The sequence below is a fragment of the Paenibacillus sp. HJGM_3 genome (assembly GCF_045062745.1).
GTDB lineage: Bacteria > Bacillota > Bacilli > Paenibacillales > NBRC-103111 > Paenibacillus_AA.
The window spans coordinates 57,672-115,342 of the sequence record NZ_JBJGED010000015.1 but is presented as its reverse complement, the minus strand read 5'-3'; the positions used below and the strand labels follow the sequence as shown (position 1 = coordinate 115,342).

Annotated in this window: 36 protein-coding genes and 1 riboswitch (2 of these 37 cut by a window edge); of the genes, 29 read left to right on the top strand and 7 right to left on the bottom strand. The window is 56.8% G+C overall.

Going from position 1 to position 57,671, the window contains the following annotated elements; all coding sequences use genetic code 11:
* The 4 genes from ACI5FR_RS17580 to ACI5FR_RS17565 all read left to right on the top strand — a co-directional run.
* Nucleotides 1-277, top strand: the final stretch of a protein-coding gene (locus ACI5FR_RS17580) for a carbohydrate ABC transporter permease (RefSeq protein ID WP_405456586.1). Its footprint begins 608 nt before the window's first position; only the last 277 of its 885 coding nucleotides appear in the window; the start codon falls outside the window, past its left edge; the stop codon is at nucleotides 275-277.
* A complete protein-coding gene (locus tag ACI5FR_RS17575) occupies nucleotides 277-1,161 on the top strand; it encodes a carbohydrate ABC transporter permease (protein WP_405456584.1) in 885 nt (294 codons plus the stop codon). Before ACI5FR_RS17580 ends, ACI5FR_RS17575 begins: the two co-directional genes overlap by 1 nt.
* Nucleotides 1,162-1,232: 71 nt before the next feature.
* Nucleotides 1,233-3,113, top strand: coding sequence for a cache domain-containing sensor histidine kinase (locus ACI5FR_RS17570; protein WP_405456582.1), 1,881 nt, complete (start codon nucleotides 1,233-1,235; stop codon nucleotides 3,111-3,113).
* A gap of 44 nt (nucleotides 3,114-3,157) precedes the next feature.
* Complete coding sequence (locus tag ACI5FR_RS17565) at nucleotides 3,158-4,780, top strand: response regulator (RefSeq protein WP_405456580.1); 1,623 nt, start codon at nucleotides 3,158-3,160, stop codon at nucleotides 4,778-4,780.
* A gap of 82 nt (nucleotides 4,781-4,862) precedes the next feature.
* On the opposite strand, the gene ACI5FR_RS17560 is transcribed toward ACI5FR_RS17565, so the two are convergent.
* Entirely contained in the window at nucleotides 4,863-5,381 is a 519-nt protein-coding gene (locus ACI5FR_RS17560; protein WP_405456579.1) for a DUF3231 family protein, read from the bottom strand.
* 183 nt (nucleotides 5,382-5,564) lie between these two features.
* On the opposite strand from ACI5FR_RS17560, the gene ACI5FR_RS17555 reads away from it, so the two are divergent.
* Nucleotides 5,565-6,392, top strand: a complete 828-nt coding sequence (locus ACI5FR_RS17555; RefSeq protein WP_405456577.1) for an MBL fold metallo-hydrolase — start codon at nucleotides 5,565-5,567, stop codon at nucleotides 6,390-6,392.
* 83 nt (nucleotides 6,393-6,475) lie between these two features.
* Here the strand turns inward: ACI5FR_RS17555 and ACI5FR_RS17550 are convergent, their stop codons facing one another.
* Entirely contained in the window at nucleotides 6,476-6,727 is a 252-nt protein-coding gene (locus tag ACI5FR_RS17550) for a hypothetical protein (protein WP_405456575.1), read from the bottom strand.
* A 67-nt stretch (nucleotides 6,728-6,794) separates the two neighbouring features.
* Nucleotides 6,795-7,802 (bottom strand): NAD(P)/FAD-dependent oxidoreductase, encoded by a 1,008-nt coding sequence (locus tag ACI5FR_RS17545; RefSeq protein WP_405456573.1) that lies wholly within the window; start codon nucleotides 7,800-7,802, stop codon nucleotides 6,795-6,797.
* A 332-nt stretch (nucleotides 7,803-8,134) separates the two neighbouring features.
* On the opposite strand from ACI5FR_RS17545, the gene ACI5FR_RS17540 reads away from it, so the two are divergent.
* The 20 genes from ACI5FR_RS17540 (at nucleotide 8,135) to ACI5FR_RS17450 (ending at nucleotide 40,516) form a co-directional block, all read left to right on the top strand.
* Nucleotides 8,135-9,325 (top strand): NAD(P)/FAD-dependent oxidoreductase, encoded by a 1,191-nt coding sequence (locus ACI5FR_RS17540; protein ID WP_405456571.1) that lies wholly within the window; start codon nucleotides 8,135-8,137, stop codon nucleotides 9,323-9,325.
* Nucleotides 9,326-9,366: 41 nt separating this feature from the next.
* Entirely contained in the window at nucleotides 9,367-9,642 is a 276-nt protein-coding gene (locus tag ACI5FR_RS17535; protein ID WP_405456570.1) for a hypothetical protein, read from the top strand.
* Between the two features lie 198 nt (nucleotides 9,643-9,840).
* A riboswitch (cyclic di-GMP riboswitch) is annotated at nucleotides 9,841-9,936 on the top strand.
* Nucleotides 9,937-10,185: 249 nt separating this feature from the next.
* Nucleotides 10,186-12,189 carry an S-layer homology domain-containing protein gene (locus ACI5FR_RS17530; RefSeq protein WP_405456569.1) on the top strand — a complete coding sequence of 668 codons (2,004 nt, stop codon included), beginning with the start codon at nucleotides 10,186-10,188 and terminating at the stop codon, nucleotides 12,187-12,189.
* A 21-nt stretch (nucleotides 12,190-12,210) separates the two neighbouring features.
* Nucleotides 12,211-18,606 carry a DUF6531 domain-containing protein gene (locus ACI5FR_RS17525; RefSeq protein WP_405456568.1) on the top strand — a complete coding sequence of 2,132 codons (6,396 nt, stop codon included), beginning with the start codon at nucleotides 12,211-12,213 and terminating at the stop codon, nucleotides 18,604-18,606.
* 85 nt (nucleotides 18,607-18,691) lie between these two features.
* The gene (locus ACI5FR_RS17520) at nucleotides 18,692-19,435 is read left to right on the top strand and encodes a hypothetical protein (protein ID WP_405456566.1); all 744 of its coding nucleotides are present in this window, start codon (nucleotides 18,692-18,694) and stop codon (nucleotides 19,433-19,435) included.
* A 659-nt stretch (nucleotides 19,436-20,094) separates the two neighbouring features.
* Nucleotides 20,095-20,433 carry a YfjL-like protein gene (locus ACI5FR_RS33815; RefSeq protein WP_483875162.1) on the top strand — a complete coding sequence of 113 codons (339 nt, stop codon included), beginning with the start codon at nucleotides 20,095-20,097 and terminating at the stop codon, nucleotides 20,431-20,433.
* A gap of 337 nt (nucleotides 20,434-20,770) precedes the next feature.
* Complete coding sequence (locus tag ACI5FR_RS17515) at nucleotides 20,771-23,104, top strand: helix-turn-helix domain-containing protein (protein ID WP_405456564.1); 2,334 nt, start codon at nucleotides 20,771-20,773, stop codon at nucleotides 23,102-23,104.
* 594 nt (nucleotides 23,105-23,698) lie between these two features.
* The gene (locus tag ACI5FR_RS17510; RefSeq protein WP_405456562.1) at nucleotides 23,699-24,634 is read left to right on the top strand and encodes a lysylphosphatidylglycerol synthase transmembrane domain-containing protein; all 936 of its coding nucleotides are present in this window, start codon (nucleotides 23,699-23,701) and stop codon (nucleotides 24,632-24,634) included.
* Nucleotides 24,631-26,088: an alkaline phosphatase family protein gene (locus ACI5FR_RS17505; RefSeq protein ID WP_405456560.1), complete on the top strand. Its 1,458-nt coding sequence runs from the start codon at nucleotides 24,631-24,633 to the stop codon at nucleotides 26,086-26,088. Before ACI5FR_RS17510 ends, ACI5FR_RS17505 begins: the two co-directional genes overlap by 4 nt.
* Nucleotides 26,078-26,806 (top strand): glycosyltransferase family 2 protein, encoded by a 729-nt coding sequence (locus ACI5FR_RS17500; protein ID WP_405456559.1) that lies wholly within the window; start codon nucleotides 26,078-26,080, stop codon nucleotides 26,804-26,806. The genes ACI5FR_RS17505 and ACI5FR_RS17500 overlap by 11 nt, the downstream gene beginning before the upstream one ends.
* The gene (locus ACI5FR_RS17495) at nucleotides 26,803-28,416 is read left to right on the top strand and encodes a nucleoporin-interacting protein (protein ID WP_405456558.1); all 1,614 of its coding nucleotides are present in this window, start codon (nucleotides 26,803-26,805) and stop codon (nucleotides 28,414-28,416) included. Before ACI5FR_RS17500 ends, ACI5FR_RS17495 begins: the two co-directional genes overlap by 4 nt.
* Before the next feature lie 118 nt (nucleotides 28,417-28,534).
* A complete protein-coding gene (locus ACI5FR_RS17490; RefSeq protein ID WP_405456556.1) occupies nucleotides 28,535-29,560 on the top strand; it encodes a hypothetical protein in 1,026 nt (341 codons plus the stop codon).
* Between the two features lie 44 nt (nucleotides 29,561-29,604).
* Entirely contained in the window at nucleotides 29,605-31,095 is a 1,491-nt protein-coding gene (locus ACI5FR_RS17485) for a copper amine oxidase N-terminal domain-containing protein (protein WP_405456554.1), read from the top strand.
* A 62-nt stretch (nucleotides 31,096-31,157) separates the two neighbouring features.
* Nucleotides 31,158-32,081 carry an FTR1 family iron permease gene (locus ACI5FR_RS17480; protein WP_405456553.1) on the top strand — a complete coding sequence of 308 codons (924 nt, stop codon included), beginning with the start codon at nucleotides 31,158-31,160 and terminating at the stop codon, nucleotides 32,079-32,081.
* Nucleotides 32,082-32,083: 2 nt separating this feature from the next.
* Nucleotides 32,084-32,860: a Rossmann-fold NAD(P)-binding domain-containing protein gene (locus ACI5FR_RS17475; RefSeq protein ID WP_405456551.1), complete on the top strand. Its 777-nt coding sequence runs from the start codon at nucleotides 32,084-32,086 to the stop codon at nucleotides 32,858-32,860.
* Nucleotides 32,861-33,103: 243 nt separating this feature from the next.
* On the top strand, nucleotides 33,104-35,425 hold the full coding sequence (locus tag ACI5FR_RS17470) for a helix-turn-helix domain-containing protein (protein ID WP_405456549.1): 2,322 nt from the start codon (nucleotides 33,104-33,106) through the stop codon (nucleotides 35,423-35,425).
* 235 nt (nucleotides 35,426-35,660) lie between these two features.
* Entirely contained in the window at nucleotides 35,661-36,629 is a 969-nt protein-coding gene (locus ACI5FR_RS17465; protein ID WP_405456547.1) for an ABC transporter permease, read from the top strand.
* Between the two features lie 27 nt (nucleotides 36,630-36,656).
* Nucleotides 36,657-37,550: a carbohydrate ABC transporter permease gene (locus tag ACI5FR_RS17460; protein WP_405456544.1), complete on the top strand. Its 894-nt coding sequence runs from the start codon at nucleotides 36,657-36,659 to the stop codon at nucleotides 37,548-37,550.
* A 105-nt stretch (nucleotides 37,551-37,655) separates the two neighbouring features.
* Nucleotides 37,656-39,248: an extracellular solute-binding protein gene (locus ACI5FR_RS17455; protein WP_405456542.1), complete on the top strand. Its 1,593-nt coding sequence runs from the start codon at nucleotides 37,656-37,658 to the stop codon at nucleotides 39,246-39,248.
* A gap of 104 nt (nucleotides 39,249-39,352) precedes the next feature.
* Nucleotides 39,353-40,516 carry a Gfo/Idh/MocA family protein gene (locus ACI5FR_RS17450; protein WP_405456541.1) on the top strand — a complete coding sequence of 388 codons (1,164 nt, stop codon included), beginning with the start codon at nucleotides 39,353-39,355 and terminating at the stop codon, nucleotides 40,514-40,516.
* Between the two features lie 77 nt (nucleotides 40,517-40,593).
* Here ACI5FR_RS17450 and ACI5FR_RS17445 read toward each other — a convergent pair whose 3' ends face one another.
* On the bottom strand, nucleotides 40,594-41,004 hold the full coding sequence (locus ACI5FR_RS17445; protein ID WP_405456540.1) for a VOC family protein: 411 nt from the start codon (nucleotides 41,002-41,004) through the stop codon (nucleotides 40,594-40,596).
* Nucleotides 41,005-41,083: 79 nt separating this feature from the next.
* The gene (locus tag ACI5FR_RS17440) at nucleotides 41,084-49,444 is read right to left on the bottom strand and encodes a glycoside hydrolase family 94 protein (protein ID WP_405456538.1); all 8,361 of its coding nucleotides are present in this window, start codon (nucleotides 49,442-49,444) and stop codon (nucleotides 41,084-41,086) included.
* Between the two features lie 312 nt (nucleotides 49,445-49,756).
* Between ACI5FR_RS17440 and ACI5FR_RS17435 the strand changes: the two genes are divergently transcribed.
* From ACI5FR_RS17435 to ACI5FR_RS17420, 4 genes are all read left to right on the top strand, one after another.
* Nucleotides 49,757-51,484 carry a hypothetical protein gene (locus ACI5FR_RS17435; RefSeq protein ID WP_405456536.1) on the top strand — a complete coding sequence of 576 codons (1,728 nt, stop codon included), beginning with the start codon at nucleotides 49,757-49,759 and terminating at the stop codon, nucleotides 51,482-51,484.
* 100 nt (nucleotides 51,485-51,584) lie between these two features.
* Complete coding sequence (locus ACI5FR_RS17430; protein WP_405456716.1) at nucleotides 51,585-52,478, top strand: ABC transporter permease; 894 nt, start codon at nucleotides 51,585-51,587, stop codon at nucleotides 52,476-52,478.
* A gap of 18 nt (nucleotides 52,479-52,496) precedes the next feature.
* Nucleotides 52,497-53,375 carry a carbohydrate ABC transporter permease gene (locus tag ACI5FR_RS17425; protein WP_405456535.1) on the top strand — a complete coding sequence of 293 codons (879 nt, stop codon included), beginning with the start codon at nucleotides 52,497-52,499 and terminating at the stop codon, nucleotides 53,373-53,375.
* Between the two features lie 259 nt (nucleotides 53,376-53,634).
* Nucleotides 53,635-55,254: an extracellular solute-binding protein gene (locus ACI5FR_RS17420; RefSeq protein ID WP_405456532.1), complete on the top strand. Its 1,620-nt coding sequence runs from the start codon at nucleotides 53,635-53,637 to the stop codon at nucleotides 55,252-55,254.
* Between the two features lie 81 nt (nucleotides 55,255-55,335).
* Here ACI5FR_RS17420 and ACI5FR_RS17415 read toward each other — a convergent pair whose 3' ends face one another.
* A complete protein-coding gene (locus ACI5FR_RS17415) occupies nucleotides 55,336-56,259 on the bottom strand; it encodes a hypothetical protein (RefSeq protein ID WP_405456531.1) in 924 nt (307 codons plus the stop codon).
* Between the two features lie 57 nt (nucleotides 56,260-56,316).
* Nucleotides 56,317-57,671 carry the 3' portion of a hypothetical protein gene (locus ACI5FR_RS17410; protein WP_405456529.1) on the bottom strand. The gene runs 304 nt beyond the window's last position, so 1,355 of the gene's 1,659 nt are visible here — the last part of the coding sequence; the start codon falls outside the window, past its right edge — the gene reads right to left on this strand; the stop codon is at nucleotides 56,317-56,319.

Sequence of the window (57,671 nt, the reverse complement as noted above, 5' to 3'; positions counted from 1 at the left end):
GACGATCACGGTGCCGCTCATTCGGCCGGTCATCCTGGTCATCGTGCTGCTGTCGATCACCGGCGCGATGAAGGCGCTCGACATCGTCATGGTCATGACGAACGGCGGTCCGGCCGGCCTGACCGAGGTGATGGCGACGTATATGATCAAGCAAGGCACGCGTCTGAACGAATATGGCTACGCCAACGCGATCGCCATCCTGATCTTCCTGTTCACGCTGCTGCTCACGCTGGTGTTCCAGCTCGTGTCCAAGCGGGTCGAGGAGGTGGAGAGCTGATGCGAAAAGGGGACGCGGTTGCGATTTCGGTTGCGCGGCGACGGACCAATTGGGCCAACCGGGCGAGTTGGAAAACCGGCTTGATCCATGCTCTGCTCTGGGTTTACGTAGTTGTGACGCTCTATCCGCTCGTGTGGGTGCTGAATTCCTCATTCAAGGCGAACAAGGAGATTATTTCGAACCCTTGGGGGCTGCCGCTCGACTTTACGTGGAGCAATTATTTGAACGCCTGGAAAGTGGGCAAGATCAGTACGTATTTCTTCAACAGCTTGTACGTCAGCACGATCGCCAGCGTGGTGACGATTCTGTTCGCCTCGGCAACGTCCTATGCACTTACCCGGATGCAGGTGAAGCTGCCGAATACGATCATCCGGGCGCTGCTGCTGCTCGCGCTGCTCGTCCCGGGCGGGACGCTCGTGCTGCCGCTTTTCGTGTGGATTCGCGATTTGCATTTGTATAATACGCACTTGGCCCTTATACTTCCTTATATCACGTTCGGTTTGCCGCTCACCGTGTTCATCGTGTCGGCCTTCATGAAGGCGATTCCGAAGGAGCTGGAGGAGGCGGGGATCGTCGACGGCCTGACCGCATTCGGGCTGTTCTGGCGGCTCATCCTGCCGGTGACGGTGCCCGCGCTCGTAACCGTGTTCATCCTGAACTTCCTGTCCAACTGGAACGAGTTCGTCATGGCGTACCTCTTTCTGTCGAAGGAGAAGCTGCGCACGCTGCCGACCGGGATGATCGCGTTCATGAACCAGTTCAACATGAATTACGGCAGCCTCGCGGCCTCGATTATGTTCAGTGTGGCGCCGGTCGTCGTCGTGTATGCGTTCCTTCAGGAGAAGATTATCGAGGGCGTCACGGCAGGGAGCGTCAAGGGGTGAGTTGGTGCGTGCCGGTTGTGTGTTGAGTGCGTCACGGATGCATCCGCCAACTGTCCGTAATGGGGGAGAGTATGAACCTTCGGAAAAAAGTGTTTCTTGCCTTCACCGCGTTCATCATCGTTCCGCTTCTCGTGCTGGGCGCGATCACGTATATGGTCTCCCAACACATCATCGCCGACAACTTCGCCGATCAGTCGGAGTTCACGCTGAAGGCGGTCGGGCGCAACCTGACGTACGTCTTGAAGGAAGCGAACCGAGCGACCGAGCAAGCGATGTTCGAGGATGAGGTACAGAACGCGTTAAGCGCGAGGGAGCAGGTGGATTGGATCGATCGGACCGAGGTCGGGCGGCTGCTGCAGAGGAAATTTCTGTCGTATACCCCGGCCTATTCGGCGTCACTGTATAACTTCCGCGGTCAGGCGTATAGCGAAGGGAAGATCGGCTACAGGGCGCTCTCCTACGAGGCACTGATCGAGCATCCGCTGTATGCGGAGGCGATCGCACTGAACGGCGTGCCCCGCTGGCTCGGGCCGCATGAGAACGAGGCGCTTACGGGGGGCGTTGGGCTGTTCACGATGATCCGGGTCGTCAACGACAAGTATACGCAAATGAACAAAGGCGTCCTGCTCGAGCAGTTCCAGTTCAACGAGCTGCATAAAATTTTCAACTATTTCGGCACGAGCCAGCGCAAGGACATTCGCTTCATGATCGTGAACCGGGATGGGCTTATCATGGTGGACAACAAGCAGCAGCTGGACGGCCGGATGCTGTTCCCCGAGCTGATGAAGCCGCTGGATCTGGCGCTGGAATACCAGAGCGAGAAGGTGGATTTCGACGGGGTCGATAGTGTTGTTTCACTGTACCATCTGGAACTGCAGGACGCGGGGAAGATGGACTGGACGCTCGTGTCGGTGACGCCTTGGGCGTATTTGTCCGGTACGACTGAGCTCGTGTTGAAATGGGTCGGCGCCATTATGACGCTGTGTCTCATCTGCGCCTTGCTGTTCAATCTGCTCTTCGTGAACCGGAACATCCGTTTCATTTTGCGGGTCGTGCAATCGATGAAGCGGGTAGAGATGGGGGACTTGAGCATCCGGGAGAAGATGGACGCGAAGGATGAGACGGGCGTGCTGGCGCGCGGCTTCAACAGCCTGGTCGAGCGGACCAGCGCGCTGCTGGACGAGGTGAAGACGGAGCAGGAGCGGAAGAACAAGGCCGAGCTCATGCTGCTGCAGGCGCAGATCAAGCCGCACTTCCTATTCAACACGCTGGAGTCGATCAACGCACTCGCCGCGCAAAACGAGGGCAAGAAGGTCAGCGCCATCGTAAGGCGGCTCGGCACCGTACTTCGGATCAGCTTCCACCACCGAGAGCAAATCCCGCTTACCCTGGAGGCGGACCACCTGCGCAGTTACTTGGACATTCAGAAATATCGGTTCGAAGATGTGTTCGACTTCGAGATCGACGTGCCGGAGTCGCTGGCGGCGAATCCGGTCCTGAAGCTGACGCTGCAGCCTCTGGTAGAGAACAGCATCCAGCACGGGTTCGAGGGGATAGAGCGCAAGGGCATGATTCGGGTTCGCGCCGAGGAAACGAACGAGGCGATCGTGATCTGGGTGGAGGACAATGGTGTCGGGATTCCGGAGGAGCGGCTTGCGCGGTTCCGCTACCGGGTCGGCAGCACCTGGGAGGTGAAACTATCCGGTGGACGGGAAGGCGGGCAAGCTGAGGTGGCAAGGGATAAAGTGGAGTCGGTGGAGTCCGGTGAGTCGGTGGGGATCGAGCGGGTCGGGCTCGGGTTATCCAATGTGGCCGATCGGATTCGGATTCAGTATGGGAGCCGGTACGGTCTCTACGTTTGCAGTTGGCGGGGCGAGGACAGCGGGACGTTGATTCGTCTCGTCATCCCGAGACAGCGAGCCGACGCCGGATCGGAGCGAATACACGATTGATCGTGGAGGAATAGGAGTCCGTGGAGGAAAGGGGTGCGATAGCGATGAGCAAGGGGTCGGCCGGTTTCGGCGAGGAGCCCGTGACAGCGCTGCTCGTGGACGATGAGGCGCATATTACCCGCAATCTGGAGAAGGTCATTCCTTGGGAACAGCTGGGCATCTCGCTCATCGGCACTGCGACTAACGGGGCGAAGGCACTGGAGCTGGTCGATGTACAGATGCCCGATCTCATTCTGAGCGATATTCGTATGCCCGTCATGGACGGGCTGGAGCTCCTGAAGGAGCTGTGCGATCGGGGCTTCGACGGGGAAGTCGTCATGCTGACGGGCTACCAGGAGTTCGATTACGCGCGCACGGCGATCAAATACGGCGCGAAGGACTACATCCTGAAGCCGATCGACTACGAGGAGCTGGAGGGCGTCGTCACGCGTGCCGCCGGGCATATCCGGTTGCGCAAGCGGGAGAAGCGGAACGCGGAGCACAAGTGGAAGAAGCTGTCGACCGTCGCGTATGAGAAGCTGCTGCTCGACGTGCTCATGGACTATACCTCGGTGCTCCTGCTCCCCGAGGAGGATTTGCCGGAGCTGGCGGACTATACGCTGCTGATCGTCGATCTCGACGACTATTCGCAGCTCGCCCGCTATTGGAACGAGCGGGAGCGCAAGCTGTGGAACTTCGCGGTGCGCAACGTGCTGCAGGATGCGTTGGGGGATATGGTGTATTCCGCGCTGCAGACGCGCGAAGGGGAATGGTGCATTCTGCTGCAGCAACCGCCGGGGGAGGGAGCGGTCGCGGATGCGACGCTGCGCCGCTGGGGCGGGGAGCTGCAGCAGGCAGTGAAGCTCCATACGAAGCTGACGGTAAGCGTCGGCTGCTATCCGGAGCCGCTGCGGCTGGAGGGGCTCGCCCAAGCTTACCGCAAGCTGCAGCGCGCGCTGCAGCTGTCGCTCCGCAAGGAGGCGGTGCTCTCCTACGAGGAGCCGGCGACCGCGGAGCGGAGCGAGCTGAAGTTGACGCTGTGGGCGATCACCGACGAGCTCGTCGGCGCGCTCAAGCAGAAGGACGCGGCCCGCATGGAGCAGGCCATCGCCGCCCTGAACCGGGAGCTGAAGGCGATCCCGGAGCATTCGCACTTGCGTGTGGAGCAGATGCTCCACTTCCTGATCCTGCATCTGCTGCGGGAGATGCGCGATATCGGCGTCCTGAGCGGCGAACATGAGACAGCCGTCTGGGCACAGCTCGATCGCAGCGTGAACGCCAAGGAGCTGCTCGAGACGGTTCGGCAGCTCGCGCAGCAGATCATGCAGGCCGGGATGAGCCGCAAGCCGAGCGAGCTGCTCATGCATGCCGCGCTCGACTACATCGAGCGGCACATGGCGCATGATCTCTGCATCGATGCGCTGGCGGACCATCTCGGCATCAGCGGGAGCTACTTCAGCCTGCTGTTCAAGCAGCATACGGGCGAGACGTTCGTAGAGTATTTGAAGCGGCAGCGCCTCGATGCGGCGAAGTCGATGCTGCTCATGACGGACAAGAGCGTCACGCAGATCGGCAAGGCGGTCGGCTACGCCGAGCGGCGCTATTTCACGAAAGTGTTCGCCAAGGCGGAAGGGATGACGCCCAGCGAGTACCGGGAGAAATCCACTGCCAAGGATGCTAGACTTTGAAAGCCAGGCCTAGAAGTTGGGACGATTGGGCATTAAAAAAGAGCCGGTTACAGGCCCGACTCTCAGCATTCGTCATTCGATTTTAGGCTTCCACTAATTCAGGGCGTTTTATTTGCAGCGGAGGAGGGACAAGCCAGCCTTTCTCTTTGCTCATATTAAGAATTCTCAAGCCAATGGCGGCTTTCGTGGCATGGTACTTGCCAAATAACGCCCCGACATCTTCTCTGATACATTTCCCCATTATTTGACTACAGCTAACCATACTGAGGGACGTATCGGCAGCAATCCTCGCCGCAATCTCTGGATCGGTGAACCGTGCTCCGATCGGAATGTCTTCCAGTTTCGCCTCCGGTCTAACTGGTAAAGCAGGGAAAGGCGCTATGCCATTAGTTAGAAGGATATTGTCGCACTCACTGACCTCAAGCTCTGCCTGATCAATTAGGGCATTCAAGCTTTTCTTTAAATCCTTATCCCCCGCGTGGTGGCTGAGAGCACGGTATGTAGAAATACACCCTTTCGCTGCCATCGAGAACTGCCAAAGATCATAAACTTCCCCGTAATGTAACGGCTCATCTTTCGGGTTTCCACTTAAAATACCCATTGTATCCATCTCCTTATCGTTGTTTGACACCCGATTAGTTTAACTTTGTTGAGAATTCCTTATTCCATTATCGTGAGGAGCCGCTCGCTCGCCCGCCATGATAGGGAGCATCCTAATAAATGATGGCGGTAGAGATCATGCTAAACCATGTATAGCGAATATCAGCAAACGAGGTACGGCTAAATGGAAACGGAAATGAATTACGGAAAAGATTATCATTCTCTGCCCGTAACGTCCATGCGAAACGGCGAGGGAATCGAAATTAGGCCCGACTTGTACCAATTGACGGTTCAAATCGTCAACGTCGCGTTCATCGGAGATCCCGAACGCGGAGAATGGGTATTGGTCGACGCTGGGATGCCGCATCGGGCGAATGATATCATCGAAGCTGCGGAGGAGCGCTTCGGCATCGGCAACCCGCCTAGAGCCATCGTTCTGACTCATGGGCACTTCGATCATGTCGGTTCGATCATCGAGTGCATCGGGCATTGGAACGTCGACGTTTGGGCGCATGAAGCGGAACTCCCCTATTTAACGGGGCAAAAATCCTATATGCCCCCGGATCCGACGGTGGATTCGGGACTGGTCGCCAAATTGTCCCCCTGGTTCCCGAATGAACCGATTCAACTCGTCAATCGGGTGCATAAATTGCCAAAGGACGGCACGATCCCATTCCTGCCCGGATGGAAGTGGCTGCTCACCGAGGGGCATACCCCCGGACATATTTCATTGTTTCATGAGAGCACCCGGGCACTTATCGCCGGAGATGCATTCGTTACTGTCAAACAGGAATCGATCTATAAAGTATTCATTCAAGATCTCGAAATCAACGGTCCACCGAAATATTTTACTTCGGACTGGGAGGCGGCCCAAGCATCTGTAAGAAAGCTGGCGAAGCTGGATCCGACTCTTGCCATAACGGGACACGGAAAGCCCGTCGAAGGAGAAGTGTTAACAAACGGTCTACGAAGATTATTGGATAATTTCGAGCTCCTTGCATTGCCTAATTGAACGGTTCCAGGTAAAAAAAGTGCCCGCCGTTTTGGCGGGCATTCGTTATTTTCGGAAATACTCGTTCAAACGAAGGGGTCCACCTACATGCGCCACTCCTGCACATCCACCGACGCGGTGAAGCCGCAGGTGGTGCAGTACAGCTGGTGCACGCAGATGTGATTCGCCAGATCGGCAATCCCGTTCGTCAGCTTCATGTCGTCGATCGGGCGATAGGGCGAGTACGGCCCGAGATAATCTTCCGCCCGGCCGCCGTCGCTGAGCGAACCGCCGCACCCGGGACAATGCTTCGTTAAGGTCTGCAAGCCGTTGCAGACCGGACAACCGTATGACAAAGGGCATTCCTCCTAAAAAATCCGGATGGATCATTTAGGATAGAATGCCCTGAATAAAGTCGCTCTACTATGAAAACTTCATGTTGCTGCTGTGCCCTGGCGATAGCTTCGCATCCGGGTCGAAATAAACCTTGGCGTTGTTCACCGCCGTAGGCGCTTCGCCGAACCCGACGGCGATAAGCTTCAGCTTGCCCGGGTACGTCGTAATGTCGCCCGCCGCGAATATCCCCGGAATCGACGTCTCCATCCGCGAGTCTACGACGATCGACCCGTTGTCGATCTCGAAGCCCCATTCGGCGATCGGCCCGAGCGAGGAGACGAAGCCGAAGTTCACGATCACCGCATCGACCGGGATCGTCTGTTCTTCGCCGGTTTTGCCGTGCTTGAGCGTGACGGATTCGATCCGGTCGGTTCCGTTCAAGCGTTCCATCTCGACCGGCGTAATCACGTTCACCTTGGACTGCTTCAGCAGCTCCACGCTGTGCTCATGCGCGCGGAACTTATCCCGGCGGTGAACGAGCGTAACTTGCTCCGCGATCGGCTCCAGCATCAGAGACCAGTCAACCGCAGAATCGCCGCCTCCGCTGACCAGCACTTTTTGACCCTTGAACCGGTTCAGATCGCTGACAAAATAATGAAGGTTCTTCTTCTCGAACGAAGCCGCTTCCGGCAATTCCAGCTTCCGGGGCTCGAAGGCGCCTACACCGGCCGTGATGATGACCGATTTGCAGCTATGCGTGCGCTTGTCCGTGACGACCTCGAAGTTCCGCTCGTCCTTTTTGATCACTTGCACCACTTTCTCTTCCAGATGAATCCCGATGCCGCTGAACAGCTTCATCTGCTCGCGCAGTCGGTCGACCAGCTCTTGCGCCGTTACTTTGGGAAAACCCGCCACGTCGTATATATATTTCTCGGGATAGAGCGCGGACAATTGCCCACCCAATTGCGGCATGCTTTCAATGATTTTCACAGAAGCCTGACGCATACCTGCATAGAATGCGGCAAACATGCCCGCAGGACCGCCCCCGATCACTACGATATCGGTCTGATCCTGAGTTTGATCTTGATTCGACACGCCAAACTACACCTCCGTCAACATTAAGCAATCCCTACTATTATAATCTCCATCCTAGGGGAATGGAAACCCCTTTGTAACAAGTTACGACAATTTTTGGACAAATTATGGCTTGCCATTTAGGCTCCATTCGAGATATGATTGCAGTTGAAATCAAACTGTTCATTCTTGAAAAAACGTGTCAAAATCAGGTTATGAAGACGTCGAGAAACGTTTAGAATAAGGAACATACGGTCTCTCTTGTACCCGCTTGTGTAATTTTTCACAATGAATGCAGGAGAACCGAAAAAGAGAGACAACTACTACGGATACGGAAATGGAAGGGATCCAAAATGAGTACAGTGCCAAGAATCGTCATATTGGGAGCCGGCTATGGTGGAGTGCTGACTGCACTGCGGTTGCAGAAGGAACTGAATTACAACGAAGCCAACGTCACGCTGGTCAATAAGCACGATTACCACTACATTACGACGCATCTGCACATGCCCGCAGCCGGGACGGACAATCCCGAGAACGCGCGTGTCAGCATCTCTAAGCTGATCGACGAATTCAAGATCGATTTTGTGAAGTCGACGGTCGTCCAGATTAAGCCGCAAGAGAGAAAGGTTGTCTTGGAGGATGGCACGCTGTCGTACGATTACTTGGTGATCGGGCTGGGCGGCGAATCGGAGACGTTCGGTATTCCGGGGCTGTCCGAATACGCGATGAATATCCGCAGCATTAACAGCGTTCGCTTGATCCGCGAGCATATCGAATACCAATTCGCCAAGTTCAAGCGCGAGCCGGATCGCAAAGATTATTTGACGTTCGTCGTAGGCGGGGCCGGGTTCACCGGCATCGAATTCATCGGCGAGCTGGCGGACCGCATTCCAGAGCTGTGCAAGGAATTCGACGTCGATCCCGCGCTTGTCAAGATCTACAATATTGAAGCGGCCCCAACCGCGTTGCCCGGCTTCGATCCGGAGCTGGTCGAATATGCGATGCAGGTGCTCACCAATAAAGGCGTTACGTTCAAAATAGCCACGGCGATCAAGGAATGCACGCCGGATGGCGTCCTGCTCGCTGACGGCGAAGTGATCAAGGCTTCGACGGTCATCTGGACTGGCGGCATCCGCGGCAACCGGCTCGTCGAGCAAGCCGGATTCGAAGCGATGCGCGGCCGTGTGAAGGTAGACGCGTATCTGCGCGCGCCGGGCCACGAGAATGTGTTCATCATCGGCGACTGCTCCCTGATCTTCAATGATCAAGGCCGCCCATTCCCGCCAACGGCCCAAATCGCCATGCAGCAAGGCATCGCCACCGCTAGCAACCTGGTCGCTGCGATCCGCAACCAGCCGCTCAAGGAGTTCAAGCCTTCGATCAAAGGCACCGTGGCTTCCCTCGGCAAGGGCGAAGCGATCGGTGTCGTCGGCAGCCGCAAGCTGAAGGGCGGTACCGCGGCGATCATGAAGAAACTCATCGACATGCGCTACCTGTACACCATCGGCGGCATTCCGCTCGTGCTGCGCAAAGGCAAGTTCTGATGGAAGTTCCTGCGCCTAACCGAGAGTAGGAGGCGAATGCCGTGAGACATTGCAGCGTGCAGGTTCGCGGATTATTGACCCGAGAAGAGCTCGACCGCTACAACGCCTTGATGGAGGTAGGGTCGTTCCTCGAGAGTCAAACCCGATACGATCTGTCTTACACCGTGCAAAAGGAAGTCGACCTTCTCATCCAACCCGCCATCGAACGGCTGAAGGAAAAGGGCCGGGAGCGGGATCGGGCGACGGCGGAATATTTGAGCCGCTTGCAGGCCGGTCAGTCGGATGAGGACGATGATGAGGACGACGATACGAAGTAAGGTAATACCCAACAATAAAATGGCTAAGAAGCTCTGGTCGCTTATAGATAGCGGCTGGGGCTTTTTTTTGTTTTTTAGCAGAATGTGTCGAATTTCACAGAAACTTTGCGTAAGTTATGGCAATATGTAGTAGATTACACTTCTTTTGAACTATTAGATACATGTTTGTTAATGATTCCGAAGACGCAAAACCAAGTCTATGAATAAAGGCAAACTCGTACGAAAGTCGGGGGCGCAAAGCCACGGGTCTACCATCGGTCACACATTTCCGATCACGATAGCCGGGTTGCTCTTAGGAGCTTGGTTTTTTGCTGTCCAAAAACGATCGGAAAGAGGAGAGAGAAGGATGCAACAAACCAAACAAGGGCTGCAGCGAATAGGAAGGGTCATCCTTCTAACGATGTTGGCGGTAATCGGGTTGATCGCCTTAGAGCACTCAGGGTCATTGATGAAAGCCATGAGTCACATCTCATGGGAGGATAGCCGGGTTGCTCTTTAGAGCTTGATTTTTTATTTTGCAAAGAAAAAAGGAGTGTTATGGATATGAGCATCAAGCATTTGAGACAATTATTTTCAAAAAGAAAGATAGCTGCTGGACTATTAGGGGTGTTGTTATGGATCCTTCTACCGCTACCGGGCACCAATGCCGCCGTAAGCTTCTCCAACCAGGATATGACAACCCCTACCCCGGTTGCTGGGTCGGACATTGGCATATCAGGAAGTTACATGATTTACGGTGATGACGATGCGGATGGAAGAACACAGTTATTCGTAAGAGATTTAATAACGAATACCGTTACCGCTATTACCTATTCAAACCAAGCCAAGCGTAATCCGTCCATTGGCGGATCGCTCGTTGTGTGGGAGCAGTTTGCCGGTGGCATGTTTTGGGATATCTACGGTTACGACATCTCAACAGGCGATACTCGAAAGCTGAACGCGATCTCAGGGGCCTACTCCTCTCCGAGAACGGATGGCCAGCATGTCGTATGGTATAATCCGCTCAATCTCGGGATGTTCCTGTATGATAGTGTCTCCCAACAGGCACAAGCGATCGGCAAGGGCAGAAATCCTGTTGTTGCGAAAGGCAAGGTTGTTTTTGTGAATTCTCACAACGAAGGGCTAAGCCTTTTTACTATTGCAACCGGGCAGACGGAGAAAGTAGTTGATTTACAAAGTGACAACTCTACCGGCTGGCTCAATTTCAACGGCTCCTTTGCGGTGTGGAGACATAACGTAGGATATCAACATAAATACGTAATGATGGACATTAACAATCTAGCGGATGGTCCGAGAGACTTAATGCCGTTAAAACCAAACACGGTCGAATACATGGGTATTCAAATCAGTGACACATATGCCGCTTGGATAGAAGATCAGAACGGGCTGCCTGCCATTAAGGGTGCTTACCTTCCCAAAGCGGAAACCTTTCAAATTGCCCCGGGCTCGAGTGACAATATGCTGTACTCTCTTGTGGGTGGTAGCGCAGTTATTCGGGGGCCGGGAGATACACTTTTATATCGAACTATTGTGCGCACCGAGACTACAGATAATCCTGGTTCTGGATCTCTCAATGATGTACCTGGGCATTCTACGAAGGTCCAGAGAATGGTTGGAGCAGACGGTGGGGAATTGGAAACAGCAGACAAAGAGGTCAATCTGGTTATAAATAAAGGGACCTACACGAAGGAGACACTCGTTACTGTTGAACCAGGTGATGACGCAGTCAAGAGTGGTTCGTTTCAGCCACAAATGAAGCAAGTCAGCTCGATTTGGAAGCTTTCCTTTGAGCAAGGGAATCAGCTGCTTGCACTGTCCATTCGTTTTGATGCCTCGAAGCTGCTTCCGCAAAAAATAATGAAGCTGGGCATCTACCGATGGGATGAAACAACAGGAGCTTGGGTGTACGAAGGTGGGAAAGTACAGGTAGATGCTAAGCAAGTCTCCATGGATGTTCATAAACCTGGCGTATACGCTCTCATCCTATATGATGTAAGCTTCCAAGATATTCAGGGTCACTGGGCGCAGAACGCGATCGAAATCCTTGCTTCCCGCTGGGTTGTGAATGGTATGACGGATGAGCTATTTGCGCCAGAATCCACACTAACCCGGGCACAGTTCGCCAAGATGCTGGGTGGAGCCCTAGGGCTTAAGGAAATGAAGCCAAACTCATCTTCGTTCTTAGATGTGGATTCTTCCCACTGGAGCTATGGCTGGGTCGAAGCGGCCTATCAAGCGGGCCTGGTTCAAGGTGACGGGAGAAACTTTAATCCTGATGCCTCCATCACTCGTGAACAGATGATGGTTATGCTGGTGCGTGCGCTTAACCTAGAGAAAGAAGCCCAGCAGATCCTTGATACAGATATGATCTTGCCCTTTTCCGATAGGGGCGACATCAGTGAGTGGGCGAAGCCTTATGTGGCGATTGCCGCTCGACAAAAGCTGGTAGAAGGCGATTCACTCGGCATTCATCCCGTTGATTCTAGCAATCGGGCACAGGCCGCAACCGTTATGATGCGTCTTCTTATGCAGACGAATAAACTATAGGATAGGGGAAACGAATAGGCTATGAGAATCTTACATAAAAGTAGACAATGGCTCTCTTTTAAAAGGAAATCCCTTATTTCTTGCTTATTGATTATGGCAATGGTTTTATCAGGACTGCCCTTGTACCCAGGAGATCATATCGACAAAGCGCACGCTGCTACAGTACTAGAGGTTCAACCTCATGTGTTTAGTCCTGTTTATGGGGGACAGACCGATATCAAGTTCACCTATGATGATCCAGACAAAGGCCAGACCAGTCACTCTACAGCCATTAATGTTTGTGAGCCCAATGGAGTAACACCGGAAATGAAGCAACATATTGCAAGCGGAAGCTATCCGACAAGTCCAGTGGGGCAACCTCCTATTATCAACGTTGTTACGTGGAATGGATATACAGGCGGGTCTCCTATGGCGGAAGGTTCGTATAATTTATGCGTGACGCCAACCGATGCACCTACAGAAGATGAGGAAGGCAACGAAGTGTACTACGGACAAATAGGTTCTTTTGAAATCTTCAATCCGAACCCTCCAGCTCCCAAATACATGTCCTTGGAGCCGAACGTAGACCAGGTTACACACATAGTTAGCGGAATAGCGGAGTTGGCGAACCCGGATATCACGAACAATTCCGAAAACGTCGTTACCGTTGAAGTTGACTACTATTATGCCGATGAGAACGGCCAACTGGGAGCAAAGCTGGAGACCAAGACTTATACGACGCCAGTACTCGCTAGAGACAACAATACTGGCTATTGGGCAGAGCACCCGAATTTTTGGGAGGGGAAATCGGTAGATGCCGCTTACTTTAGCTCTTTCCCAGATAAAACGACCAAAACCCCGCAGGACATGACTGGAAAATGGTCTGTGGAATTGGAGCTTAACGCTTATCAAATTGCCTTTATTAAGGCCTACGTGACTCGCGGCTATGACGGAAAGAAATCCGTCCTCTCCGATGACATTAAGGTACTGCGATATTATGCTCCCGACTATGGCGTGCTTTGGGAAGCGCTGGCAGGCTATTACTACAAAGCCTATGAGATAAATGAGATGAATGCCAAAGTAAAGGAAATAGCGGAAACCAATCAAGTTGAGATAGAAACGTGTGTGGGTGAACAGCCGTGCCCGCAATACATTCAGAAAACTTGGAGCGTCCTTTTATTCGACCCCATACGCTCAGGTAATGTAGTAGATAATGCGAGTAACTATTTGTTAGAGAAGATTGCGTATAAATTCGGCAAGCCCATTCCGGTAAAAGGCGATCCGATCAACTTAGCAACGGGTGACTTTGCCTTCAGCCATACGAACATGAGCCTGCAAGCCATCATGCCGCTAGACTTTACGGCAACGTATCACAGCCGAGATACCTATGATGGAGCGCTAGGCGTCGGCTGGCACCATTCGTTTGAGTGGAAGCTGGAAAAGCGGGATCAGGAGATCATTTATGTCACATCTCCCGATGGAGCCAGTTATCCTTATGTGCCAAGCGACAATGGCAAATATATAACTCCTCTAGGTATGTATAATACGCTTGAGAAATTAAACGATGGTACCTACCGCATGGAAACTCCACAAAAATGGAGTTATATCTTCAGGGAAGATGGCCTGCTATACAGGATTACGGACACAAATGGAAATAAGATCGATTTTACCTATAAGGGAACTCTGTTAACGAACGTAAGTACTCTTGGTGCAAGCATGTCGATTACGTACGGGAATGCTAGCAAAATCCAACGGATTACCGATCATACGGGTCGGTATGTGGAGTATGAATACAATCAGGTTCGGCATGAGTTGAACGCGATTCGGCTCCCGGATTCGGCTACCATTCGCTTCACTTATGACGATCAGCACCGAATGACCGAGATTAATAACCCGAATCAAAGCTCAACTCTTCTCAATATTTACGACGATCAGGATCGCGTTATTAAGCAGCGAGATTTCTATGGAGCATGGACTGAGCTTACCTATGTACCGGAAGAGAAGAAAACCATTACCAAAGACGACAGGAACATTGTAACGGTATACGAATATAACAACAGATATCTGCAAACGGCAATTCATTATGCGGATGGCATAATAGAGCGGTTCACCTACGATGCTAACGATAACATGACTTCCAAGATCGACCGCAACGGGAACACATGGAGATATGAATACGACGAATCAGGCAACTTGCGCCACATCATCGATCCTTATGATTCTTTGACCGTTATCGAATATAACCATCTAAGCAAGCCCGAGACGATAACGGATGCGGTCGGAAACCAAACGATTATGAGCTATGACAGTAAAGGTAACCTGGATACAGTAACGAATGCGTTAGGAGAAGTAAGCCTTATTCAGCGGGATGGACAAGGCGTGCCAACCAGCATTACGAACCCAATGGGGGAACGCGTTTCGTTACAAAACGATTCCTATGGTTTTGCAGAGTGGATTATAGATGCACAAGGGAACAAGCAGCATCTGCAGCGCGACTCCCTTCACCGTGTCACTGACATGATCGATGCGCTCGGCCAAGTGAGCAAGGTGGAATACGATGCTCGTGACCGTGTGAAGGCCCGTGTTGACGCGCTTCTCCAGCGAGAGGAATTCCAATACGACCATGACAGCAATTTGACGTACCATAAAGATGCCACAGGTGCAGAGACCCGAATCAGCTACGAGTTTAACCGGGTTGCCACGATCACGGATGCGCTGGGCAAGACTACAAATTTGGAGTATGACAAGCTTGGCAACTTGACGAAACGAATCGCTGCGAACGGAGCGGAGACTGAATATGTTTACAATCATGTAAATCGTATGGAGACCATGATCGTCAAGGATAAGAATGAACAAGGTCAAGACATTACGATAGTGAGGGAATTCAGGTATGACGGTAATGGAAATCTGATCTGGACCAAAGATCCTAAGGGCGGCATTACGGAGATTCATTACGATAAGCGGAATTTGCCTGATCAGGTCAAGGATGCCTCCGGTGCTATAACCACCTATACTTATGATCACGTGGGCCGCTTAACCCGTGAAAGGAATGCATTAGGCTATGGCACTTCCTATGGGTATGATGCAGTAGGGCGTTTAATTAAAGTAACGGATGCGCTGAATTTCTCAACGACCCTTGAATACGATAAAGCCGGACGTGTAACCAAAACAATTCAACCAAACGGCGCTGTTTGGGAAATGTTGTACGATGCTCGTGGATTATTGACGAGTACCAAAGACCCACTCGGTAATACCACCTCCTTACAACGGGATGAATTGGGCCGAGTCCGTACATCTCAGGATGAGTCCGGAGCAACGACACAGTACAGTTATAATGCACTAGGTTATGTAACATCTATTGTAGACGCGATGAACCATGTAACCTCGATGTCGTATGATCCGTTGGGACGTTTAACAAGTATTACGGATGCCAAGCAACAAACGACAGCCTATAACTATGATCCGCTTGGAAGGCTAACATCGGTAACCAATGCCTTGCATGCAACAACGAGCTACACTTATGATGCTGTTGGGAATATTACTAGTAAAACCGATGCACTTATGCGGAAAACGGGATACGAGTACAACAACCGAAATCAACTCGTTAAAGAGAAAAATCCGCTCGATCAGCTTACACGGCTAAGCTACGATAGCAATGGCAATGTAGATCATATTCAATATCCAGATAACAAGCAAACGGCCTACCAATACGATCCGATGAACCGACTGAAGGAAATCGGCTATCCCGATGGGGAAAAGGTCAACTATGCGTACGATGCAGTCGGTCGACGTACGTCCATGATCGATTCAACCGGAACCACATCGTATGGCTACGATGCGTTGAATCGACTTACCCAAGTAACCAATGGAGCCAACCAATCCATCGGTTATGAATGGACGCCTACTGGGCAGCGCAGCAAAATCGTGTATCCGGATCAAACAGCCGTTACTTACCAGTATGACCTGTTGGATCGGATGACGAGTGTAACGGATGCAAATGGGTTAACCACAAGCTACACCTACGACAAGCGCGGCTTATTAACTCAGAAGAATCTGCCTACAGAAGGAATCACCACCTATAGCTACGATGCACTTGGTCAAGTGTTGGAACTGCGTCACGCGAACCAATTCGGTAAAGTCGTGGAACAACTGCGTTATGCGTATGATCCTGTGGGCAACCGTTCGCGAATGGAACGGTTGGAAGACGGCAACGACGAAGATGATCTGGACAGCAGCGACCATCCGGAATCGATGATTACCGAATACGCGTATGATGCACTTAACCAATTAACCCAAGTGAAGCAATACAATCAGACAACAGCCGCTACGCCAGCATTGACAAGCTACAGCTATGATGCGGTGGGCAATCGTCTAACGAAACAGAGCACTTGGGACACGCTGTCTAACGTGGAACAATATACGTACGACTCCGCAGACAAGCTGCTGCACTGGCAAAGCGGAAGCAACTACAAGGACTTTACGTATGATCCGCGAGGCAACCTGTTAAAAGTAATAGGCATTGACGGCCTAGATGATGCCTCGGTTACAAGCATGTTAGGCAATTCCGTATTGAACCAAGTGAATGGATCGAATTCAGTAACGGGTGGGGTCTACGACCTAAGCACAGTTGTTGGCGGCGTGTATGGGAATCACACATTAATGAGCACTGCAACTACTTCTTCCCCAGAGCTGATGGAAGAATACATTTGGGATTCAGCCAATCGCTTGAAGCAGCATCGCAGCGCGAAGAAAGACATCTCGCAATTTTTCTATGACGGAGATGGCAATCGAACCAAGATGATTGTGGACGTTGACCATGGTCCGACGGATCACAGCAATGGGAATGGCCAGGGTAATGGCAACGGAAATGGGAATGGCAATGGAAACGGCAACGGCAACGGCAATGGCAATGGAAATGGAAATGGCAATGGCAATGGAAACGGAAATGGTAATGGCAATGGCAATGGAAACGGAAATGCCAAATGCCATGTAGTACCTCCTGGCTTTATCCCGCCCGGGCTGGCCAAGAAATGTGGACAAGTCGAGGAGCCATATCCGGATATGCATCCGGGCGGACCGCGCGAAGGCTGGGAGAAGCAGTTCAAGAAGAAGCATTGGGAGTTCAACTACACCAATGATGTCAGCCTAGCGAATCCCGAACCGCTTCAAGTAACGGACAAAGCACAATTGAGCGGAGCTAACGATTTCTACCGCTGGAAAGAAACGTATACGTATGGAGCCGGTGGAGAGCGGATCAGCATGACGTATCTTCCCGCCTACGATGCCAACAATGGATGGGATCCTCATGACGGTACAGCGGGAGCTGAAAAGGGCGTTGCGCCAAGAACATTGTGGTACTTAAACGATGCTCTAGGCAGCGCGGTAGGTTTGATCGAGAAGGACGGACGAGTCTCGTCCCGCTACCATTATGATGAGTTCGGTATCCCAACTGATGCGAAGAAATTCGACGTCAATTGGCCAGGACCGGACAACCTTTTCGGATACACTGGTTTAGGTTATGATTATTACAGCGGCCTGATTTATGCCCGGGCACGGTACTACCAGCCCGAGATCGGGCGGTTTATTAGTGAGGACAGCTACAAGGGCAGTCTGTGGAATCCGCAGAGTCAGAATGGGTATACTTATGTAGCGAATAATCCGTTACGATACATCGATCCTTCGGGTCATATGCAAGATAGTGATGAAAAGTACAGGACGAGTAACCCATTTGTTTACAGCCAGTTGCAATTTATAACAAGTGCGTGGGATGCTTCTAATTTGGATAACGATACAGATAGAAAAATGCGCTCCCAAATACATGCAACTGCGAGCTATTTACGATATGTAGCGGATAGCGGAACGAATTATGCAATTATTACTCTGAACACATTTTTACCTGTTGATTCTGGGGAAGCCCCAATCACTGGAAGGAAGTTTTTGGGCAATGGAAAAGATAGACAATTTGGTCCAAATGATTTGAACAGTAAGACTTTGCAATATGGTGTCGTCAATCTCGATTATAATTCAGTGGTTGGATTTAATTATGATACGATTACAGAAGAAATTGATTCTAGTGGTACTGTAATAAATTCCAAACGTGATGGTATCGAAGGTATGTACTGGACTGAATATAATCTGGATAAAGATGGAGGAAGTAATTACACTAGTATAGGAGCTACTACTTCTCAGAGAAACGAGTTAGTTTTTGGTTCACCACCGCTTGACTATACCACAAACGTGCAAATACGAAATAAAAGTGAAGTTTCATTTACAGTTAGGTTAGATAAATTTCCCTCTTATGAGGGATATATTAGTATCAATGGTGGGAGTTTCAATACGCTTTATCAATATAGCGCTATTCCTGCTCCTATAAATCCTTTCTTTAATTTGGCAGTTACTAGAGGGACATTTACTGGCAGTTTTACGTATGAGAAATAAAAATCATTAACTGTTTTTTGAAATTGGGGAAAAGCTGGGAAAATTAATTCTTAGCTTTTCCCAATTAATGTAGGAGTGAATGCAATTGAAAATTAGACAAGGAATAACCCTTATTGTCACTGGGAGTATATTATTCTTTTTTTCGATTTATCCATTGTTCTTAATGCTTCGTGAATCTGTATTGGAAACGTATATTGATTCTCATTATGAAATTGAGCAGTTGATTAATATACGTAATGAGGGGCAGATGGGGAAGCAGACTCAACAGCATCAAGTTCTAACATCTCCATTTCAATGGGAAGGCAACAGTATTGAAGTTTTGACAGAGGATACAGGGGTTGCTGCTCCAAAGGCATCATATAGTAAAATAAATAAAAACATAACGAAGATCAAAATTAAAATTAACGGTAAGGAAATATCATCCCCGACAGAAGCATGGCTACCTGTAAATGACATAAGGGATGCTCGATTTTTATCATGGCTAAATATTGTAAAAATAAAGGATAAGAAGAACAACGAAGAGCAAATTGTAATAGTTCAAAGGTTAACAGGGGATGTTGACGTAGAATCTCAACAATGGCGTCTGTTTTATGTGAATAAAGACAAACAAATTAAAGAGGAAGGCTTTTCGTATGAAGAACGAGGGGAGCACTTACTAGGTGTGAAATTAGTACAGCTGTCTTCCCAATCTTCATCTTTTATAGGCTATAAATCGGATATTTCGTACGTACTGCCCAATCTTTTATTTCCACTTATTTACCCTACTGGTACCTGTATAATAGGGGTTATTCTAGTAATAGTTGGTTATGTTCGATATAAAAGAAGATAGCAATATTGATATAACCACAATGCGACTAACCCTCGTGTTGCGGTTTTCTTTTTCCCTCTTGCACACTAAATACAACACGAAAAAATGCTCAACATTTGTACATGGCGACGACGATGGTATGTGTATGTGCACCATAATGCGAGAGACTGGGTGAAGGCACGCGTCAATGCCTTGAACGAGCGGGAGCAGTTCGGATTACGACCTGGACAGTAATCTGAGTTATTACCGGGATGCCAGCGGCGCAGAGACTCGGGCGACCTATGCGTTCGACCGCGTCACGACCGGAATGGTAATGGTAACGGTAATGTTGCAGAGCCAAAATAAATGGTAAAACATATTCTCATGATGGTTCTTGTGATTCAGCAAGCCACTCCACGAGTATGTACGATCATTTTTCGAAAAAACCTGGTTATGGAAAAGAGTTTTACCTGAACGACGTGCTCGGCAGCGCGCTCGGCCTGATCGAGTAGGATGGACGGGTGTCTCGCGATACCACTACGACGAATTCGGTATCCCTACCGATGCGATGAAATTCGACGTGAACTGGCCGGGACCGGATAATCTGTTCGGCTACCCCGGATTAGGATATGATTTTATGAAGGAAGTGTTTATACTTGAGAACACTGTCTTCTATCTTAATTCTGTATACGCGTCCTAGTATGCCGAAAGGAGTAAATATGAGGAAAATAATTCTTATTATTTGCACCCTATTAATACTATTTTTTGCATGCTATATTTACACAGTCTTCAACGGAACAATTTGGGGTAAGGTTAGAGAAAAGAAAGGAGCAGTTGAATATGTGCAAAATGAATATAATATTAACGTTAAAGTAGTTAGTGTTGATTTTAGCTTCAAAAACCAAGATTACATAGTTACTGTTCATCCGATAAACAATCCAAGTTTAGTTTTTAATGTTTCGCGTCAAATGAAATCTTCTGGAGAACTTGTCTACGTTGATAACTACATTGCTGTGCTAAATAGAACAAACAATAGATAAACCACAACACTCGAATGTGGTTTCTTTTTTCTAAAATATTGCTTGAAATCATATACCACAATGCGACTAACCCTCGTGTTTTGGTAAGGCGAATTCGAGAACGGTGAACTCAAAGTAAAAAAATAGCACACTCTGACACCTACTCCTCCCCACCTCCCCACCTCCCCACCTCCCCTACCATCGGCAGAGGTGTTTTTTCTTAGTATAGGATCAATTATCATTACCTGTGTCTCTCTGCTGGACTCGCCATTGACAGCTTCCCGGAACGGTGCAAGAATGTACTATACATGTATATGAGATGTACTCGAAGTCATCGCTGATTGAAGGGGGACGGGACATGAACTACTTGCGCGGCATATTATCCAAATGGACCTTCAAGCGGAAAATGCTCGCCGTCATCGTGCTGCTCAGCATCGCGCCGATCCCTCTCTTCGGTCTGTTCTCCTACTACACCGTGTCCAGCAGCGTCAAAGAGGAAGTCGACCGCAACCACCAGATGATTCTGTCGCAGATCGAGCAGCATGTCGATGCTTTCCTGCAAAGCTTAGGCAAATCCTCTCTCGAAATCGCTTCCAGTCCTTCGGTGGAACAGGCTGCACGGATCGGGGTCTCCACCGATCGTTACTTGACGGAGTCGCTGGACATGATGGATACGCTTCAAAAGTACCGCAGCTTGTCCGACATCGCGTTCGACGTATCCGTCGTCCTCAGCCGGTTCGACAAGGTGTATTCCAACCGCTACGGGTACATCGATCTCAGTGCGTTCCCATACCGCGACGTCGTGCAGAACAGTTCGCTCAAGTATAACGGCTTCGTCGTCATCTCGCCGAATACTTACGCGAATCAGGACGAGATTCTGATCGTCCGGCCGATTCCGGTCACGAGCATCCCGGGCATCGGCACGCTCATCCTGCATGTGAACACGAGCAATTTGACCGCCTTTCTGAAGCAGCTGAATATCGGGGAGAAAATCTTATTTATTTTTGACGAGAAAGGCAAAGTGGTGGCCGGCAGCAACGCGAATGCGGCGGAAGCCGATCTGGCCGCCTCGGTGAAGCTGTACGAGTACTGGTCACACCAGGGTGAAGCGCAGCAGATCCGGTTCGAGGACAAGGAATATAGCTTGTCGGCGCTGCGCTCGACCGTGACGAACTGGACATATGTAACGATGACGCCGACCGCCGAGCTGAACCGGCAATTGAACAAGATCGAGAAGGTCACGCTCGGGATGGTCGCGTTGCTGTCGGCGGTCTGGATCGTGCTGGCCTATGCGGGCTCGAATAAGCTGTACGATCCGATCCAGCGGCTGTTGTCGATTTTCACTCCCCAACCGTCCGGACGCAGCGATGCGATTCAGACGCTGGACGAGACGATGCGCCAGATGATCGCGGCCAACAAGCAGCTGCAGGTGCGTCTGGGGGAGCAGCTGCCCTATTGGCGGGAGAGCGTGTTCCTGCGGCTCTTGCGCGGCGATATGTCGGATAAGGAGTTCCGGCTCCAGATGGAGCATCACGGCTTTCCGCTCGAGGGGATCTGGTTCTACGTCTGCATCGTCGAAGTTGACCGGATCGCCCAGTTTCAGCAAATGTACCGGGAGAAAGACCGCTCGCTCATCGTGTATGCGCTTAGCAAAGCGATCGAGGAGATTAGCGCGGACCAGTACTCCAGCATCACGGTCAGCCCGCGTTCCGGGCAGTTCGCGCTTATGATCGGGATGGAGAGCGTCGGCGAGGGGACGGACGCTTCCGTGCGCGCTATTGGCGACGAGATTCGGACCAAGGTGCAGCAGTACTTCCCATTCTCGGTCTCGGTGTCGGTCAGCGGGCCCGGCCGGGATTACAAGGGGCTTATCGACAGCTACCAGGAGGCGGTGTCGCTCATCGGGTACCGGATGCTGCTCGGCTCGAACGTGACGATTTCTCGCGATAACTTGGCATCCTCGGTGAGGTCCTCCAGCCAACCGCTGCTCGAATCGCAAAAGCAGATCCTGCATAGCATCATGCAGGGGGATTTCGACCAGGCGGAGGCGCGTCTCTCCGCGTTCATGCAGCTCGTGCCCCGGTCGGTACCGAACAAGGAGACCGCCCTAGCCCTGTTCGCTTATTTGATCGGCGAGATCGCCGGGTTCCTGCATGAGCTCGGGTATGAGCCGAATGATTTTTTCGACTTTGACTTGTATCAGTCGCTCTATGCCCATACCTCGCTGGAGGACGTGGAGCGCTGGTTGAAGGAGACGGTGCTCCGCTCCATCCGGGACAAGCTTGACACTCTGCAGGTGGGCAAGCCGAAGCGGCTCCTGCAGCAGGTGTTGGCGTACATCGAGGAGCACTACGACCAGGATTTGTCGCTGCAGGGCGTGGCGGATCACTTCCAGGCGTCGACCGGGCAGATCGGGCGGGCGTTCAAGGAGGAGCTGGACACGAATTTCAGCCAGTACCTCATTCAGTATCGGATCAGCAAAGCCAAGGAATGGCTGTTGCACACGGAGATGCCGATCAAGGAGATGACCGAGCGATTGCGGTACACGACCGTGCACAACTTCACCCGCATCTTCACTAAGACGGTGGGGGTGTCGCCCGGGCAGTATCGTAAAAATTACCGCGAGACGCACGGGGCCGGCCCTGCTGCTTCTGGTGGCGGCGTTGCTCGGCGGGAGAGCAGCGGCGGGTAGGAGGGGGTGTTGGGTTGGGGCGGGGCGAGGGTCGGCTTGGCGGGAGTGTTGGGTAGGGGAGGGAGTCGGGTTGGCTGGAGTTCGGCTGGTCCGGGCACCCGATCCCGGCTATGGCAGTGCTGACCGCTCGATCCCGCTCTCCAAGGTAACTTTTTTACTCTACAGCAGCGCCGACCGACTGATTCTGTGCTGCAAGGTAACTTTGTTACTCTACAGTAGCGCCGACCGACTGATTCTGTACTCCAAGGTAACTTTGTTACTCTACAGCAGCGCCGACCGCCCGTTTCTGTGCTCCAAGGTACCTTTTTTACTCTACTGCAGCTTCAACCGCCAATTCCGCGCTCCAAGGTAACTTTTCTAATCTACTGCAGCGCCACCCCCCATTTCCGCGCCCCAAAGTTCACATCTGGATCTCCATACACAATTTTGCATATTGACGCGCCCCTGAGGTTCCCCCTATACTGTCTCTGAGAATCATTATCAATGAGCTTGGGTTATCGAGGTCATAGATATAACACCGGCAGTAGTTGTAAATGACCGTCATATCCTATCTATCCCATGTCAATCCCAGATTCAGAGGTTTACGCCCAACTTATGACCACCCTGCTAACCAAATGGATCCGCCTAGTCGCGCTGCTGCTCGTGTTGGGTTCGATATATATAACATGGCGCTGGTTCGATGCGGGCGAGTGGTGGGCCGATCTGCGCACGCTGGCCGCGCAGCCCAGATGGCTGGCGCTCATGTTGGCCGTCTACGGCCTGTCGTTCGCGCTCAAAGCCAGCGCATGGCGTCTCTATGCCCCGTCGCAAGCGCCGTTCCGCGTGTATGTGCACGCGATCCTGTACAGCCTGCTCGTGAACCACCTGCTGCCGATCAAAGCAGGCGATGCGGTGCGGGCGGGCGTCTTAATGAAGCAGGCCGGCCAGCGGTGGGACGAAGCGCTCCACTCGGTCGGCATCATGCGGCTGCTCGACATGGCCGTGCTCGGCCTAATCGGCGGGACTGGCATCATCTTGCTCGGACTGCCCACATCCTGGTGGGGATTCGCCGCCCTCGCAGGGCTCCTCGCGCTCGTCGCGGTCGCCCGGTTCCTGCCTTGGCTCAGCCGCCTGCCATTCGTCCGCAAGCACTCGGACTATTTTCGCACCCGAATGATGTCCGCCCGCGGAGTGGCCATCTTCGCCTTGGTCGCCCTGAGCTGGCTGCTGGAGGCCGGCGTCATCTACGGCGTTGCCCGCATTCTGGCGATCCCGCTTGGAGGCGCGCCACTCATCTGGGCGAACAGCATGACGATCGCGGGGCAAATTTTTCACGTGACTCCCGGTGGGATCGGCACGTACGAGAGCACCATGAGCGGCTCGCTCTACCTGCTCGGCATAGAGGGGCCGCTTGCTTACCGGGCGGCGCTGCTGTCGCACACGTTCAAGTTCGCATTCGCCTATGCCGCAGGCGCATATGCCCTGCTTCGGCTGCCGATTCGCATACGGGACGTATCCCAGTACATATCGAGGAAGGATTTTAAAGGATGAAAAAAGCCTCCGCATTTGAAATCGTCGCCGCCCGCTGCTGGAACATGCTGAACGAGGGCAAGCCGTTTACGCCCATTTTCACGGTGGGGGTGTTCGTTCTATATCATGCCGGCGTTTGGAGTCAGGGCGAGTTCTGGAGCTCGGCGGGTGTAGGGCTGCTCGTGACGCTGCCTCTGTTCGTGTTGTACTACATTTATGACTTTCCGCTGTTCCTGCGCAATTACTTGTGGCTGCCGCTCGTGGCCGCGCTGCTGATCTGGGAGCGCCCGGACTTGGGGCTGTCGTTCGTTGCGCTCGGACTGTTTTATTTTTTCACCGTCTACTTCTGGGGCACGTTTTACTACCACCTGCGGATCGGCACGTCCTGGTGGAATTTCACCCGGTTCTGGAAGCTGGTGCTCAAAAACAGCGACTCCACAAGCGGCAACGCGCAAGAGCAAATGCCGAAGTTCCTGCTGCTGCTGTACGTGTGGGACCACTACTATACGCTGTTCCGGGCGGATCAGACGCCAGACCTGTGGACCGGGTGGGGGTTCGCGGCAGGCGTGCTGGTCCTGAGCTTCATCCTGCACCGCTATTTGTTCGACTGGAAGCCGGCGGAGATCGAGACTTACACGCGGGACACGTTCCAGGGGCGTCCGCTCGAGCGGGTGAACGACAAAGTGATCGTCATCGTCGTCGACGGGATGCGCAAGGAACGGTTCGAGGAAGCGGATGCTCCATTCATGAAAAAGCTTAGGGCCGAAGGCACGGAGTACACGCAAATGGAGACGGTGTATCCCGCCCGGACGGTCGTCTGCTTCTCGTCGATGTTCACGGGAACTTATCCGCGCGAGCACGGCATCCGCTCCAACATGGTGTGGCGGCTCGGCATCCGCGTGGAGAGCATCTTCGACGCCCTGCGGAAGGTGGGACGCAAAGGCCGGCTGCTCGGCATCGCCCACTTAATCGATTCCATGGGGGACGACGTGGAGAGTGTGACGGCCGTGATGCATAACGACGTGGCCGACCGCAACATCATCGAACGGGCGAAGCGCATCATGGACGAGCAGAACCCGGACTTGCTCGTGGCGCAGCTGATCGGGGTCGATCAGACCGGGCACAGCAGGGGCGTGCTGTATGACGACTATACGAAAAAAATCGCGGAGGCGGACCGGCTCATCGAGGAATTCGTCGGCTGGCTGGAAGAGCGGGGGATGATGCAGAACACGACGCTCATCATCTGCGCGGACCACGGTCAAGCCGACGGCATCGGGGGGCACGGCCACCTGGACGAAGGGGAGCGGTACGTTCCGTTCTTCCTGCACGGTCCGACGATCCGCCGCGGGCACCGCGTCGACGACAAGCATTCGCTTGTTTCGATGGCCCCTACGCTCGCCTATTTGCTTGGGGCGCCTTTCCCGAGTCATAGCCGGGGACCGGTCTTGACGGAGGCGCTTCGGAATGAAAAATGAGATCACGAACAAGCCGACCATCCTCGTCTTCCTGCCAGCCCATAACGAGGAGGCGAACATCGCTGAGGTGATCGCCCGCATCCCGCGGCACTTCCACCCAGATTACACTGTGGAGGTGCTCGTCGTCGACGACGGCTCCACCGATGGCACGGTAGAGGCTTCCCGGGAGGCGGGGGCCGACCATATCGTCTCCTTCCCGCGCAACCGGGGGCTTGGCGCCGCGGTACGCGAGGGGCTGAGGCAAGGCGTCGTGCTCGGCGCCTCGATCGGCCTCATGATCGACGCCGACAACGAGTATCCCCCGGAGCAGATCCCCGACGTGGTGCGGCCCATCGTGGAGGGCCGGGCGGACTATACGTTCGGCTCGCGGTTCAAAGGCCGCATCCAGGGGATGAAGCTCCACCGAAGGTTGGGCAACTACGTCTTCACGCTGCTGCAGATGCTGCTGCTGCGCAGATGGATCTACGACGGGCAATCGGGGATGCGGGGCTTCTCACGGGAAGCGATGGAGCATGCCCGCATCATTCACGACTATAACTACGCGCAGGTGCTGACGCTGAATCTCATTCGTCAAGGGTTCCGGCTGGAGGAGATCCCGATCTCTTACCAAGTGCGGACCAGAGGCCAGTCGTTCATCAAATTCAAGCAATACGTGACGTCGGTGCTGCCGGCGATGTACCGCGAAATGCGAAGCCCAGTGAGGAGACGCCGGCAATGAGTGTTGCACTCGAGGAGAACTCCAGCCCGAATAAACATCGATATGCCAGGATCGTGGCACTAGTCACGGTCCTATTCGCGCTGGCGGTCATCCTGTCCGCCGCTGCGATCAGCCTCTATTACGCCAGCCCGATGCCGCGTACTTGGGACGAAGTCGATTTCGTCCTGGCGCTGGATCGGTACGACTTGCTGGCGATGCAGCCGCATTTTCCGGGGTACCCGTACTTCATCCTCGGCGGGTGGCTGGCGCACCAGGGGATCGCGAATCCCGCGCAGGCGCTCTCCGTCTTCAATACGGTCGCCGGGCTGAGCGCGGCCGTGCCCATGGCGCTGCTGGCGAGACGCCTTACGCAGAGCGAGGGCGGCGCCGCGGCCAGCCTGCTGCTGCCGGCGCTCGTCCTGACGAGCCCCTACGTCTGGCTCATGGCGTCCCGCCCGATGTCCGAGGCCGCCGGGCTAGCCGCGCTGTGGTGGTTCCTGTGGAGCGTGCGGCGTGCGATGGACCGGCCGGAGTCGCTGCGCCGCCACTTCTGGCCGCTCTTCCTGTTCAGCGGGCTGATGGGCATTAGACTGTCGTTCTTCCCCTTCGGCCTTCTTCTGCTGCCGCTCTGGCTCGGCCTGTGGCAACGCAACCGGAAGAGGTCGCACAGAGGCTGGAAGCTCCTGCTGTCCCTCGCAATGGCGATGCTGCTCCAGCTCGTCTGGGTCGCAGGACTAGTCTTGTCCGAAGGGACGCTGTTCGGCTTCTGGAAGCTGGCCATGGCATTCGTCGAGGGCCATTTCTCCGAATGGGGAGGGGGCGTCGTCTCCATCCCGATGTCGCTTCACGAGCGGATCATCCGCCTGTTCGCACACAATCTGGCGGGGTCGGCGCTTCTGTGCGGCTCCGTATGGGTCGGGTGCCTGTTCGTATGCTTGCTCGCACTCCTGATCGGCGCTGTGTTAACGAAACGATCGGGATCCGGCGCACGCGGAGCAGAACCATCACCAAGCGCCCATGAAGGCCAAAGCCACCAGATCAACCGTCACTACTGGATCTGGCTGGCCGCCAGCGTCTTGTTGTACGGGCTCTGGGCGCTGCTCGGCCAAAACATCGAGAAGCCCCGCCACATCGTCCCGGTCGTAGCGCCAATCCTGCTCGCCGTTCACGTCTTCACCGTTCGGACGGCGCAAGCGATCTCGCACGGCCGCACCCAGAAGCTGGCCGCCGCCCTCTACGCCGCGCTCGCAGTCCTGATCGCCGCACAATGGCTGTACGGGGCGCCGCTTCAGAAACGCCAAGCCGTCGAGGAGCCGGCCGTGTACCAGCTTCACCGCTATGTCGACGCCATGCAGCAGCCGCTGATTTTGTTCACGTGGGAAGAGACCCGCTTGCTCCAGTACGTCGGAGCGACGTACGAGCACAGGCGCATCTACACCTTCGGCTATTTCCAAGCGTTGGCGAACGCCGACCCGCATCGGACCGTGCTGCTCACGGATCATGTGCTGAAGGGCTTCGAGCAGGAAGGCAAGTCTGTGGGAGAGCATGTGCGGAAAATAGCGGAGTTCCATTCGGATCCGAGGTTCGAGCCGGTGTACGGGAATATCGCACTGTATGAGTGGATCCGGTAGCGGCTTGAACAAATATTTATCCGACAGAACGGAAAAATGTGGTTGACATTCCCTTTGATAATGATTATCATTACCGTTGGGTGAGGACATAGACGGAGCATTTCCAAGAGGTGAAAACATGAGAAAAAGGCTTTTGGCCGGTCTGCTGGTCGTCCTAACGGCTTTATACATAATTCCTTCCACGGCGGGTGCCTACTCGTATGGCGATGCCAATACGGAAGATGTCGCCGAGACGTTCAAGCTCGTGGAATCGAGCCTCGCGGGCGGGGCGAACGGCTGGGCCGCCGCGGAAGAAGCTTACAAGGTGCGACGGTCCGAGATCGCAGCGCACTTCGGCGAAGAAGTCGCCGTGACGCTCGACAGCAACTTCAAGGCGAGGGACAGCAAGCTCGTCGTAGCGAACTTCAAAGCCGTGCTCGTCATGAATCTGGACCGCCGGTTCAAGTATGCCTACGAGGGCGTCAAGGAATACGCCGAAGCGAAGCTGCTGCTCGCCAAGGCAAAGGCGACGTTCGATAGGCTCGCCCCCTACATGAGCGGCGACACGTCGGACATCACGAAGGCGTTCGACGAGGCGCTCGAAGCGCTAGGCAACCCCGGCCTGTTCGGCGTCGGGAAGAAAGCGGTCCAACCGGAGGTGTTCAAGGAGAAGGTCGACTTCATCTACGGCAAGGTGAAGCCGCTGTTCCCGTACCAGCCGGCCGCCGCCCAAGCGGCTCCGCCGGCGCCAACCCCGGCACCTCCGGTGCCGCAGACGACACCGGCGGCTAGCGCCGCGCCGATGCCAACACAAGCTCCGGCGGCCGCCACGCAAGCGCCGGCCGCCGCAACCGCGCAGCCGTCGGAAGCTCCGACGGCCAGCCCAAGCGCCTCGCCGTCCGGATCCCCGACGGCGACGGCTTCACCGGCCGCGACCGCCTCGCCGGCGGCGACGGCCACAGCGGCGGCGACCGCGACACCGGCCGCCGCGGGGAACACCGCCGCCGCGTCCGGCGGAGGCGCGGCGACCACGAGCGCAGCCGCTCACGCGCCGATGGAGCGGTCGGACAAGACGAACCCGCTCGTCAGCGTCGGCGTCATCGCGGCCGTCCTCGTCCTGGGCGGCGGAGGCTTCTGGCTCGCCCGCAAGAAGAAGTGGATCTAAACAGCATCATATTATAAATATCAGATGGAGAAGGAGAATCCCCCATGCGCAAACCTTTAGCCGCACTTGTACTTAGCACGATGCTCGCCGTTTCCAGCGTCACGACGTTCACGTCCATCGCCGTAGCCGAGAGCAAATTCCAGATCAAGGAAGACGCTACGGTAGCCGACCGCGTCAAAGCATTCGCCGACATCAAAGCGCTGTTCACGGAGAAGACGGTACTGGCCGACGTGAAGAAGCTGTATCTAGACAAGTTCCAAGCCGAAGTGAAGCGGATCGACGCCACGATCAAGGCGGACGACCCGAAGATTGAAGAAAACCTGCTGCTCGTGCTGGATGCCGCGATCAAGGGCGACCTGACGGTCGGCCAAGCGCAGCAAGCGGTCGATAAAGGGCTGCAATGGTACTTCTACTTCTTCATCCGCGACCAGATGAACAACCAAGTGCGTCCACTGCTGACGAAGGGCGACATCGCCGGAGCGACGGCGGCCTTTGACAAAGTGATTCAAGTGTACGAGGGTGCGCTGCAGAGCACGGTCGACAAGCGCGACAAGAAGTATGGCACCGATATGGTTGCCATCCTGAAGGGGACAATCGAGCAGATCCAGAAGGACATTAAGGATAACAATGTCAACGATTTCAACGTACACCGTCAAATTCTGGATAAGACGATCATCAAAGTCTACACGCTCGCTACGCTCACTTACGCGGAGAGCATTCCGACGAAGCCTGCGGCCGATCAGCCGACGGCGATCACGGAAGGATACTTCCTCTACATGCCGGTCTATACATACTTGAGAGGCGGCAGCGCAGCCGACGCCAATGCGGTGAAGGGTGCTTTCGCCTCCGGGGATCCGAGCAACATCAACCTCACGACGATCCAGGATCAGCTGCAGCGCACGTATATCGGCAAAGTATCCGAGTACGTCAAACAGGCGCTCACGAAGCTGGAAGCAGGCGACCTGCAAGGGGCGCGCGGCTACGCGGCGGAGGGCAGCATGTTCCTCGTCGGTCAGGAAGTGTTCCTGGGCAAGGAGAACTATAAAGCGGCGCTGGAAGTAACGAATCAATTCGTAGAAGCGGTCGACAAAGCGGATCTTGCGGCGGCGAATAAATCCAGCTTCGAAGTGCTGAAGTTCCTGGTCGGCAAAGACGGCACGAGCCTGAAAATCGGGGACACCGCCTATCAAGTCGACGGCACCGCCTATACGGCCGAGAACGCGCCGTACATCAGTCTCAAGAGCAACCGTACGCTCGTCCCGGTACGTCCGATTGCGCAAGCGATTCAAGCGGATGCGGAAGTCGAGTGGATTCATGCGACCCAGTCCGTGGTCATTACAAAAGACGGCAAGAAGACCGTACTGGTGCCCGGCTCCGATCGAATCGAGCAGGACGGCATCATCAATGAGAATGTGAAGCTCGACCAGCCGATGGAGATCGTGAACGGCAGCGCGTTCATCCCTCTCCGCGCAGTAGCGGAACTGTTCGGGAAGTGCGTGTTCTTCGAGAACGGCGAAATCATCATTCTTCGATAAGAGACTGACACCTGCGCCGCCCGGCGCAGGTGTCTCATTATGGGGAGAGGGCGGAGACCAGGTTGGATTTGCAAGCATTTCTCATTACATTCCGCGAGGCGCTGGAGGCGATTCTGATCGTCGGCGTCATCCTGACCTACTTGAGCCGCATCGAGATGACGCGCTGGAACAAGTGGGTGTGGGTCGGCGTGTTCCTAGCCTTGCTCGTGAGCTACGGACTGGCGCTTGTGTTCCAGATCATGCTCACCGGCTTCGCCGCCATGGGCAGCCAGAATTATTTGAAGATCGGCATCATGCTCGTCTCCTCGGGCTTACTCACCCACATGATTCTATTCATGAGCAAGCAGTCGGGCGAGCTGCAGGGCAAGGTGCAGAAGCAGATCGCGCACATCCTGACCGTCGGCGGCGCCATCAACATGATCGTCCATTCGTTCCTCGTCGTCGTGCGCGAAGGGGTGGAGACGGTGTTTTTCTTCGCGGCGATCACGGGCGGCGACATCCAGAAGGCGCTTCAGAGCTGGGGCGCGCTCGGCGGTCTCATCCTGGCGCTCATCGTAGGGCTCCTGTTCTTCAAAGGCACGAAGAAGATCAAGCTGCGGACGTTCTTCCGGGTGACAAGCGTCTTCCTGATGCTCATCTCGGCGGGGCTGTTCGTGCAGGCGGTCGGGATCATGCAGGATCTGGGCATCATGGGCAGCCTTTACAGGACCGCGGGGGGCGAGATCGGGGAAATCTACAACATCACCGGGTTCATGCCGGAGCATCCAATCGACGAAACCCAGTACATTCGCGACACCGGGCGCGAGCCGCTCATTAACGGACAAGTGGGTATTTTCATGAAAGCGTTCCTCGGCTACACACAAAATCCGTCTCTCGAGGAGTTCGTGCTCTACTGGGGGTATTATTTCTTCGTATTCGTGCTGCTCGCCGTGCAGCGGAAACGTCAGGAGAATAACGCGGCAAGCGTAGAAGGAAGGAGCGCCTAACGATGAGACAAGCCATTGCCATTATCGGATACGGGCACGTCGGCAAAGCGATGCACGCCCTGTTCCCGGACGCCGTCTTGTATGACGAGCCTTTGCGGGTAGGAACCCGGGAAGCCGCCAATGCTTGCGATGTGGCGTTCATTTGCGTGCCGACGCCGGCACTTCCGGACGGCGCCTGCGATACGTCGATCGTGGAAGCGGTGCTCGATTGGCTGGAAGCGCCCGTGATCGTCCTGCGATCCACGGTGCCGGTAGGATTCACCGATGCGCAGAAGCGGCGGACCGGCAAGCGCATCGTATTCCAGCCGGAGTATTACGGCGAGACGGTGGACCATCCGTTTGCCGATCTGAAGTCGCGAACATGGATCACCTTGGGCGGCGACTCCGCGGACACGGCCCCGGTCATTCGCGCCTTCCAGCGGGTGTACAACGCCGAAGTGCGGATTCGGCAGACGGACGCGCGGACGGCGGAGCTCGCCAAGTATATGGAGAATTGCTTTCTGGCGCTGAAGGTGACGTTTTGCAACGAATTTTACGATATCGCCGGGGCAGTGGGGGTCGACTACAACGAGCTGCGGGAAGTATGGCTCGAGGATCCTAGAATCGGCCGAAGCCACACGTTCGTCTATGTGGACAACCGCGGCTACGGAGGCAAGTGCTTGCCGAAGGACGTCAGCGCGCTCATCGGGCTCGCCGAGGAACGGGATGCGAACGTCGAGCTCATGCGGGCGGTGCGGGCGAAGAACGACCGGCTGAAGGGGAGCGACGCTCCGACCTAGACATCGGAATAACGGCAATGGAGATGAAACTCTGGGACGTTCCTGTTCCAGAGTTTTTTGGCATGCCGAACAAACAATTGACAACAAAAAAACGATTCCACTATTATTAGGTTGAACGACGTTCCGAATATTGAACCGCTAAGAAGAAAAAGATATCCGCAAATATGCGGTCGGTTCTAAGATCGGTCCGTTTGGCAGCGTTTACATATAAATGGAAGTCAGAACATTCCAGGGGGTCGCTTTATGAGATTGCTTGTGAAACTAAGAGGTGTGTACGCCAAGCTGTTCCTCTCCTACGCTTCCCTGCTCCTCGTCACGACGCTCGCCGTCGGCATGACCTCCTATCTCATCTTCACCTCCAGCTTGAACGAGGAAGTCGAGAAGGTGCACTCCCACCTGCTGTCCCATACGAGCGAGCAGATTCAGGACAACTTGCTGGAGCGGGCGGGCAAGGTGTTCGCCGATATGGTTACGAATCCGGACGTACATTATTTGTTCGACAATCCGATCCAGGGCAACAATTCCAAGGTGATGGACATTTATCAATATTTGAAGGCGACCGTCGCCCTCTACCCGAATCTGGTGGAATCGATCTCCGTGTATTACCGGGGCAGCAATGCCGTCATTTCCTCGAACTACGGCTTGGCGCTGCTGGACAGCCTGCCGGATAAAATCACGATCAGCACCGACTGGATCGAGCGGATGAACCGCGCGGAGACGGGCTCGCTCTGGATAGAGACGCGTACGGTACCGATCAGCGCGAATTCCAGCACGTTCGCCGTGAAGGTAGTCTCCTTTGTGGGCGGATATCCGTATCATTCGACCGGCACAAAGGCGAAGGGGTTCATCGCCGTCAATCTGCATGCGGACGCCTTCTATCAGATGATTCGATCGACGGACCAATCCGACCGGGGACAAATGTGGATTACGGATGATGCCGGACATATGATCGCACTAGGGAATACGGACACAAGCATCAGCATGGAAGACAATGCCAAGCTCGTCGCGCTGATGAAGGATTCGGACAAGGGCAAATTCGGAGAAACGGTCGGCGGGCTGGCCTCACTGGTGTCTTACGTGAAAATCCCCTATTCCGGGTGGCTGCTCGTGCAGGCCAGTCCGACGGATGAGTACAACCGCAAGGCGGTCGTCGTACAGCGCACGCTCATCCTGATCTGCCTGGCGGCGATCGGGCTGGGGCTGATCTTCTCCAAGGTGCTGACCTCCAACATGTACATGCCGCTGAAGTCGCTCCTGCAGACGGTCAAGAGCTTGTTCAACCCCCCACTCCCGCCTGGTGGCAAGCATGAGAACGAGTACAAGCAGATCAATCACTTCATGGCCGACATGTCGGTCCGGATGAGCGGGCTCGAGGCGACGGTGGCGGACAATATGCCGATTATTCGGCATAATCTCGTGTTCGGCCTGCTGAATCGGACCATCACACAGCAGGCTGAGCTGACGGATCGGCTGCGCTTCCTGCGGCTGGACTGGACGGAGTCTTCCTACTGCGTGCTGCTCATCCGGCTAGATGAGCGGGATATGGGTTTGCTGCTCGAAGAGAACCGTCAGACCGTCGTGTACAGCCTCATCCGGGAATTGGAAGCGGCCCGGACCGCCGACGTCGCGTTCACCGCGATCTCAGTGTCGGCGAACGACATTGCGGCAGTCGTGCACAGCCCTTACCGGGACGAACCGCTCGTTCGTCTAGCGGCCGAAGCACTGTCTGCACTGGCTTACGAGCAGTTCCAAGTGCGGCTATCCGCGTCGACCGGAGGCTGGGTGGAGGAGCCGCTCCAGCTATACCGGTCGTTCCGGGAGGCGCAGGCCGGGCTCGAGCGGCGCTTCTTCCGGCCGGATACGCTCGTGTTCCTGCATTCGCAGCTGGCCGGACCTGAGGCCGGTACGGAGCCGATCCCGCCTTCGGTCCAAGAGGCTTACCTCGAATCGCTCAAGGGGAGAAGCCTGGAGCCGCTCAAGGAAGCGGTGGCGGAGCTCGTCCGCCTTCTCGCTTCTGACCGGTATACGGTCTCGTACAGCCACGAGCAGTGGAGGCAGTGGGCCGGGCTGTTCCATCAATATTTGAAAGATATGCACTTGAAAACCATCGACGTGCTCGGCGAGCGGCTGGCGCACCAGGAGCGAGCGATCTCGGACATCCAGGAGTTCCAAGATTGGCTTACGCAGGCGGCCGAGGTGACGTTCCGCTACCTCGAAGGACGCGCCCGCAATAAGGCCGGCGATGCCGTCGCGATCATCAAAAGCTACATCGAGGCGAATCTCGCCGGCGATCTCAGCCTGCAGGCGGCCGCGGACAGCGTCTCGCTGCACCCGCGCTATGTGAGCCAGCTATTCAAGGAAGAGACGGGTATCAACTTCGTCGATTATGTGAACCGGAGGCGCATCGAGACGGCGGCCCGCCTGCTGATCGCCTCCGATCTCAATGTAGAGCAGATCGCGGCCCAGGTCGGCTTCAACACGCCGGCCTACTTCATCAAGAAGTTCAAGGAAGCTTACGGGGTCACTCCTCGGACGTACAAGTTCAATTACACAACGAACAAATGAATGGACGAACGAACAAAACGTGCACACACAGGCCGGATACGGGAGGTCCGCCTAGGGCACGTTTTGATATTTTCTGCATCGCTTTCTATCATCTGACGAATGAGATACCGCATTCCCGAGCCATTTCTTGAACGTGTTGCATAATCTGATTTTTGTTTTATTGTAGGCCTCCGCGGCATCCGGTATGGTGAAGGTGCCGAAGCCAGTCGACACCTACCGAGAGGAGAGACCCCTTATGCATACACCGAAAGCGCTTCCGCAGCCAAGCGGACCGCCGGGGCGCCTGCGGAGCAGCCGCTTCCTGCACTCGTTCCGCGGCTATGTGAAGTACAAATATTTGACGATCTTGTTCCTGCCGGCCGCGGTCTACTATTTTATTTTTCACTACATGCCGATCTACGGGATTCTCATCGCCTTCAAGAATTACAAGTTCAGCCTGGGCGTCATGGGCAGCCCCTGGGTCGGGCTTGACCACTTCCGCGAGCTGTTCGCCTTGGGCAGCTTTTGGCAAGTGTTCCGCAACACGCTCATCCTGAGCTTGTACAAGCTCGTCTTCGGCTTCCCGGCCCCGATCCTTTTCGCGCTGCTCCTGAACGAGATTCGGGTGTCGTTCTTCAAGCGGACGGTCCAGACGATCAGCTACTTCCCGCATTTCCTGTCCTGGGTCGTGCTAAGCGGGCTCGCGATTCAATTCTTGTCGCCTTCGATCGGACCGGTGAACATCCTGCTGCAGATGCTCGGCTTCAAACCGATCTTTTTCATGGGCAATGCGGAATGGTTCCGCAGCGTCCTCGTCGTGACCGACGTCTGGAAGGAGCTCGGCTGGGGGACGATCGTTTACTTGGCCGCCATTGCCGGCGTGAATCCCGAGCTTCACGAGGCCGCCACCGTCGACGGGGCGAACCGGTTTCACCGCATGCGCTACGTGACGCTGCCCGCCATGGCGCCGGTCATCACGATTATGCTCATCATCGCCATCGGCCGGCTCATCAACGACGACTTCGATCAAGTGTTCAATATGTACAACAAAGCGGTGATGGAAGTGGGCGACGTACTGAGCACCTATACGTACCGGGTCGGGCTGGAGAACATGCAATACAGCTTTTCCACCGCCGTCGGCTTGTTCAAGAACGTCATCGCCTTCGCCCTCGTGCTCACCGCCAACGCCATTGCGAGACGCATCAACGAATACGGGTTATGGTAACCGCTTGCCGAAAGGGGGAATAAAAGCTTGAGTACGATTACATCAGGAAAGCAACGGTTGAAGCGCTTCGACGCGTTTGACTTTTTCAATACAGTGTTCATGTCGATCTTGTGCCTATTGACCTTGTATCCGTTCCTGCATCTGCTGTCGCTGTCGCTCAGCCCGGGGGATTTGCCTCTCACTAGTCTGCATCTGCTGCCGCCGGACATTACGTGGGTCAACTACCAGAAGGTGCTGACGAACGAATACATCCTCAGCGGTTTCTTGAATACGATTACGCGCACGGTGCTTGGCACGGCTCTGTCGGTTTGCGTGACGGTGTTCGCCGCCTATCCGCTCGCCAAGCGGTTTTTCCCGCACCGGACGTTCTGGACCGGCTATATCGTGTTCACGATGTTTTTCTCCGGCGGCCTGATCCCGAATTATTTGCTGGTCAAAAACCTCGGCCTCATGAACAGCATCTGGGCGCTCGTGCTGCCCGGGCTCGTCAGTGCCTTCACGCTCGTCATCACCCGCAACTTCATGATGGCGTTGCCGGAAGCGCTGGAGGAATCGGCCAAGATGGACGGGGCGAACGAAATCGTCATTTTGTTCCGGATCATCATCCCGCTCTCGCTGCCGATCATCGCGACGTTGTCGCTCTGGGTGGCGGTCGGCCATTGGAATGCCTGGTTCGACAGCCTCATCTATACGTCCGACGCGCACAAGCAAGTGCTCCAGGTCGTCATGCGGCGCATCGTGCTGCTAGGATCCAAGGACATGATGGACGTGAACAAATTCGACGATCCGAACCTGGTGGCGAATCCCGACACGATTAAGGCCGCTACGATTATGGTGACGATTATTCCTATTATTTTGATGTATCCGTTCCTGCAGAAGTATTTTGTCAAAGGTGTGCTCGTCGGCTCGATGAAGGGCTAGTCGGGTGAACCGCTTGCGGGTGCAACATGGGCCGAGTCCGGGTCGGCTTCATGCTTAACCATATAGATTGATTTGTTGGGGCTAAACTTGGAGGAGGTCATAAAGATGGAGAAAAAAATGGTAAAACGGTTGACCGTGGTCGCATCGGCATCGGTGCTGCTGACATCGCTGGCGGCAGGCTGTTCGAAGGATAGCGGAGGCACCGCCTCGAATACAAGCGCGAGCGCTGCGCCGGGAGCCGGCAAAACGTATACGATCTCCTGGGTGTCCGGCCAATCGACGCCGGTCGATCCGAACGCCAAGATGGTCAAGTATTGGGGTGATAAGCTGAACGTCAAGTTCGACGTCTGGAATATCGATTCGAAAAACTTCAATGAAATGATGAACTTGAAATTCGCGTCGGGCGAAATTCCGGACCGGATGGCGGTGGGCGGTTTCGCGCTGCTGCAAAAGTACGTGGATCAGGACATTCTGGCCGAGATCCCGCTCGACATGCTGAAGAAGTACGCGCCGAACGTGTACGCCAAGACCGAGAAGGAAATGCCGAACGCATTCGAATATGCCAAGATCGACGGGAAAATCTACGGCATTCCGCGGCTCACCATGAATGACCGGTTCCGAAGTCCGGTTGTCTGGAGGGGAGATTGGCTGAAAAATGTAGGCGTGGAGAAGGCGCCTGAGACGCTGGACGAGTTCGAGCAAACGATCTACAAGCTGGCTAATCAGGATCCGGACAAGAACGGCAAGAAGGATACGTATGGCCTGTCTACATCGTCGATCCCGCTCGTCTATGGCGCGTACGGGTATTTGCCGGACCGCTGGACGGCGAAGGACGGGAAGCTCGTCTATGGCGCGGTGCAGCCGGAGATGAAGGATGCGCTCAAGCTGCTGAACAAGTGGTATAAGGACGGCGTCATCGATCCGGAATTCATTACCGGGGAGAATAACGGGGGCTATTGGGCGCTGTCTCATGCTTTCATCAACGGACGGATCGGCTTGACCAGTCTTGGGGCGTTCTATCATTGGAAGCCGTTGCTGTTCGAAGGCGACGTCGCGTCTCACGATTATGTGGAGATGAAGAAGGTGAACCCCGCCGCAGCCGACGCGATGGTGTACGGGATGCCCCCTAAAGGCCCTACCGGCAAGATGGGCGTAGCGCAAGGAAGTTTGCTGAACGGCAACTTCATCGCCTTCGGCAAACAGCTGGAGAAGGACAAGGATAAGCTGGCGAAAGTGCTGCAGGTGATCGACTACATCAGTGCCACATCGTACGAGAATTATGTGACGGCGATGTTCGGGATCGAAGGCGAGGACTGGACGTTCAATACGGATAAGGCGCCGGTGCTGAAAAATCCGACTATGACGACGCAGGACATGGAGAAAATGGGGGCGAACAACGTCATGGAGTCGCTCGAGCTGCCGGAGTTCGGGGCGGTCTCGTTCTCCAAGCGGAATCAGTGGGCGACGGACAAAGGCTTCGAGAAGGGCGGCATCCGCAACCAACTGCTGACGGCGCTCCCGGCGCAAGCCAAGTACCAGGCCGAGCTGCAGAAGCTGCAGGATCAAGCGTACATCTCCATCATTACCGGCGACAAGCCGCTGGCCGAATTCGACGAGTTCGTGAAGAAGTGGAGAGCGAGCGGCGGCGAGCAGCTGGAGAAGGAAGCGAACGATTGGTACGGCAAGCTGAAAAAGTAATCGTGGTATAATGGTGGCAGAGGAACAGCCTTCCATCGTGTGCACGGGATTCAGGTGCGCGCGGTTGGAAGGCCCTGCATTTTATGGATGGGGAGTGAATGTTCATGACGATCAAGGTAGGGATTGTCGGAGCGCGGGGGTTAAGCAACATCCAGGGTTTCCAGGCGATCCCGGATGTGGAGGTCGCCGCCCTGTGCGACATGCACGAGGGACTGCTGCAGGAGCAGGCGGCTCGCTTCGGCATCCCGCGGACTTACCGCATCTACGAAGACATGCTGGAGTCCGAGCTCGACGCGGTCGTGATCTCGACGCCGATGCAATTGCATTTTCAGCAGACGGTCCAAGCGCTGGAAGCCGGACTCCATGTGATGAGCGAGGTCACCGCCGGCGTCACGATGGATGAGCTGTGGTGGCTGAAGGAAGCGGTGGAGCGCAGCGGCAAGGTCTACATGATGGCGGAGAACTACTGCTACATTCCGGCCAACCAGCTGATCGGGAACATGGTGCGGCAAGGGCTGTTCGGCGACATCTACTACGGCGAGGGGGAGTACATCCACGACATCAAGCATCTCGCGAGCGGCTACAACCGGCGGGTACCGGGCGATCAGGCGGCGGCGAGCAAGACGTCCTGGCGCCACTACTGGCAGCTCGGCAAGCGGGGGACATTCTATCCGACGCACAGCCTCGGCCCGGTCATGCAATGGTTTCAGGGCGACCGGATCCAGTCGGTGTCGAGCTTCGGGACCGGCTGGCATACGGCGCCGCAGTTCCGCCAGGAGGACACGTCGGTCACGATGTGCCAGCTGGAGAGCGGCAAGCTCATTCGGCTGCGCGTCGACTGCCTCTCGAACCGGCCGCATAACGCCGCCTACTATACGCTTCAGGGGACGCTGGGCTGCTACGAGGCGCCGCGAGGCTTGGGCGACGAGGCCAAGATTTACTTGAAGGCCGACGGCGACCATTCGGATACCGCCGCATGGCGGCCGCTGCGCGAATTCGAGCGGTATCTCCCCGAGCGGTACCGCAACGCGACGGAGGAGCAGCGCAGCGCGGGGCATTACGGCGGCGACTTCTTCATCGTGCAGGACTTCATCGACGCCATCCGGCACGGCACCCGGCCGCCGATCGACGTCTACGACGCCTGCGAGTGGACCGCGGTCGCGCTGCTGTCCGAGCTGTCGATCGCAAACGGCGGCCGGCCGGTGGAGATGCCGGACTTCCGCAAGACGAGCTCGGGCTCGTATCGCGAGCAGATCATTAAGCTGTAAGTGGAAAACGCCGCACAGCCCTCTTTTGGTTCGGGGCTGTGCGGCGTTTTCGGTGCTGCGCGTGCGTCGGGTACGCTTTAGGCTTGCATGGCAGGAGCGGTGGTGGTAATCATCCATTGCACCCCGAACTTGTCTTCGACCTGCCCGAATAGAGCGCCCCAAAATTCCTTGCGAAGCTCGTGCGTCACCTTGCCGCCCTCAGACGCCAGATTCGCAAACGCCTCATGCGCTTCCGCTTCCGTTTCGAACTCGAGGCATTGGGAGATCGCATTGCCTTGATGGACCGGTCCGAAGCTGTCGCACATATAGAACGTCACGCCGGCGGCCACTAAGTGCAGATGCAACACCTTGTTCTTGTCGGCTTCGCTCGTATTCGGCATTTGATCGAACTTCTGGACGGAAACGACCTCTCCTCCTAGAGCTTGAACATAAAAAGCCGCTTGGGCTTGAGCATCCTGGCTGAAGAAATAAGTCGCGTGCTTCGCCATTCAGGCCACTTCCTCTCTCATTTGGATTACTCCATTGTACCCTATCCCGTTCTCCGGCATTTCTTCTAAATTGCTGACTTTACAACCGGACCTTGATTTCCCGTTCCGTCCCATCGTCGACGAGTTCCACGTAGGTGTCGGGTCCCGCGGTCAACAGTCCGTTGTCACTATCGGCCGATTCGCCGTGTTCGGAGCGGCGGAAAGTAAAGCGATACTTGGTTTCGCCTAATCGGTAGACCGCCTTGAAGCCCGGCCACTCCGGCGGGACGCACGGATTCAGGTAGAGGCGGTTTCCATGCCGCCGCAGGCCTAGGATCCACTCGATCCCGCTCTGGTACATCCATCCGGACGCCCCGGTATACCAGGTCCAGCCGGCATGCCCGCGATGGGGCTCGGACGTGTAGACGTCGGCCGCCATCACATAGGGCTCCCCAACATACTCCCGCACCTCGCTTTCCGTCCGCGTATGGTTGATCGGGTTCAGCATCCGGAACAGCTCGAACGCCTTGTCGCCGCGGCCCAGCTTCGTCCAGGCGATAATGCTCCAGATGACGCCGTGCGTATATTGGGCCCCATTCTCTCGTATGCCCGGCGGGTAGCCCTGGATGTACCCCGGACTCGGCTCGGTCCGGTCGAACGGCGGGGTCAGCAGCTTCACGATGCTCCGCTCGCGGTCCACCAGCTCGCGGTCGAACGACTGCATCGCTTGCTGGGCGCGGTCCGGCGGCGCCGCTCCCGAGATGACCGACCACGATTGGGCGATGGCGTCGATTCGGCACTCCTCGTTGTAGATCGTACCGAGCCAAGCGCCGGCATCGGTGAACGCCCTCCGGTACCATTGCCCGTCCCAGCCGTGCTCGTGAATGGCCTGCGCGAGCTGCTCTCGCGTAGTCCTATAACGCTCAGCCCGCTCGGCCTCGCCGCGCTCTTCGCAGAGCCGCTCGAACCGCTGCAGCACGTCAATGAGGAACCAGCCGAGCCAAATGCTCTCGCCCCGCCCCTCATCGCCGACCAAGTTCATGCCGTCGTTCCAGTCGCCGATGCCGATGAGCGGGAGGCCGTGCTCGCCGATCCGCTGTAGGGCCCGATCGATGGCCCGGAGGGAATGCTCGTAGATCGAGCCGATTTGAGGGGACAGCACCGTGGGCTCGTAGCGCTCGTGCTCGCCGGACTTGAGCGGCTCGCTCGTAATGTAGGCGGCCTGCTCGGAGAGCACGGAGGCGTCGCCCGTATGCTCGACATACCGCGCGACTGAGTACGGCAGCCAGAGCAGGTCGTCGGAGAACAGCGTACGGATGCCGCGCTCGGTCTCCTCGTGCCACCAGTGCTGAACGTCGCCCTCCTCGTATTGGTGCAAGGCATGGCGCACGATCTGCTGCCTCGTGAACTCGGGCGCCGTATGCAGCAGCGCCAGCGAATCCTGCAGCTGGTCGCGGAACCCGTACGCCCCGCCTGCCTGGTAGAAGGCCGACCGGGCCCACATCCGGCAGGCGAGCGACTGGTACAGAAGCCAGCCGTTCAGAAGGATGTCGGTCTCGGGCGAAGGCGTCTCGACCGCAATCTGGCCGAGCGTCCGATCCCAGTAGTCGCTCGAAGCCTGCCGGGCCGCATCGCACTGGGCGGCAAAGGAGTAGCGGCGGGCCAAGTCCGCCGCTTCGGCTGCGGAGGAGGCACAGCCGAGCAGAATGAGCACCTCGGCCTCCTCGCCGGGCTCGAGCCGGAGCTTGCGCTGCAGCGCCCCACATCCGGCGTGGCGCACGCCGGTTTGCCCGGACAGCCGGCTGCGGCCCATGGCCGCGGGACGGTCCACCGTCCCGTTGCGGCCGATGAACTCGAGCTGATCCGAGGTCCAGGACAAATCATCGGAACCGGGATCCGAAGCGGAATCGGGTGCGGGAGCGGGAGCGGGGGCACCTCCCTGAGGGAAGATGCCCAGGAACGCCGTCGCGTCGCGGAAGTTCTCCTGATACCCGTTCCGGGCGGTCAGGACTCGTGCGGACGCGTCCCATTCGCTCACGATGAACGGAGCGTTCGACTGGCGCTGTACGCCAAGGACCCACTCCGCATAATAGGTGACGGACAGCCGTCTCGGCGCGGAGGAAGTGTTCTTCATCCGCACGCGCATCACCTTGACCGGATCGTCCAACGGGACGAAGACGGTCATCGAATGGCGGATGTCGGCCCGCGTATGGTCGAAGGACGAATAGCCCAAACCATGAGTGACCAAGAACGGCTCCGTCACAGCACCACCCGCGGGGGTGAGCGGCCACCATTCGCCCGTCTCCTCATCGCGGAGATAGCCCAGCTCGCCCGGCGGGTCCAGCACCGGGTCGTTGGACCACGGCGTCAGCTTGCACTCCCGGCTGTTGCGCCAGAATGTGTACCCGGTTCCGAGCTCGGAAACCAGGGTGCCAAAGGTCCGATTGGCGAGGACGTTGATCCAAGGCGCAGGCAGGTGCCGGCCATCCTTAATCAGGAGCTTGTATTGCTTCCCGTCCGGCGTGAATCCGCCCCACCCGTTATAGAACCGCACGTCCGCGGGATCGAGGGTGAGGGACTGCGCTGGCGAAGCGGTCTGCGGTCGGTCCGTGCCGCCGGGGGTCGCAAGCGGCAGCGGCTCCGGCCATCGGTCGGCGAAGGCGCGATCAGCGCGGTCCGTACCGTTAGCGTGGTCCACGCGCCCAGTCCGGCCCGCTCGGCCGTCGACGACCCGCAGCGGCTGGCGCAGCTGACCCGCGAGACTCGGCCCGCCGGCCCGCAGCACGACCCGCGCCACAGTGAGCAACAGCGTACGGTCTTCTTCGCTCAGCAGGCTCTCCGGCAGGACGTGAATCCCAACCGCACCTGCCCCGAACCGGTCGACGCCATGCTCTACCGCGCGTCCCAGCGACTCCTGCAAATTTTGCTGATAGCCGTCGGCCGACTGGTTCAGAATGACCAGGTCGAACCGGAGCCCCAACCGTCTCAAGTACTCATGCCCGGTCAGCAGCTTGACGATAAAAGGCAACTGGCTGCGATTGTCGGCCAGGACGACGATGATCGGCCGATCCCCGGAAATGCCGAACGACCATAGGCCGGATTGACCCTTCACGTTCGCGGCTATTCGCCGGCTGCGCTCCGGCCGGTGGGGCGGCGTATACAGCACTTGCGAAGCGAGCCGCTGGAAGTCGAGCGCATCCGCGGGGCTTAGGCTCAGGTTGCGCAGCTCGACCCGGCTGCGCGTCCATGCCAGCTGGAATGCCCGCTCCGCCGCCTGCGAAGTCGTCAGCCGGCGGACGATGTCCACGGCTTCCTCCTTGGACTCGGCGACCGAGGTCACCGCAAAAAGGCTTATCGTCTTTCCGGGTTCGATATGCACCCGCCGACGCATGATGAAGGCCGGATCCGCCACCGAGCCGGTCTTGCCCTTCAGCCTGGCGCGCATCGCATACGGCTCCGCCGGCCGGTACCCGCGCCCGATGAAGGCGGCGCGGTCCGTCTCGAACTCGGCGGGCGCAGGCGCCTGTCCTTCGGCCACTAAGAGGTGGGCCGACCAGAGCGCCCGGTCTTTCGCTTCCCGCTTGCGGCGACCGGCTACGAGGCAGCCGCTCTCGGCGTCATACGCCGTGCGAATGAACAGCTTGCTGAACGCAGGGTGTGCATCGTCCGCAATCGGATTCGCCAAGGCCAGCTCCACGAAGGAGGTGACCTCGAGCATCATCGGTTCATCTCCGCGGTTGGTCAAGCGGATGCGGCGCACCTCGGCGTCGAACTCCGGAGAGACGGCGATCTCCATGCGGGTTTCCGATTGCTCGTCCTCGCTCACGAATGTCGCCTTGTCGGGCTCGAAGACGATGCTCATGCTCGGCGCTTCCGTGCGGCAAGGCTGGTACGAGGGGGACCAGACCCGATCGGAGAGCACATCCCGGATGTAGATCCAGCTCCCCCAGTTATCTTGGACCGGCTCTTCCCGCCACCGGGAGACTGAGAGCCCTTCCCAGCTGCTGCAGCCGCTTCCGCTCGCCGTCACCATCGTTGTGAAGCGTCCGTTCGACAGCAGGCAAGCTTCCGGAACGGCCGTATGGGGCGACGAGAATTCGCGTACGGGACCGGTTTTGGCAACCTCCTGCTCCACCCGCGCCTGCGAACGGAACATCGCCGGATGGTTCACCCACTTCGGCCGCTGCGGAATGCGCTCCTGCAGCAGCAGTTCGGCGGCGCGCACCGCTTTGTTCCGGTGAAACCGGTCCGTCATCTTGTGCGGCAGCAGCAGGTTGGACAATGTCAACAGACTCATCCCCTGGTGATGCGACATGAAGCTGCGGATGACCGCGTGCTTTCTGTCAGCCGGCATCCGCCGCGGCGTGAAATCCAGCGCCTCGTAGTAGCCGTATTGGCCGCGTCCGCCCAGCTGCTCCAGCTCGTTCAAAGCCCGGAGGCCCTGGCGAAGGGCGAAGGGCAGTGCCATCACGGTCGCATACGGCGCCAGCACGAGATCCTGCTCCAGACCGCGCTTGAACCCGAGGCCGGGCACGCCGAACGCCCGATATTGATAGTTTAGTTGATGGTCAAAAGCATAGTATCCGGATTCGGAGATGCCGAACGGCACGCCCCGCTGCTCGGCATATTCGATTTGACGTTCTACGATTGCCTTGTACGTGCTGTCCCAGATCGTATCGCGGTATGTCTTCATGAGCAGCCAGGGCATCAAGTATTCGAACATCGTGGCCGACCATGAAAGCAGCGCCGGGCGCCGGCCCACCTTCGTAAGCGTGCGGCCGAGCGCGTGCCAATGCGAGACCGAGACTTGGCCCAGGGCGATGGCGACGAAGCTCGCCTGTCGCGCCTCGGAGGCCATCAGGTCGTACAGGACGCCATCGCGGGTGCGCGAGCGCACGTGGTACCCGAGCGAGAACAGATTCGTCTTCGGATCGTAGAGCGGGCGGAAGTCGGTCGCTTGCACGAGCGCATCGATCCGTGCGGCCAGCCGGCTTCCCCGGGTCATCAGATCGGTCGGCGGAGGAGTGCGGCCCAGCTCGTCCGCGAAGGCGACTTCGGTTCGCGCCGGCCGGTCGGAACGAGTCGACCCGTCCGGAGTGTTCGGGGTAACCTGCTCCATTTTCCGGTCGCGGTCCACTCTGCACCATTCCAGCAGCCCCTCCTTCACGGTCAGCAGGGAGGCGACCAGATTGCCCGAGTCCACGGTCGACACATACACCGGGGGGAGCGGGGCAAGCGACTCCGTATCGTACCAGTTGTAGAGATGGCCTTCCCACTTCTCCATGTTCTCGATTGTCGAGACGGTGCGTTCCAACCGTTCGATGAGCCCGGGCGTATCGATGAACCCGAAGTCCCGGGCGGCGAGCGCGCAAGTGACGTACATGCCGATGTTCGTAGGGGAGGTCCGGTGTGCCACCCCCCGATCGGGTTCGAACTGCACGTTGTCCGGAGGCAGCCAATGGTCCCCAGCGGTAACATAGTCTTCGAAAAACGTCCAAATGTCCCTGGCGAGCTTATGCAGCGCTTCCGTCTCCTGGGGAGCAAGAGCTTCCGTGTTGTGGACGGGGGCCTGATCCAGATAGCGAATGACGAGCGGCGTAACGCTCCATAGAAGCACGGAGGCCCAGCCGACGGCTTGTACTGCAGCATTTCCGCTCATAACCGTGCCTACTGCCATAAGCGCGATCAGCACATAACCGCCGAGCAGGCCGGCCAGCGGCGGCGCACCTTTGCTGCTGCTCATCCGCTCCACTTCGGCCTGATTGACCCACTCCAACAGCCTGCGTTTGGATATGGCCAGCCGATATACGGTTCGGAGGACGGCATCGAGCTGCAGGGCGGTCTGGAACGGTAGAGTCAAGAAGGTGAGCAGCACGTGTCCGAGCGTAAGGAGCAGGCTGGACGGCCGATAGACGATCGCGGACGGGGTGAGCAGCTGACGGAGCGCCGGCAGGAGCAGCGTCAGCAGCACCACCCCATACCAGCGCAAGGGCGAGCCAGGCAATACCGTGCCCGCCAGCAGCAGGACCGCCATCAGTACCGGTTGAAGCAAGCTCCGCCGCAGGTTGTCCAGCAGCTGCCATCGGGTTACGGCACTTAACTCGGTGTCGGCGAGTTCGCCTTCGCGGTTCCGGGTACGGCCCTTCAGCCAGGGCAGCAGCTGCCAGTCCCCGCGAGTCCAGCGGTGAAGACGTTTTTGATGCGCGAGGAAGGTCGGCGGATGATCGTCGATCAGCTCGATATCGGACAGCAGCCCGGTTCGCAGCAGCCCGCCCTCCAGCAAGTCGTGGCTGAGCACGCGATTTTCCGGGAACCGATTGCCCAGCACCGCATGGAACGTATCGACGTCGAATATCCCTTTCCCCGTGAAAATGCCTTGCCCGATTGCATCCTGATAAGGGTCCGACACGGCGAACGCATACGGATCGAGTCCGGTCTGGTACACCCACAGGGAAGTGAGTCGGGACTTCTGCGCACTTTCGTACGTGATCCCGATCCGCGGCTGCAGCACGCCGTAGCCTTCGACCACCTTGGTCCCGTTGGCGTTCAGCCGGGGCCGGTTGTACGGAAGATGCATGGCGCCGATCATCCGGTGCGCGCTCTCGAGCGGCAGCCGCGTATCGGCGTCGAGCGTCAGGACATAGCGAATGCGGCTCAGCACGGCCGGATCGCCGACTCTCGTGCTGAAGCTCGTATCCTCGTGGCCTTTAAGCAGCCGGACGAACTCCTCCAGCTTGCCGCGTTTGCGTTCCCAGCCCATCCACACGCGCTCCGAGGGGTTCCACTGGCGATGGCGGTGAAAATGGTGGAAGGTGGTACCCGGGTAGCTCCTGTTCAACCGCTCGATTTCGAGGCTCGCCTCGTGCAGCAGCGTGTCGTCCTCCGGCAGCCACTCCGCGTCCGCATCCCGGAAATCGCTCAGCATGGCGAAATGAATATGTGGATCCCGGTTCGCCAAGTAATGCAGCTCGAGCCAGTCGGCCGTCTTCTTCACGTCTTCCGCCCGGGACCAGATGACCGGGATGACGACCATCGTCGCGGCCTCCTCAGGCACCCCTTTGGAGAAATCGTACCGGAGCAAGCGGGTAGGGCGAACCGTCCGCTCGATCAGCCAGTGAACCGCCGTTACGCCGAATTCGCTGGCAGGCCAGACGAGCGGCAGCAGCACGGCGAACCAGCCGAGCGGAGAGAGAGGCGCGGCCGCTCCGCCGATCCACCAGGCCAGCAATACGAGAGCAGCGAGCGTGGTGAACGCGAGCAGCTGGATGTAAAAGCCGGAGGCGCGCAGCTTGATCCCCGCCTCCGGCAGGGCGCCGGCTTTGCCGCATTGCTTCAGCGCCTTCTGCAGCTCCCTCAGCCCGCGGGCATCGAGCAAGTAATAAGCGGCGTTCGCGTTCCGGGGCAGGACGCTTGGGCGGTCCGTGCGGTCCTTCCCAGCTTCGGCTTCCGTTTCCGCTGAGCGTCGTGAATTCGCTAGCTCTACCGCTTGAGCGGCGACCAGCTTTTCCGGCACCTTCATGCGCCGGGCGAGCAGCTCCACCCGGTGCCGCAGCGTGTGCCGGCTAGCTGCGTCCAGCTTCGGGTAATCGCCCGCCTGTTCTTCCCGCAGCGTCCGCTCCACGACACTGATCCGCTCGAACGGAACGCTCCACACCCAACGCGACAGCTTGCGCAAGCTGCCGATGACGTTGCCGATGCTCACCTGCGATTCGGCCTGAAGCCGATACTCGTAGGATAGAATCGCATCGAGACTTTCCGGCGCATTGTCCATCTTACAGATGAGCCACTCGCCGATATGCGCGGAATCGTCGGCATGCTCCCTGAGATGCTTGACGAGGTGAACGATCAGCGCTCCGGACAGGGGCAGCTCGACGCGGGCCTCCTCGAGCGCCTGCTTCAGTCGCTCCGGCGTCAGCTCGGCCGCGGGAAGTCCGGCCAGCATACGCTCGACGAATTCGCAGATCGCGCGCCGTTCCTTCACCGGCTTCGCCAAGTTCGCGAGGCGGCGGATCATCTCCATCTTCATGAAGAGCGGCACCGACCAGGCCTCGGAGATCGACAGCACGGATACCTCTTGATAGGCGTTAAAGAAAGCCGTGAGCGTCTCTTCCTCCAGCAGCCCGTCCGTCTGCTCCAGATACGCCTCGCAGATCGACGAGACCCGGAGCCGCCCGTCCCGGGATACTACGGGCAGAGATTGGGTCTTCAGCTCGGCGGCATCCTCACCGATCCCGAGCAGCTCCGCCTCCAGGAATTCCGAATGGTCCAGCAGCCATTCCTCGGCCGGCTGCTCGCACGCGCTGCGCTGCTCGTGCAGCTCCTTCACGAACGCCCGCAGCTCTTGGATCTCCGCTGCATGCCGCTCCCAGACCGCCGCCGCCGAGATGCGCTTGCCGCGGGGGTCATGCTCCAGCGCGAGCTTATGCGCTTGCTCCAGCAGCTTCTCCTTGTGTGAACTCATTTTGAAATCCCCCGATGGATGAATAGTAAAAAATCACTCCATTACCATTCCACATAAAGGGAAATTTTATGAGCCGGGGTTTCGGACGGGCCGATGCAAAACGGAGCGCCCATCCATTTCCCATGTTTTCTTTTCCGCGCCACAACAAGCCTTTCGCCCGCTTTTATCCGCAGATTCGCACTTTTATCCGTATACGCGCCCCGCCGGACAAAGTGATAATTGCGGGTAAAAACGCCCCGTGGTTACATGAAGCTGTCAAAGGTACATTAAAATTCCGATGTTGTCCAAATCATTAGAGAGGGGCGTCGCACGATGAGTACAAACCGCGAACGCGGAGCGGCCGGAGCCGGCGGTGGACCGGCTGCTCTGACGGCAGAACGGCTGTCCGACTGGTACGCACGCAATATCGAAGCCGAGTTCCCCCGGTTCGATCCGGAGACGGGCCGGTTCATGGAAGGTCCCGGCCCCTTCGAGGAAGGGAAAGGCTGGGCGGTCACCAACCAAGACATTATGCTCGGCATGGCCTACATGTATAAGACCGATTACGCGGGCAGCCGGTTCTACCGCAGTCCGGAGCTGCTCGAGCGCATCGGCCGGACCGGAGACGCGTTGCGAGCGTTCCAGGATGCGGAAGGCAAAGTCGAGTTCGTCAAGACCGACGGGTCCAAGTGGGGGGCGATCTACATGCCTTGGTCCATGTACCACTGGCTGGAGACGTACCGGCTGCTCGAGACCGACCTGGACGAACCGCGCCTCGCCCGCTGGAGGGAAGGGCTGCGGCTCGCCTACGAGGGCATCGACCGGGAGATGCGCGAATCGCTTGATCGCCGCGAGGCGGATCCGAGCCACGATGTCGTGCACAATATCCCGACATGGAACGCGATGGCGCTGCACCGTGCCGGAAGCGTCTTCCGCCGGCCAGAGTGGCAGCGGACGGGCGAGACGATGATTCGGCTGACGCTGGCCGTTCAGCACGAAGACGGTTTCTGGCCCGAGCACCACGGGCCGACTACTCTGTACAACCTGGTCTACATTCACGCCTTGGGCTTGTACGCCCGTCACGGCGGGACGATCGACGTGCTGCCGGCGCTGGAGCGGGCGCTGAGGTTCCATGAGCGGTTCACGTACCCGGACGGGTCGCGTGTGGAGACCGTGGACGGGCGCACGAAATATGACGCCCACTCGAGTCCTATGGGGCTCGTAGGCTTCACGCTCATCCCGCGGGGGGAGTCGTACGCGCAGCGCGTCATTGAACAAGCGATCGGGCGGGGCCTCACCTGGAAGGGCGCGCATATGGCCGATCTGCTGCAATATTGGAACGTCCGGCCCGAAGGGAAAAAGGAGCGTTCCCTGTTCGAGGAGCTGCGGATCGAGACGGAGTGGGCCCGCACGCTCGTCTGCAAGCAGGACGGCTGGTACGTCGCGCTGAGCGCCTTCGCCGCCAAGAAGGTCGAGTCGCGCTGGGGCCAGGACCGCCAAAGCTTCATCGGCGTCTGGCAGGAGGGGAGCGGCTTGATCGTGGGCGGCGGCAACTCCAAAGAGCAGCCGGAGTGGAGTACGTTCGAGCTCCGGACGGCGGAGGGCCAGCACTTGTATGTACCGGATGCGGGGGCTGTCGATCTGGCGGGGCGCGAAGCGAAGCTCGCCTACGGCTCGCGCACATTGAGCGTACGGCTGAGCGAGCTGGCGTCGGACCATATCCGGCTCGAATTCGAAGCCGAGATGGCCGAGGGAGACTCCGGCGCCGTTCACATCCCGCTTCAGCTGAGAGTGGATGGGCGCCTGCGGACCGGAGACGGCCGGGAGCTGCCGGTCACCCGGGAGGCGATCCGCCTCCAAGCCGAGCAGGGGGATCACCGGATCGGACACGCGTCTTGGCGGCTGGAATTTGAAGGCGCTTACGACCTGTCGTGGCCGTCATATCCCTTCAACCCCTATGCGGCCGACGGGGCCGCCCCGCTCAAGGAAGCGGTCGCCGTCCTGACGCTGCCGCTCGCCGCGGGCGTTCGCCGAAGTCTGGTTATCCGCACCATTCCTTAACCTAATCTGAATCTGGAGGGATCTTATGCCGCAACCTGCCGCAACCGCACCGCCGACATCGACCGCCGCTCCCTCGATCAGCAAGAGCCGCAAGGTCGCGATGAAAATGTGGCGCGACCGGTTTCTGTACTTTCTTGTCCTACCGGGCTTGCTCTACTTCCTCATTTATCGGTATATCCCGATGCTCGGGATGGTCATCGCGTTCCAGGACTACAGCCCGTTCCTCGGCTTCACCGGAAGCGAATTCGTCGGCTTTCACCATTTCAGCCGCATCTTCTCCGAGCCCGAGGTCGTACGGGTGCTTTGGAACACGCTGTACTTGAGCTTTTTGCAAATTTTGTTCGCCTTTCCGGCGCCGATCGTGCTGGCCATTCTGCTGAACGAGGTGCGCAGCCAGCTGTACAAGCGTCTCGTGCAGACGATCGTGTACTTGCCGCATTTCCTGTCGTGGGTCATCGTCGTCGGCTTGTTTTTCATCTTCCTGCGCTCGAACGGCATCATTAACCGGGTGCTGCAAGTGTACTTCGGTTTTGAGGTGCCGGTCGATTTCTTGACCGACCCCGACTTTTTCCGCCCGCTCATCATCATTCAGGTCATCTGGAAAGAAATCGGCTGGGGCACGATCATCTTCCTCGCCGCGCTAGCCGGCATCAACCCGGATCTGTACGAAGCGGCGATCGTCGACGGCGCGAGCCGGTGGCGCCAAATCTGGCACATTACGCTGCCGGGCATCCGGGCCACGATCGTCATCCTGCTGATCTTACGGCTCGGTCACGTGCTCGATAACGGCTTCGAACAAATTTTCCTCATGCTGAACGCCTTCAACATGGAGATCGGCAACGTGCTCGACACGTTCGTCTACTACAAGGGCATTCAGCAGTCCGATTACAGCTTCGCGACGGCCGTCGGGATGTTCAAGGGCGTGGTCGGGCTCATCCTGGTAGGCGGCGCCAACTATTTGGCCAAGAAATTCGGCGAGGATGGCATTTACTAACGAAACGAGGAGGTTCCCATGAAATACAAATCGCTTTCCGACCGGATTTTCGACGCGCTTAACTATTTGTTTCTGGCCCTGCTCGCGGTGTCGATGCTGTTCCCGTTCCTTTACATTTTCTCGGTGTCGTTCACGACGTTCGAAGAGTTTCTGAAAAGCGAAATCTTGCTCTGGCCCAAAGTTTGGGTCACGGACGCCTACGAGTACATTCTCCAATCCAAGCCGTTCGTTCGGGCCATGGGCATGACCGTCTATCTGACGTCCGTCGGGACGATCGTCAATCTTCTGTTTACCGCTTCGATGGCGTATGCCCTCTCCCGCAAAATTTACGGCCAACGGCTCATGATGTTTATGGTGCTGTTCACGATGCTGTTCTCGGCGGGTATGATTCCGACGTACCTCATGGTCAAGGCGACCGGGCTGCTCAACTCGATCTGGGCGCTTATCCTCCCGTCGGCGATCGGGCCGTTCAGCCTCATCGTGGTGCGCCAGTTTTTCCTGAACATCCCGACGGAGCTGTATGAGGCGGCCGTCGTGGACGGGGCGAACGAATTCCGGATTTTCTGGCAAATCATTATGCCGCTCTCCAAGCCGGTGCTTGCCGCGTTCGGGCTGTTCTACGCCGTCGGCCACTGGAACACGTACTTCGGCGGGATCTTGTACCTGAACGATCCTCGCGAATGGCCGATCCAGGTCATCCTGCGGCAGATCGTCATCCAAAGCGACGCGAAGAACGCCCTTGGTGCGGCCGAGCAGATGATGCTGGAAAATCCGCCGCCGCCGGAGACGATTCAGATGGCCGCCATTCTTGTGGCGACGCTGCCGATCCTGATCGTGTATCCGTTTCTGCAAAAGCATTTTGCTAAGGGGGTGATGGTGGGGTCGATCAAAGGGTGATGGAAAGTGAAGAGCAAAGCGTAGATTGACTAAGCCATTCCGAAGGGGAGAGAGGGTTCCGACCGCTGTTGAAATCGTGTTATCCGAATTAGGCTCCTAGTGGAAATAACACGATTTCAAAGGCGGACGCAGGCTTCTCCACTCCTCTCTCCCCGTCTCCATGGACGTCAATCGTACACTCTCCCTCCCCTTTGATTTAGTGGCGGGAGTAGTAGGAAAAAAGATCTAAAAAATCCAAAGTGAAGGGCGGTTTACCAAGATGAAGAACAAGAAAAAGGCATTGGCGTTAGGCGCGGCGGCGGTCGTGCTCGCCACAAGTGTGATTGGCTGTTCGTCGGGCGACAAGAAGGATGATGGAGACAAGGTAGGGGCGACGCCAGCGGCGGGTTCGAGTACCCCGAGCCCGGTCGTGGACGACCGCACGAAGAAGCTGACCATCAGCATGATTCGCTATTACTACGGCGATATTCCGACTCCGGAAGGGCCGGGGCTCAAGATGATCAATGAGAAGTTCAACGTGGACTTCAAGCCGAACTTGATTCCGCAAGGCACGTACGACGAGAAATTGACGGCCACGTTCGCTTCGGGCTCGATCCCGGACGTCGTCGTGTTCCAGAGCGCCGACTTGACCGGCAAGTACAACAAGTTCGCCAAGCAAGGCGCATTCACGCCGCTCGACGAGTACATCAGCCAGTACCCTTCGTTAAAAAACATTCCGAAGTTCGTGCTCGACCAATTCCGCGTGAACGGCAAGCTGTACGCGATTCCGCAATACTATCCGAAGTTCGGCTTCACCACGATTTTGCGCAAGGACTGGCTGGACAACCTGGGTCTGAAGGTGCCGACGTCCTATGATGAGCTGAAGCAAGTCGCGCTCGCGTTCACGAAGAACGATCCGGACAAGAACGGCAAGAACGATACGTACGGCATGGCGATCGGCAAGGACATCAGCCCGACGTTCGCGCAAGGTGCGTATTGGGATCCGGGCGCTTGGTACCATAAGGATGCGCAAGGCCGGTTCATCCCGGGCATGATCGGCCCCGGCCGCAAGGACGTCATCCAGATGCTGGCCGATCTCTACAAGGAGAACGCGATCACGCGGGACTTCGCCACGATCGACTGGGCGAACACGAACAAGGAATTCTACTCCGGCAAGGCCGGCATTTTCATCGGCACGCCGCGTGGCATGTCGCAAGCTTACATGGATGGGCTGATGAAGATCAATCCGGAAGCCAAGTTCGTCAATGTGGAGCTGTTCAAAGCGCCGGACGGCTCGCAAGGCATGCTGTCCAGCACGGGCTTCATCGGCTTCGAGGTCATCTCGGCCGAGGCGGGCAAGGACAAGACGAAGGTCAAGCGAATTCTCGATATGATCGAAGCCGGACGCACGTTCTACCCGGACGACAAGAAGACGGAGAAGAACCCCGACTTCGACTGGCTGTACGGCAAGATCGGCCAAGGCTACGACATGGTAGACGGCAAGCCGGTCGTGAAGAAGGACGCCGGTCCGCAAGGGTTGTACCCGCTTGCTTATCTGATCGACGGCGTCGCTTGGCCGGCCAAGGATTCCGACATCAACTACTTGGCCAGCTACCAAGAGCCGCTGAAATCGCTCGCGGGCTTGCTGATCAACTACTACGGCACGGTCAAATACTACGGCAACCCGAACACAGGAACGGTGTCCGAAACGCAGCTGACCAAGGGTGCGGATCTGAACAAGTTCCTGACCGACGAGCAGACGAAGATGATCGCCGGCCAACGCCCCGTATCCGACTGGGACAAGATGGTGGATGAATGGAAGGCGAAAGGCGGCGAACAGCTCATCAAAGAAATGAACGCCGAGCTTACGTTCAAAGACGCGAAAGACGGTTGGAACTAATCCCTTTTTGGAACTAATCCCAGCAGCAGCTCAAAAAGCCTGCCCAGGACTTCCCTGGGCAGGCTTCGTGCTGCCGGCTGCTTACCAGCCTAAAAAACGCCAGCTGTCGTATTCGTGAATCCCGACGCCGCCATAGGCCGGATGGGTCCACAGTGCGGAGGCGACCGCGTTGATGGTATCGTACATGGCCCCCTGGCCCAAGCCGTAGAAGCTGGAGTTCGCTTCGCCGTTGTCCATCGTCTCCACTCCGATAACGACCGGCTTGCCCGAGGCTTCCGCCTCGGCGAGCTCATGACTGACCGCCTGGAGGATACCAGGTGTGTTGTCGATGTAGGCCATCAGGGCGATTTCGTCGACCCGGCCTATGATGTAATCGGTCAATGTCGTCGTATCGCCTTTCCCGTCCGGCACGAGGAACCACTGCAGCCAGATGGGCAAGTCGACGCCGACGGTTAAGTACGAATCGCTCTTGACCTCCTGGACGAAGCCGCTGACGGTGTCCATCCAGTACCCTATGATCGTGTCCCGCTCGTACTGCCATTGCGGCAGCACGTAAGGCTCCACATCCAGGTGGATACCGTTAAATCGCTCCGAGGAGCGGGAGCTGTTGTTGTAAGCTTTGACCCAGTAAATAAATTTGTAGAGGTCATCTTGCCCTTCCGGCAGAGCCCATTCGGGCTTCCCGCCTAACGCCTGCACCTCGATTCCGCGTTCGCCTGCCTCTCGGATGAACGTGCGGTAGACGTCGACCGGGATGTCGGGGTCTGCCTGCAGATACACCCGATTGACGCCGTGCTGCGTCAAATAGTTCAATGTTCCCTCTTTGTCCCGCCAGATCTCATATGTGTTCCACATCCATGTGGCGACGACCTTCGACCCCGCGTCGGCGGCAACCGCCGTTAAAGTGCGGCCTGCCGTCGGGGGCAGCAAGGCCAATGTGAGCGCGAGTACCAGACTTAAACAAGCTTTCATGGCGAGTCGGGACCATGAACCGATTATATCCAAAATAGTTCCTCCTGTACGGAAAATTGTGGAGCGCCGCGGTTACTGATTTTCGCTAGGTTATTGGGCGCTCGTGCAGACGAGCGTGCCGGAATCTCTCAGCTCCACCAAAGAATCGCACTTAGGCTCCGTTTTCACCTCCTTCACCGCAATTCCGTAATCCTCGAGCCGGTTCTTGTTGGAATAGGCGTAGGAGAAGTAGACCGTGACCGGCTGCTGTGCCTCTTTAAGCGTCTGCATCTGCGCCTTCAGCTCGCCGTTCGCTTCCGCCTGCAGCTTGTAATAAGAGACCGTCACCATCGCCATGTTCACGAACAGCACGCCTACCATGAGCCAGCTGAGTCCCCGGATCACTTTGCGCTCCGTGAAGCTAAAGCCGAGCAGCGCGATGAGGAAGGGCAAGATCCACAAATGCGGCACGTAGCGCGCCCACCACGCGGCGTAGTTGATGAAGACGGAGGCGAGCAAGATGCCTAGCAGCCCGATGACCACCATCGTTCGGGGCACGTTGAACAGGAACGCCATGATGAGGATGATGAGCGCCAGCACGATCACCCCGCTGAACAGAGGGCCGAACCCGCCGATCGCGGTATCGGGAATGCCATAATACTTCAACTCGTCCAGGCTGAAGGTGAACGGGGGCTTCAGCGTCGTTTCGTCACGCTTCGTGCTGTTGCCCTCCGACTGGGAGAAGTAGGAGACGGCCGCTTCCTCGAACCGGTTCATCGTCATGAAGCTGGTCGGCGTGAAGGCGGCGACGACGTCCCTGGAGTCTTCCCCCGCAAGAGGGTAAAACGGGTTTTTGTACTTCATCATGTTCGTGACGTACGGGTTGAAGCCGAGCAGCGCGACGCCGATCAGGGCGCTGGCCGTCATGACGATCAGCATTTTCTTCAAGATCCCGTGCTTCTGGGTGACGTACAGCGCCAGCACCAGTCCGAAGCATAGAATGCCTGCGTACGCGAGCGCGGTAAATTTATTGTTGACCGCTAGCGTGATGCATAAGGCGTAGGCGATAATAACCGGCCACTTCGGCCGGAAGTAGATCAGCACGCCGAGCGCCGTGAGGCAGATTAGCAGGGAGCCGAGCTGCCCGTCGACATAGAAGCTGAGGCTCTGATAGATGCTCACCGGGTTGCAAGCGAGCATGAAGGCGAACAGGGCGGCCAGTCCCCGCCGGCGCGGAAGGATGGCGGCCAGCGCCGAGAAGCTGAGGAAGAACGACGCGGCGATGAGCAGGAAGTTGAACACCTTGCTCAGCTCGATCGAGCCGGTGACGGCGTACAGCGCGGCCGCGATCGTCTCGCTCGCTTTGGCGTAATGGTCGATCCAGATCGCGTACGGGACACCCTGGTCGCCGAGCGGTTTGTCATAGAAAGGGTTCCAGCCTTGCGCCAGCCGCAGAATGCCCTCCT

Bases quoted from the DNA above. Each gene is read 5' to 3' on its own strand.
- ACI5FR_RS17485 (WP_405456554.1), top strand. From the start codon at position 29,605: ATGCGCAAACCTTTAGCCGCACTTGTACTTAGCACGATGCTCGCCGTT.
- ACI5FR_RS17495 (WP_405456558.1), top strand. From the start codon at position 26,803: ATGAGTGTTGCACTCGAGGAGAACTCCAGCCCGAATAAACATCGATAT.
- ACI5FR_RS17450 (WP_405456541.1), top strand. From the start codon at position 39,353: ATGACGATCAAGGTAGGGATTGTCGGAGCGCGGGGGTTAAGCAACATC.
- ACI5FR_RS17530 (WP_405456569.1), top strand. From the start codon at position 10,186: ATGAGCATCAAGCATTTGAGACAATTATTTTCAAAAAGAAAGATAGCT.
- ACI5FR_RS17570 (WP_405456582.1), top strand. From the start codon at position 1,233: ATGAACCTTCGGAAAAAAGTGTTTCTTGCCTTCACCGCGTTCATCATC.
- ACI5FR_RS17455 (WP_405456542.1), top strand. From the start codon at position 37,656: ATGGAGAAAAAAATGGTAAAACGGTTGACCGTGGTCGCATCGGCATCG.
- ACI5FR_RS17490 (WP_405456556.1), top strand. From the start codon at position 28,535: ATGAGAAAAAGGCTTTTGGCCGGTCTGCTGGTCGTCCTAACGGCTTTA.
- ACI5FR_RS17445 (WP_405456540.1), bottom strand. From the start codon at position 41,004: ATGGCGAAGCACGCGACTTATTTCTTCAGCCAGGATGCTCAAGCCCAA.
- ACI5FR_RS17505 (WP_405456560.1), top strand. From the start codon at position 24,631: ATGAAAAAAGCCTCCGCATTTGAAATCGTCGCCGCCCGCTGCTGGAAC.
- ACI5FR_RS17515 (WP_405456564.1), top strand. From the start codon at position 20,771: ATGAACTACTTGCGCGGCATATTATCCAAATGGACCTTCAAGCGGAAA.
- ACI5FR_RS17425 (WP_405456535.1), top strand. From the start codon at position 52,497: ATGAAATACAAATCGCTTTCCGACCGGATTTTCGACGCGCTTAACTAT.
- ACI5FR_RS17465 (WP_405456547.1), top strand. From the start codon at position 35,661: ATGCATACACCGAAAGCGCTTCCGCAGCCAAGCGGACCGCCGGGGCGC.
- ACI5FR_RS17575 (WP_405456584.1), top strand. From the start codon at position 277: ATGCGAAAAGGGGACGCGGTTGCGATTTCGGTTGCGCGGCGACGGACC.
- ACI5FR_RS17555 (WP_405456577.1), top strand. From the start codon at position 5,565: ATGGAAACGGAAATGAATTACGGAAAAGATTATCATTCTCTGCCCGTA.
- ACI5FR_RS17440 (WP_405456538.1), bottom strand. From the start codon at position 49,444: ATGAGTTCACACAAGGAGAAGCTGCTGGAGCAAGCGCATAAGCTCGCG.
- ACI5FR_RS17435 (WP_405456536.1), top strand. From the start codon at position 49,757: ATGAGTACAAACCGCGAACGCGGAGCGGCCGGAGCCGGCGGTGGACCG.
- ACI5FR_RS33815 (WP_483875162.1), top strand. From the start codon at position 20,095: ATGCCGAAAGGAGTAAATATGAGGAAAATAATTCTTATTATTTGCACC.
- ACI5FR_RS17525 (WP_405456568.1), top strand. From the start codon at position 12,211: ATGAGAATCTTACATAAAAGTAGACAATGGCTCTCTTTTAAAAGGAAA.
- ACI5FR_RS17430 (WP_405456716.1), top strand. From the start codon at position 51,585: ATGAAAATGTGGCGCGACCGGTTTCTGTACTTTCTTGTCCTACCGGGC.
- ACI5FR_RS17500 (WP_405456559.1), top strand. From the start codon at position 26,078: ATGAAAAATGAGATCACGAACAAGCCGACCATCCTCGTCTTCCTGCCA.
- ACI5FR_RS17540 (WP_405456571.1), top strand. From the start codon at position 8,135: ATGAGTACAGTGCCAAGAATCGTCATATTGGGAGCCGGCTATGGTGGA.
- ACI5FR_RS17420 (WP_405456532.1), top strand. From the start codon at position 53,635: ATGAAGAACAAGAAAAAGGCATTGGCGTTAGGCGCGGCGGCGGTCGTG.
- ACI5FR_RS17565 (WP_405456580.1), top strand. From the start codon at position 3,158: ATGAGCAAGGGGTCGGCCGGTTTCGGCGAGGAGCCCGTGACAGCGCTG.
- ACI5FR_RS17470 (WP_405456549.1), top strand. From the start codon at position 33,104: ATGAGATTGCTTGTGAAACTAAGAGGTGTGTACGCCAAGCTGTTCCTC.
- ACI5FR_RS17475 (WP_405456551.1), top strand. From the start codon at position 32,084: ATGAGACAAGCCATTGCCATTATCGGATACGGGCACGTCGGCAAAGCG.
- ACI5FR_RS17560 (WP_405456579.1), bottom strand. From the start codon at position 5,381: ATGGGTATTTTAAGTGGAAACCCGAAAGATGAGCCGTTACATTACGGG.
- ACI5FR_RS17510 (WP_405456562.1), top strand. From the start codon at position 23,699: ATGACCACCCTGCTAACCAAATGGATCCGCCTAGTCGCGCTGCTGCTC.